The 55,299-nt window shown below is 57.7% G+C and carries 63 protein-coding genes and 1 tRNA gene (2 of these 64 running past the window's edge); 10 read left to right on the forward strand and 54 right to left on the reverse strand.

What is annotated here, in order from left to right; translation table 11 throughout:
* Nucleotides 1-140 carry the 5' portion of a peroxiredoxin gene (locus tag HRU82_02400; GenBank protein ID QOJ33868.1) on the reverse strand. Its footprint begins 496 nt before the window's first position, so 140 of the gene's 636 nt are visible here — the first part of the coding sequence; it begins with the start codon at nucleotides 138-140; its stop codon lies off the left edge, out of view.
* Nucleotides 141-315: 175 nt separating this feature from the next.
* On the opposite strand from HRU82_02400, the gene HRU82_02405 reads away from it, so the two are divergent.
* Complete coding sequence (locus HRU82_02405; protein ID QOJ33869.1) at nucleotides 316-684, forward strand: pentapeptide repeat-containing protein; 369 nt, start codon at nucleotides 316-318, stop codon at nucleotides 682-684.
* Between the two features lie 11 nt (nucleotides 685-695).
* Here the strand turns inward: HRU82_02405 and HRU82_02410 are convergent, their stop codons facing one another.
* Nucleotides 696-3,626 (reverse strand): DUF748 domain-containing protein, encoded by a 2,931-nt coding sequence (locus tag HRU82_02410; protein QOJ33870.1) that lies wholly within the window; start codon nucleotides 3,624-3,626, stop codon nucleotides 696-698.
* A gap of 862 nt (nucleotides 3,627-4,488) precedes the next feature.
* On the opposite strand from HRU82_02410, the gene HRU82_02415 reads away from it, so the two are divergent.
* Together HRU82_02415 and HRU82_02420 are read left to right on the forward strand one after the other, a co-directional pair.
* The gene (locus HRU82_02415; GenBank protein ID QOJ33871.1) at nucleotides 4,489-5,382 is read left to right on the forward strand and encodes a chemotaxis protein CheB; all 894 of its coding nucleotides are present in this window, start codon (nucleotides 4,489-4,491) and stop codon (nucleotides 5,380-5,382) included.
* 593 nt (nucleotides 5,383-5,975) lie between these two features.
* Nucleotides 5,976-6,734 (forward strand): hypothetical protein, encoded by a 759-nt coding sequence (locus HRU82_02420; GenBank protein QOJ33872.1) that lies wholly within the window; start codon nucleotides 5,976-5,978, stop codon nucleotides 6,732-6,734.
* A 433-nt stretch (nucleotides 6,735-7,167) separates the two neighbouring features.
* Here the strand turns inward: HRU82_02420 and HRU82_02425 are convergent, their stop codons facing one another.
* From HRU82_02425 to HRU82_02440, 4 genes are all read right to left on the reverse strand, one after another.
* Complete coding sequence (locus HRU82_02425; GenBank protein QOJ33873.1) at nucleotides 7,168-9,456, reverse strand: AAA family ATPase; 2,289 nt, start codon at nucleotides 9,454-9,456, stop codon at nucleotides 7,168-7,170.
* A gap of 591 nt (nucleotides 9,457-10,047) precedes the next feature.
* A complete protein-coding gene (locus HRU82_02430; GenBank protein QOJ33874.1) occupies nucleotides 10,048-10,290 on the reverse strand; it encodes a hypothetical protein in 243 nt (80 codons plus the stop codon).
* Between the two features lie 2 nt (nucleotides 10,291-10,292).
* A complete protein-coding gene (locus HRU82_02435; protein ID QOJ33875.1) occupies nucleotides 10,293-11,006 on the reverse strand; it encodes a hypothetical protein in 714 nt (237 codons plus the stop codon).
* Nucleotides 11,003-11,212, reverse strand: coding sequence for a helix-turn-helix domain-containing protein (locus tag HRU82_02440; protein ID QOJ33876.1), 210 nt, complete (start codon nucleotides 11,210-11,212; stop codon nucleotides 11,003-11,005). Before HRU82_02440 ends, HRU82_02435 begins: the two co-directional genes overlap by 4 nt.
* Nucleotides 11,213-11,637: 425 nt before the next feature.
* On the opposite strand from HRU82_02440, the gene HRU82_02445 reads away from it, so the two are divergent.
* The gene (locus tag HRU82_02445) at nucleotides 11,638-12,069 is read left to right on the forward strand and encodes a hypothetical protein (GenBank protein QOJ33877.1); all 432 of its coding nucleotides are present in this window, start codon (nucleotides 11,638-11,640) and stop codon (nucleotides 12,067-12,069) included.
* Nucleotides 12,070-12,619: 550 nt separating this feature from the next.
* A complete protein-coding gene (locus tag HRU82_02450; protein ID QOJ37086.1) occupies nucleotides 12,620-13,249 on the forward strand; it encodes a site-specific integrase in 630 nt (209 codons plus the stop codon).
* Here HRU82_02450 and HRU82_02455 read toward each other — a convergent pair.
* Nucleotides 13,200-13,276 (reverse strand) — tRNA-Arg (locus tag HRU82_02455). The genes HRU82_02450 and HRU82_02455 overlap by 50 nt on opposite strands.
* A gap of 241 nt (nucleotides 13,277-13,517) precedes the next feature.
* Here HRU82_02455 and HRU82_02460 point away from each other — a divergent pair.
* On the forward strand, nucleotides 13,518-14,444 hold the full coding sequence (locus tag HRU82_02460; GenBank protein QOJ33878.1) for a tyrosine-type recombinase/integrase: 927 nt from the start codon (nucleotides 13,518-13,520) through the stop codon (nucleotides 14,442-14,444).
* Nucleotides 14,445-14,830: 386 nt separating this feature from the next.
* Here HRU82_02460 and HRU82_02465 read toward each other — a convergent pair whose 3' ends face one another.
* The 3 genes from HRU82_02465 to HRU82_02475 are packed head-to-tail and all read right to left on the reverse strand — an operon-like array spanning nucleotide 14,831 to nucleotide 22,181.
* Nucleotides 14,831-16,903 (reverse strand): hypothetical protein, encoded by a 2,073-nt coding sequence (locus HRU82_02465; GenBank protein ID QOJ33879.1) that lies wholly within the window; start codon nucleotides 16,901-16,903, stop codon nucleotides 14,831-14,833.
* A 54-nt stretch (nucleotides 16,904-16,957) separates the two neighbouring features.
* Nucleotides 16,958-20,299 carry a transglycosylase SLT domain-containing protein gene (locus HRU82_02470; protein ID QOJ37087.1) on the reverse strand — a complete coding sequence of 1,114 codons (3,342 nt, stop codon included), beginning with the start codon at nucleotides 20,297-20,299 and terminating at the stop codon, nucleotides 16,958-16,960.
* A gap of 7 nt (nucleotides 20,300-20,306) precedes the next feature.
* Entirely contained in the window at nucleotides 20,307-22,181 is a 1,875-nt protein-coding gene (locus HRU82_02475) for a hypothetical protein (protein QOJ33880.1), read from the reverse strand.
* Between the two features lie 77 nt (nucleotides 22,182-22,258).
* On the opposite strand from HRU82_02475, the gene HRU82_02480 reads away from it, so the two are divergent.
* Nucleotides 22,259-22,573, forward strand: coding sequence for a hypothetical protein (locus HRU82_02480; protein ID QOJ33881.1), 315 nt, complete (start codon nucleotides 22,259-22,261; stop codon nucleotides 22,571-22,573).
* Here HRU82_02480 and HRU82_02485 read toward each other — a convergent pair.
* From HRU82_02485 to HRU82_02625, 29 genes are all read right to left on the reverse strand, one after another.
* The gene (locus HRU82_02485; GenBank protein ID QOJ33882.1) at nucleotides 22,570-23,580 is read right to left on the reverse strand and encodes a hypothetical protein; all 1,011 of its coding nucleotides are present in this window, start codon (nucleotides 23,578-23,580) and stop codon (nucleotides 22,570-22,572) included. The two genes, HRU82_02480 and HRU82_02485, sit on opposite strands and share 4 nt — an antisense overlap.
* A 9-nt stretch (nucleotides 23,581-23,589) precedes the next feature.
* Nucleotides 23,590-24,186, reverse strand: coding sequence for a hypothetical protein (locus tag HRU82_02490; protein ID QOJ33883.1), 597 nt, complete (start codon nucleotides 24,184-24,186; stop codon nucleotides 23,590-23,592).
* Entirely contained in the window at nucleotides 24,183-25,613 is a 1,431-nt protein-coding gene (locus HRU82_02495; protein QOJ33884.1) for a hypothetical protein, read from the reverse strand. Before HRU82_02495 ends, HRU82_02490 begins: the two co-directional genes overlap by 4 nt.
* The gene (locus HRU82_02500) at nucleotides 25,613-26,482 is read right to left on the reverse strand and encodes a hypothetical protein (GenBank protein ID QOJ33885.1); all 870 of its coding nucleotides are present in this window, start codon (nucleotides 26,480-26,482) and stop codon (nucleotides 25,613-25,615) included. The genes HRU82_02495 and HRU82_02500 overlap by 1 nt, the downstream gene beginning before the upstream one ends.
* Nucleotides 26,483-26,884: a hypothetical protein gene (locus HRU82_02505; GenBank protein QOJ33886.1), complete on the reverse strand. Its 402-nt coding sequence runs from the start codon at nucleotides 26,882-26,884 to the stop codon at nucleotides 26,483-26,485.
* Entirely contained in the window at nucleotides 26,881-27,072 is a 192-nt protein-coding gene (locus tag HRU82_02510; GenBank protein ID QOJ33887.1) for a hypothetical protein, read from the reverse strand. Before HRU82_02510 ends, HRU82_02505 begins: the two co-directional genes overlap by 4 nt.
* Nucleotides 27,072-27,284 carry a hypothetical protein gene (locus HRU82_02515; GenBank protein QOJ33888.1) on the reverse strand — a complete coding sequence of 71 codons (213 nt, stop codon included), beginning with the start codon at nucleotides 27,282-27,284 and terminating at the stop codon, nucleotides 27,072-27,074. Before HRU82_02515 ends, HRU82_02510 begins: the two co-directional genes overlap by 1 nt.
* Nucleotides 27,281-27,676, reverse strand: a complete 396-nt coding sequence (locus HRU82_02520; protein QOJ33889.1) for a M15 family metallopeptidase — start codon at nucleotides 27,674-27,676, stop codon at nucleotides 27,281-27,283. The genes HRU82_02515 and HRU82_02520 overlap by 4 nt, the downstream gene beginning before the upstream one ends.
* On the reverse strand, nucleotides 27,676-28,515 hold the full coding sequence (locus HRU82_02525; protein QOJ33890.1) for a hypothetical protein: 840 nt from the start codon (nucleotides 28,513-28,515) through the stop codon (nucleotides 27,676-27,678). The genes HRU82_02520 and HRU82_02525 overlap by 1 nt, the downstream gene beginning before the upstream one ends.
* 36 nt (nucleotides 28,516-28,551) lie before the next feature.
* Nucleotides 28,552-29,409, reverse strand: a complete 858-nt coding sequence (locus HRU82_02530) for a hypothetical protein (GenBank protein QOJ33891.1) — start codon at nucleotides 29,407-29,409, stop codon at nucleotides 28,552-28,554.
* Entirely contained in the window at nucleotides 29,406-30,587 is a 1,182-nt protein-coding gene (locus HRU82_02535) for a hypothetical protein (protein QOJ33892.1), read from the reverse strand. The genes HRU82_02530 and HRU82_02535 overlap by 4 nt, the downstream gene beginning before the upstream one ends.
* A complete protein-coding gene (locus tag HRU82_02540; GenBank protein ID QOJ33893.1) occupies nucleotides 30,584-31,894 on the reverse strand; it encodes a hypothetical protein in 1,311 nt (436 codons plus the stop codon). Before HRU82_02540 ends, HRU82_02535 begins: the two co-directional genes overlap by 4 nt.
* Nucleotides 31,891-32,823, reverse strand: a complete 933-nt coding sequence (locus HRU82_02545) for a hypothetical protein (protein QOJ33894.1) — start codon at nucleotides 32,821-32,823, stop codon at nucleotides 31,891-31,893. Before HRU82_02545 ends, HRU82_02540 begins: the two co-directional genes overlap by 4 nt.
* Nucleotides 32,824-33,244: 421 nt before the next feature.
* Nucleotides 33,245-34,045, reverse strand: coding sequence for a hypothetical protein (locus tag HRU82_02550; GenBank protein QOJ33895.1), 801 nt, complete (start codon nucleotides 34,043-34,045; stop codon nucleotides 33,245-33,247).
* A gap of 12 nt (nucleotides 34,046-34,057) precedes the next feature.
* A complete protein-coding gene (locus tag HRU82_02555; GenBank protein ID QOJ33896.1) occupies nucleotides 34,058-34,321 on the reverse strand; it encodes a hypothetical protein in 264 nt (87 codons plus the stop codon).
* Nucleotides 34,322-34,332: 11 nt separating this feature from the next.
* Complete coding sequence (locus HRU82_02560; protein ID QOJ33897.1) at nucleotides 34,333-35,412, reverse strand: DUF4043 family protein; 1,080 nt, start codon at nucleotides 35,410-35,412, stop codon at nucleotides 34,333-34,335.
* A gap of 23 nt (nucleotides 35,413-35,435) precedes the next feature.
* On the reverse strand, nucleotides 35,436-36,251 hold the full coding sequence (locus HRU82_02565) for a hypothetical protein (GenBank protein QOJ33898.1): 816 nt from the start codon (nucleotides 36,249-36,251) through the stop codon (nucleotides 35,436-35,438).
* A 14-nt stretch (nucleotides 36,252-36,265) separates the two neighbouring features.
* The gene (locus tag HRU82_02570) at nucleotides 36,266-36,478 is read right to left on the reverse strand and encodes a hypothetical protein (GenBank protein ID QOJ33899.1); all 213 of its coding nucleotides are present in this window, start codon (nucleotides 36,476-36,478) and stop codon (nucleotides 36,266-36,268) included.
* Complete coding sequence (locus HRU82_02575) at nucleotides 36,450-38,543, reverse strand: hypothetical protein (protein ID QOJ33900.1); 2,094 nt, start codon at nucleotides 38,541-38,543, stop codon at nucleotides 36,450-36,452. Before HRU82_02575 ends, HRU82_02570 begins: the two co-directional genes overlap by 29 nt.
* Before the next feature lie 61 nt (nucleotides 38,544-38,604).
* On the reverse strand, nucleotides 38,605-38,778 hold the full coding sequence (locus HRU82_02580; GenBank protein QOJ33901.1) for a hypothetical protein: 174 nt from the start codon (nucleotides 38,776-38,778) through the stop codon (nucleotides 38,605-38,607).
* Entirely contained in the window at nucleotides 38,775-40,430 is a 1,656-nt protein-coding gene (locus HRU82_02585; GenBank protein ID QOJ33902.1) for a hypothetical protein, read from the reverse strand. The genes HRU82_02580 and HRU82_02585 overlap by 4 nt, the downstream gene beginning before the upstream one ends.
* Nucleotides 40,430-40,759, reverse strand: a complete 330-nt coding sequence (locus HRU82_02590; GenBank protein QOJ33903.1) for a hypothetical protein — start codon at nucleotides 40,757-40,759, stop codon at nucleotides 40,430-40,432. The genes HRU82_02585 and HRU82_02590 overlap by 1 nt, the downstream gene beginning before the upstream one ends.
* A 26-nt stretch (nucleotides 40,760-40,785) precedes the next feature.
* Nucleotides 40,786-41,064 carry a hypothetical protein gene (locus tag HRU82_02595; GenBank protein ID QOJ33904.1) on the reverse strand — a complete coding sequence of 93 codons (279 nt, stop codon included), beginning with the start codon at nucleotides 41,062-41,064 and terminating at the stop codon, nucleotides 40,786-40,788.
* A gap of 277 nt (nucleotides 41,065-41,341) precedes the next feature.
* Nucleotides 41,342-41,998, reverse strand: coding sequence for a hypothetical protein (locus HRU82_02600; protein QOJ33905.1), 657 nt, complete (start codon nucleotides 41,996-41,998; stop codon nucleotides 41,342-41,344).
* Nucleotides 41,998-42,240, reverse strand: a complete 243-nt coding sequence (locus HRU82_02605) for a hypothetical protein (GenBank protein QOJ33906.1) — start codon at nucleotides 42,238-42,240, stop codon at nucleotides 41,998-42,000. The genes HRU82_02600 and HRU82_02605 overlap by 1 nt, the downstream gene beginning before the upstream one ends.
* Before the next feature lie 41 nt (nucleotides 42,241-42,281).
* A complete protein-coding gene (locus tag HRU82_02610) occupies nucleotides 42,282-42,491 on the reverse strand; it encodes a hypothetical protein (protein ID QOJ33907.1) in 210 nt (69 codons plus the stop codon).
* A gap of 9 nt (nucleotides 42,492-42,500) precedes the next feature.
* On the reverse strand, nucleotides 42,501-42,749 hold the full coding sequence (locus HRU82_02615) for a hypothetical protein (protein QOJ33908.1): 249 nt from the start codon (nucleotides 42,747-42,749) through the stop codon (nucleotides 42,501-42,503).
* Between the two features lie 32 nt (nucleotides 42,750-42,781).
* Nucleotides 42,782-43,456, reverse strand: coding sequence for a helix-turn-helix domain-containing protein (locus HRU82_02620; protein ID QOJ33909.1), 675 nt, complete (start codon nucleotides 43,454-43,456; stop codon nucleotides 42,782-42,784).
* 186 nt (nucleotides 43,457-43,642) lie between these two features.
* Nucleotides 43,643-44,032: an HNH endonuclease gene (locus HRU82_02625; protein QOJ33910.1), complete on the reverse strand. Its 390-nt coding sequence runs from the start codon at nucleotides 44,030-44,032 to the stop codon at nucleotides 43,643-43,645.
* A 148-nt stretch (nucleotides 44,033-44,180) separates the two neighbouring features.
* On the opposite strand from HRU82_02625, the gene HRU82_02630 reads away from it, so the two are divergent.
* From HRU82_02630 to HRU82_02640, 3 genes are all read left to right on the forward strand, one after another.
* On the forward strand, nucleotides 44,181-44,345 hold the full coding sequence (locus tag HRU82_02630) for a hypothetical protein (protein ID QOJ33911.1): 165 nt from the start codon (nucleotides 44,181-44,183) through the stop codon (nucleotides 44,343-44,345).
* Between the two features lie 141 nt (nucleotides 44,346-44,486).
* Complete coding sequence (locus HRU82_02635) at nucleotides 44,487-44,684, forward strand: hypothetical protein (protein QOJ33912.1); 198 nt, start codon at nucleotides 44,487-44,489, stop codon at nucleotides 44,682-44,684.
* A complete protein-coding gene (locus tag HRU82_02640) occupies nucleotides 44,675-44,935 on the forward strand; it encodes a hypothetical protein (protein ID QOJ33913.1) in 261 nt (86 codons plus the stop codon). The genes HRU82_02635 and HRU82_02640 overlap by 10 nt, the downstream gene beginning before the upstream one ends.
* A 39-nt stretch (nucleotides 44,936-44,974) precedes the next feature.
* Here the strand turns inward: HRU82_02640 and HRU82_02645 are convergent, their stop codons facing one another.
* The 15 genes from HRU82_02645 to HRU82_02715 form a co-directional block, all read right to left on the reverse strand.
* Complete coding sequence (locus tag HRU82_02645) at nucleotides 44,975-45,379, reverse strand: hypothetical protein (protein QOJ33914.1); 405 nt, start codon at nucleotides 45,377-45,379, stop codon at nucleotides 44,975-44,977.
* Nucleotides 45,376-45,708, reverse strand: coding sequence for a hypothetical protein (locus HRU82_02650; GenBank protein ID QOJ33915.1), 333 nt, complete (start codon nucleotides 45,706-45,708; stop codon nucleotides 45,376-45,378). The genes HRU82_02645 and HRU82_02650 overlap by 4 nt, the downstream gene beginning before the upstream one ends.
* 200 nt (nucleotides 45,709-45,908) lie before the next feature.
* Nucleotides 45,909-46,181: a hypothetical protein gene (locus HRU82_02655; protein QOJ33916.1), complete on the reverse strand. Its 273-nt coding sequence runs from the start codon at nucleotides 46,179-46,181 to the stop codon at nucleotides 45,909-45,911.
* Between the two features lies 1 nt (nucleotide 46,182).
* A complete protein-coding gene (locus tag HRU82_02660) occupies nucleotides 46,183-46,413 on the reverse strand; it encodes a hypothetical protein (GenBank protein ID QOJ33917.1) in 231 nt (76 codons plus the stop codon).
* 240 nt (nucleotides 46,414-46,653) lie between these two features.
* Complete coding sequence (locus HRU82_02665) at nucleotides 46,654-46,932, reverse strand: DUF2829 domain-containing protein (GenBank protein ID QOJ33918.1); 279 nt, start codon at nucleotides 46,930-46,932, stop codon at nucleotides 46,654-46,656.
* Complete coding sequence (locus HRU82_02670; protein ID QOJ33919.1) at nucleotides 46,925-47,290, reverse strand: hypothetical protein; 366 nt, start codon at nucleotides 47,288-47,290, stop codon at nucleotides 46,925-46,927. The genes HRU82_02665 and HRU82_02670 overlap by 8 nt, the downstream gene beginning before the upstream one ends.
* A 379-nt stretch (nucleotides 47,291-47,669) precedes the next feature.
* A complete protein-coding gene (locus HRU82_02675; GenBank protein QOJ33920.1) occupies nucleotides 47,670-48,206 on the reverse strand; it encodes a hypothetical protein in 537 nt (178 codons plus the stop codon).
* On the reverse strand, nucleotides 48,199-48,627 hold the full coding sequence (locus HRU82_02680; GenBank protein QOJ33921.1) for a VRR-NUC domain-containing protein: 429 nt from the start codon (nucleotides 48,625-48,627) through the stop codon (nucleotides 48,199-48,201). Before HRU82_02680 ends, HRU82_02675 begins: the two co-directional genes overlap by 8 nt.
* Nucleotides 48,628-48,683: 56 nt before the next feature.
* A complete protein-coding gene (locus HRU82_02685; protein ID QOJ33922.1) occupies nucleotides 48,684-49,142 on the reverse strand; it encodes a hypothetical protein in 459 nt (152 codons plus the stop codon).
* Nucleotides 49,139-51,631: an AAA family ATPase gene (locus HRU82_02690; protein QOJ33923.1), complete on the reverse strand. Its 2,493-nt coding sequence runs from the start codon at nucleotides 51,629-51,631 to the stop codon at nucleotides 49,139-49,141. The genes HRU82_02685 and HRU82_02690 overlap by 4 nt, the downstream gene beginning before the upstream one ends.
* Entirely contained in the window at nucleotides 51,628-51,879 is a 252-nt protein-coding gene (locus HRU82_02695) for an HNH endonuclease (GenBank protein ID QOJ37088.1), read from the reverse strand. The genes HRU82_02690 and HRU82_02695 overlap by 4 nt, the downstream gene beginning before the upstream one ends.
* Nucleotides 51,880-52,405: 526 nt before the next feature.
* Entirely contained in the window at nucleotides 52,406-54,034 is a 1,629-nt protein-coding gene (locus tag HRU82_02700) for a hypothetical protein (GenBank protein QOJ33924.1), read from the reverse strand.
* Entirely contained in the window at nucleotides 54,009-54,767 is a 759-nt protein-coding gene (locus tag HRU82_02705; GenBank protein QOJ33925.1) for a hypothetical protein, read from the reverse strand. The genes HRU82_02700 and HRU82_02705 overlap by 26 nt, the downstream gene beginning before the upstream one ends.
* A 51-nt stretch (nucleotides 54,768-54,818) precedes the next feature.
* Complete coding sequence (locus HRU82_02710; protein ID QOJ33926.1) at nucleotides 54,819-55,262, reverse strand: hypothetical protein; 444 nt, start codon at nucleotides 55,260-55,262, stop codon at nucleotides 54,819-54,821.
* Nucleotides 55,263-55,282: 20 nt separating this feature from the next.
* Nucleotides 55,283-55,299, reverse strand: the 3' portion of a protein-coding gene (locus tag HRU82_02715; GenBank protein QOJ33927.1) for a hypothetical protein. 148 nt of this gene lie beyond the right edge of the window; only the last 17 of its 165 coding nucleotides appear in the window; the start codon falls outside the window, past its right edge; the stop codon is at nucleotides 55,283-55,285.

Consider the following 55,299-nt stretch of genomic DNA (forward strand, 5'->3'; position numbering starts at 1 on the left):
GTCGTGCAGACCGGGGTGTAGTCCTTAGGATGCGAAAAGAGGATCCCCCACGAATTACCCAACCAGTCATGGAAATTGATCGTGCCTTCGGTCGTCTCTGCCGTAAAGTTCGGAGCATCATCGCCAAGTCGTAGTCCCATGATTCCCTCCTCCGCTCAGGATTGTGTAGTGCATAGAATTCTCAATGATAAAAAAGAAGCGCCTCAGACTACCGTGTCTCTGGATGGTGGCGCAAGGGGGCGTCGGACGGGGGACGAGAGAACGGCTCAAGTTTCCGCTTCCATTCCCGATAAGAGAGACAGAAAGGTGAGGCCGATGGACAACAGCAAGCAGCCGCCGCCCGGACTTCGCATTCCCAATGACCCGATGTACCGCCTCCTCCGCGAAGGCTGCATCAAGGAGTTCAACGTCAAACGGGCGGCAGGCGAACCGGTCAACTTGACCGGCTGCGACCTACGCGGACTCGATCTGCGCGGCCTTGACGCCAACGGGCTGGATTTCAGCGACGTCTATTTCCGGCAAGCCGATCTCCGAGGCATCGACTTCCGCAAAGCCCGCCTGGAAGGCGCAAGCATCAACGCGGCCAAGATTTCCGGCGCTTATTTCCCTGCGGAACTGCATCCCGGCGAAATCGAGTTGTCGTTGCTGCACGGCACCCGTCTGCGATACCGCACCAGGCCCTGAGATCCGCCCGGTCAGCTGCCGGTGAGATTCAGATGGCTGCGTGTGGAAGCGCCGCCGTCGCCGCCCACCTCCACATCCACGAGAAAGACCCGGTCCTCCGTCAATTTTCCCTCGGTCAGCACATACTCGCGAATCGCCTTCGCGCGAGCCTGAGCCAACGCACGCAGGTCGCCCTCGTCGACCCCCATGGCGGGCCATAACTCCTGCCGGAGCTCGTCGACGGTGAGGACCCGCTCGAACACCTTACCCTCCGGCGCCTGCTCACGTTTCGTCGGCGGCTTTCCCAGCCGTTCGGCATAGAGATCGCTCAACAGTTCGAACTCTCGCTCGGGCGACGGCGTGGACTGCACGTTCTTGGTGCCGCCCTGGGTGAAGCGCCGCTGCACTTCCGTCTGAATTGTTTTGAGCGCCAAGGCTTCCCGATCCTGAGAGGAGTCGACGGCTCCCACGACCTCCACCCGAAGCGCCGGTCGCTCCGCGAGCGCCTTCGCAACGGCATCGAGTTTCTGCCGCTCCGACGCAGCCAGGTCCTCCGCGCCGGCGGCAAACTGAATGAATTGCAGGTCTTCACCACCACCCCCGACCAATCCTCCCAAGGCGGTAAACGGCGAGGTCGCCACCTTCGTGATCAGATTCGTCAAGGCATTGAGCACCACCCGCCCATAGCGAAAATCCGGCTCGCTCAAATCTCCGCGCACCGGCAGGTCGATGTCGATCCGTCCACGACGATCCTTCAATAGGGCCACCGCCAACCGCACGGGCAAATTCGTCGCGTCCGGGCTCTCCACCGGGTCGCCGAACGTGAATTGATCGATCAGGACCTTGTTCTCCCCGACCAGTTGTTGTTTCGACACATGATACTTCAGGTCCAGCGACAGCTTTCCCTTCGTGATGGGATAGCCGACATACTTGCCGGCATAGGGAGAGACCGTGGTCAAGTCCACCGCCTGAAAGAGAAAGGTGAGGTCCGTGAAGGCATCTCCGCTCAAAGGATTGATACGGCCTTGGACCTTGAGCGGGGCAATGTTGTCCACCTTCCCTGCCAGCGCCACCTCCGCCCTAGCGAGCTGTTTCGACGACAGGCCCTTGATCGTGCCGCTGAAATCTTGAATCCCGGTCATGACAGCGGGCTCGATCGATTCATCCACGAAGGTGGCGGACAACTTGGACAGGGTCACGACATCGACCTCGATCGGCGTGGGCGCGGCGCTTTGCTTCGCGGTCGGCGTAGGCTTCGCCGCCGGCTCGGCCGTTGCCGCGTCGGGTTTATCTGTCTTCATAACGTGCGATAGGTTCGAGCTGCCGTCTTTGGTCATCACGAATTGCAGCGACGGATCACGCCAGGCGATTTCACCGATCTTCACCTTGGTCGGCTCGACCTCCAGCGTCACGTTGTTCACCGCCAGCGCCGTCCATCCGAGCAACTCCGTCTGTGACAGTGGATCGGCCACGTGCAGATTGTTCACCCCTAGTTTGCCGACATAGCGCAGAAGGGGTTCCGCCTCGTGCCTGCTGCGGTACCGCACCTCTCCCTTGGACTCCACCTCCCCATCCCTCACCTCAATGTTCGCGACGCGAACCAGGTAGGGCTGAAACGGCGGAATGCCGAGATGGGCCATGGTCACGGTGAGGTCCGCACGCAGGGGATCCATCCCCACGGTCCCGCTGCTCTCGATGGTCCCCTTATCGTTGAGCCGCAATTTCGCCTCGACCGGCATCGTGCCTCGGAAGGGCACGTGCACATCGCGGATCGACAGCTGCAGGTCGTCGATCTGCAATTCCGCCGTGGTCGGCAGGCTCCGGTCTTCAAATCCGATCGCCATCTTGGCCACCTCGACCTGCCCCACGTCCACGGTCCAGGGCGCAGCCTGTTCCACAGGCTTAGGCTCGCGGGGCGGCTCCTCGGCAATCGGAGTGAACAACGGTTTGAAATTCACCACCCCATCCTGACCCAACCAGGCACGGATGTCGGCGCCCTCCAGGCGGACGGCCTCCAGCGCGACCTGGCGTTTAGGAAGATCCACCTCGATGCCGTCCAGGGTAAACGAGGGCACGGTCACGACCGGAGCCGCCTCACCGACCGGCGCCAACCGAAAATCCGCCAGCGTCACCTTGCCTCCATGCAATTGCAGATTCACCGGGGCGGCGGACAGATCCAGATGGTACCGTGCGTCGACCGAAAGCACTCCGTGCTGAACCGTGAATCGAAAGCGGTCGCGGACACTCGGCCAAAAGGTGGTGAGATCGAGATTGCCGAGCGACAGCTGCCCGGTCGACTCCAACGGATCGAGGTAAACGGTCCCTTCCCAAGCCAACGTTTCGCCCGCGCCGAATTCGGCGGAAAAGGCATAGGCATTTTCATTGCCGCGCTTCGTCGCGAAGTTGCGAACCGTGACTTCGATCGGGACCACGTCGATGGTCGCCGGCTTCGACTTGGAATCATCACGGAATTCCAACACGCCCTGCCTGATGCTCAGGAGTCGGATTTCCACGGGCGGAATCGGCTTCTGCTCCACATCCCGAACCGGCTGCGCCGCCGCGGGAGTCGGCTGCTCCGGCGGTGGAACCAGACCAAGGAGGTTGAGTTGTCCGTCCGTCTGGACATGCGCCAACCCGAACGGAAGGGTGAGCAGGATTTCGTCGAAGAGGTAGGCAGAACGAACGAGCGAGGTCACTTCGAAATTTACGTACAACTCTTGGAACCCCAGCATGGGGGTCCCATCCGGCTCTTGAATCTCAAACTCCGACAGCGTCAGCGAGCAGGCAAAGGGATTGATCCGGATATCGCTGAGCAGGACCGGATGGCGCAGGCGCTCGGAGAGGGCGGGGATCCCGTAGGTTTTGATCGCGTAGGGGGCAAGGAGGAATCCGACCAGCGCGTAGAGGAGAACGGCCGAGCCCAGGACGAACAGGATCGTACGATACCGAGCGAACAAGGCCATAACCAACGTCAGAACGGTGATGGTGCGCCCGGCTGGAATCGAACCAGCGACCCTCAGCTTAGAAGACCCACAGGATAGCACTGCGATTAAAAAGGACTGAGTGGCACTGATAGCCTATAACCCAGCACAGATAAAGGAAAAATAAGTTCTTTCATTGTTACGAAGTGAGATTATGTAACATTGGCAACTGGGACCAAAATTGGGAGTGAACCGGGAGTGAACCGGGAGTGAAACCGGGAGTGGATTGGATCGTTCAATCGAGCGCACAAAATCACTTTTGTGAATCGCCCACCATTGCCATCACAACTGGTTGTAGAGTCCGTCTAGAGATCAACGAGCTCGGTCAACTAGCCAGCCATTGCTGGGCCAATAATTATGAACATTGCCGCCAATACATAAAGAACTGTCTCGCTGGTACCAAAAACGCATCCAACCGACCGATGTGAAGATATGATTGAAATCAAGTGAAAACTATAACCGCTGGCATTCAGTCAAATCGAAACAAGAAAAGCCGGTTTTTAGCTTGTTTGATTCAATCGACTCAGCAATCTACAACTCTGGCTAATAACGAGGTCCGATTCGAGAGACATGCGATACGATTTGCGATCGAGGTGGATGAACCGTCTATATCGTTGATGAAAGTCTGATCGTAAAATTCTGTTAATTTTCCGTGCAGCTTTGATCAGTTTCTCTTCCCGCCGTGCCATCAGCTTCCTCCATCTAAGGCGAGTTCCCGTGGCCTGCGTGGACTGTGGCGTCAAATGCTCTATATCCTCGTTATGCTACGCATGATAGGGTACTCACTCATCAGGTGTGATATCCAAATAAAAGTCAGGCATATATCGATCCCATATAAAAACATATGTCCTCAAGAAAAGAAAGAAGCACAACAGACCGGCTCAGACGCAAGCACCCAACCAGCCGACTGCGGTCTGTAGAGAAGTCGGGTCCGGGTCCGGGTCCGGGTCCGGGTCCGGGTCCGGGTCCGGGTCCGACTCATCTCATCCTCATCGGCGCTTCCGCTGGAGGCCACTCCGCTGTAAAAGACGTCATTCGCGAACTATCGGACGATCTACCGGCCACGATTATCATTATTCGGCACATACCGACGGTGCCACCGTCAACCTACAAGACCGTGCCTATCGAAGACTGGTTGCGCGACGTGACGCACGCGCGAATCCGCCTCATAAGGAAAGGGGAGCATATCGACAGTGGCGTAATTTATCTCACGCCACCGGGAATGTCTGTGACCATTAATCGCCAGAGATTCCAGCTCGCGCCCTATCCGGAAACACCATCTCGATCCGTGGTAATTGACGACCTCTTCACGTCTGCCGCGCGAGAATATGGAAACCGCGTCATCGGCGTGATTTTAACCGGAATGCTCTATGACGGCACTGTGGGGCTGCGAGCCATCCATGAGGCTGGGGGTTTGACGGTCGTCCAGAATCCGTCCGACGCGGCATATCCCAGCATGCCCAGCAGTGCCATGAAGGACCTCCCCGTCACTTTTTGCCTGAATCTTGCCGAAATTGGTCTCGCATTAGACCTCCTAGTGCGCCGAACTGGCGGACTCGAAACAGGGCTTGTCGTCACGGTGCGAATGTTGAAACAACGAGTGGCCTTGCTGGGGCGCCTCATACAGCAGTCCAAACGGAACCAACAGACGCTGCAATACCTCTCCGAGGAAATGCAGTTGCTAGAGCAGGAGCTGGCAGATATTCAGACACTCCTCCATCAACTAACAGATCATTAAACAGGCGGCTGATACCGATGGTCGACCGGTATAACGCGAGCGGAACAGCACAATGCGGAGAAGATTGGGCTGGGGATTCGTTCCCTACAGGTGAGGAACAAACCTATGAAGTGGAGTATCCGTCATCTAGATTGTGCAATGGGTGTGCGAGGCAGCCTAAGATGTCATGAACAGATCGAAAGGTACACGCTCTAGGTAGTCAGCTCCAAAGTCGCACCCAGCACCTTTGATACTGACAGGGACCAATGAAGAAAGATGGATATTTTCTTTTTATAGAACAGCGACTTGTGAATTAACACATAAGGATCAATGATGACTGAGGCATACCCGTATCCGTAGCCAAAACCGTGACCGAACCGTGACCAAAACCGTGACCGGATTTCATCTATGAGAGGCAATCCATCCTCAGTCTGTTTGGTCCTTCGACGCACCAATTTGTCTTACACGGCAATGTGAACCTAGTTGTTGGCGCACGTTTTAAGGGGTGCGAGCTGAAATAATAGAATCACCAAAAAAATGCGGAAGTTGAGAAGTCGATTTTCATGAGGTTTTAACCTATTCTTTCGCACAAACCTATTTGGGTGCCCAAATCTATGCCGAGTGACCTATTCAGAAATGAGGTGTTCTCTAGAATACAGACGGCTATTGTGCGCGCTAAGGACGCTGGTCTTCTTCAACATCCTGGCCTAACGGGTCGTGCCAGGGAGGTATTTGTAAAGGACCTTCTTAAACCTCTGCTACCGCCGTACGTCGAAATCGGCACCGGTAAGATCTCTGACTCGGATGGCAATCTATCCGCCGAAGTAGATGTCATTATCTATAGCGCTGCGACACTACCCGCAATTATTTTTGATGCGGGGTTTGGGATCTTTCCTGCGGACGCGTGCGTCTATGCCGTCGAAGTCAAAAGCGTTCTAACAGCTGACCAGTTGCGAGATGCTATTAAGAAACTGAAGCATCTTCAGCAGCTACGGTACTTACCGTCAGCTTTGGATTGGAGGTACCAGCCAGCCGGGCCACCCTGCCGACCGGTGATTCCAGCATTGTTTGCTTTTGGTAGCGATCTCACGAATGCTGGGAAGGGAGAGATAGACAGATACCGCGAATTGGATCTGGATGCAGACACGAATCCTACCATCCCAGTTTTATGCGTGGCTGGTCGTGGCTACTGGTGGTATAAGCCAAATGAACCTGCTGAAAAATGGATTAACCACTTGCCGACCGAGAACAATGAAGAAATTCTAGATTTTTTAGGTGGAGTCGCGAACACAATTCCTGATGTAGTAGCGCAGAAGGGCAGGCCGAGAATTGGACAATATTTTCTTCGCCCTCGTGATTTCAAAAAACTGTGAGCGCTCCCACCCAATAGGTAAAGTGACCGCCTTACCATTCGGAAGCCATGACGCTAGCCATCGTTCAGAAGGATAAAAAATGAAATACGCTTACCAAGCTGAAAAATTTTCTGCCGCGCGAAAATGCCTTATGCTTCCCCAAAGGGTGAGGCGCAGTCGATAGCAGATTCTTTTAATGAGTGCTCTCTGGCTCTTCACAGTCTCGACAGAAGCGGACTCGACCATGACATAACGCTGATGATAACGGATCTCGAACACCTAATGGACGCAACGCATCTGAACCGCCCCGACATCGGCGGATGGCGTGCGAAAGCTGAGCAATTCTCACTGGACCAAAAATTTCGGGTATCCCATTTGATTGACGAGTTAGCAAACTGGTTCAAAATGGCAAATTCGTCTTCTGGCAAGACCTAGAGCCCTGTCTCGGCACGTCCTAGTAACCACCCACGATGTTAAGAGTGAGCTTCACAAAACTCTGAAGCTCACCGTCGTCGATAATTTCGGTGTCGGCCTTCGCATGATTGGAGTCATGGTGATATTTCTTTGAATAGTCATTGATTGACTGAAGTTTCTCAAGAACGTCGAAGAGCTGGTGATCCGAGCCTTTCGCTTTGATTTTTTCTAGCATGTCTCCTAACCACTCCTTGTCAGTAAACTGCCCAGGAAAACGGTAGCGACAGTATCCTTCCAAAACAGGCCTTATTTTGCGAGCGATGTCACGGAGATCTTTACTGCTATCCTGGAGGTAAGCAGTAAGAGCCGCATGATCTTGAAAATAACCTCCCTTAGTTTCCTTCTCGATGTCCCATTCTTCTATAGCAGTGTTTTGGAGGCCGACGCGCGACAGTTGAAGAATTCGTTCTTCTGCGTAAGGCAGGCTCTGCGAAAGGTATTTAAGAAAGTAGGGATCATGAGAAAACACAAAAATCTGCCGACACTCTTGTCCGCATTTCTTAATCAATTCCTTGGTACGCGTCCTACGTGACCGGTCTTGACTGTTAAAAGGATCATCAAAAACCACAATTTTCTCTGCCTTTTTGTCGGTCTGTTCTAACTGGGCGAGAAAGAAAGCAAAGGCGAGAGTGTTTTTATCACCTGCGCTCAATGTGTTACGGAAAGAAGGTGTGCCGAGGGGGGTCTTACTATCACCAACCTCGACCGGCGTACCATTAATGAGAATCTGATAAGTTGAGCTGGCCGTTCCACCCGGATAGTTGTGCCTGATATTGGCAATGGTAAATCCTGCATTGAAACCATTCAGCAAATCATTAATGCGTTTTTCATAGTGAGTGATAATTGATTCGGTGTGCTTATCTAAATTTTCTTTTGCGGTCGTCTTTTGACCTTCTAGAGTTTTCTTATCCGACAGGGCATTTTGGTATTGGACGCACAAGGCGGCAACTTCAGGGGTGTGTCTATGCCGAACAATCTGGAGTTCTTCGAGAGCCGCTTGGACTGTCAATTCGTTGAGCGTCTGAGTCTTAACCTTTTTATCCTGTATAAACGCGTTCGCCGCCGCGATAGCCGTGTTGTACAGAGCGAGCTTGGACAAAGCATCTTGAACGGCTACTCGCTTCGGCGCAAAAGCAGCGTCTGGCGTAACTTCTTCGAGAGGAGATGAGGCCTTCTTTGCCAAAAGGGCAAGGGCCGCTTCGGCCCAATCGTTCAGTGGCTTCCCGACATCCTTGTCGAAATCCAAGGGGGGCAGATCAATGGTCACGAACTGCTTCCAAAATTCGATGGCGGCGTCATTCTGGATAAGGGATTTTTCAATATCGGAAAGTGGTTTTGTACCGAAGTCTACCTCGATGCTAGTCTTGAGGTCTGCGATTTCATTTCGGAGCTGGTGGTAGGCGGCACTGAAGAATGCACGGTAGGCTGCAACTAGATCATTACTGGAAATCCCTTGCCCGCAGAAGGGGCATCGGTCGCTGTGAATGTAGCCAACGCCTTCCGAAATCCATTCCTCGCCCTTTTCGTGCATATGATGAACTTCTATCTGGGATGCCAAACGTTTCTCGGCATCCTCCCCTATACCTTCAATACCTTTCAAAAGAGCAACTTCCAAATTTCCCGAAAAAGTTGGAATGTGAAGACTTGAGAGAAGCCCCTTAATTTTGATTTCGGTGGCGCGTCTCGCAGCCTGTTGCTCGACTGTTTTGTCGAGGATTTTAGCCTCAACATCAGGGTCGGAAGCGATGTTCACAAACGCATCAATATCTTTGAGAGACCGGGGAGCCTGCTGCTGAAGAGTCGCTTTTCGCACGCCGATCTCGATATTTTTTGCACGGATAGCCTCATCGAGCCGCCCCACCTCCGAGGTGAGGGCAATTCCTTGACTCCCGATGATAACGCGGTAGAGATTTCGTTTCTGCTCAAGGTCAACATACTCGCCGACGAAGACATTGGTAGCGATAAAAGTAGAGTCAAAGATTTCGATGAGTGGATGCGACTTATTCCATTTCTTTCCGTCAAAGATGACAACTTCCTTGGTGTCGAGAAGGATCTTAACCTCGGGTTTGCCGGTTCCGCCAAGGGTTTCACGCTCAGTGATGTATTCTGGCTTTGATGTTTGGAGAGATCGCATGATGGCGCAAAGGGTCGTTTTCCCCCTGCCGTTTTCGGCGAAAAATAGGTTGTAGTGACGCAATTCCATGTCGCCGTGATAGGCATAATTCAGAAACCGACCAACATTCTTAAGAGTAACGATTTTTCTAATCATGGGCCCCAAGCGGAATATCGGATTTGTTCATCGCTGTTTTATGCTATTCGAAAAATTATCGGGACAGCTTTTGTTTCTGGCCCCTTTAGCGAAAGAATCCTAACGCGATAACGCAAACCTTTATCATTTTTAAAAAACACCTGGTATACGTGCGTCGAAAATATAGCGCTCTTAGCTAAGAATTTCGAGGCTATGGACCAGAACTTTTGAAGTTCAATAGATAACAACTTTCCTTAAAACTCAGATCCGAGACAAAAAAGCAAATAAGATTCTTAAGCCTGGCACTTGAAGATAAGTTTCGTCCTACTTTGACCATATAGATCAAGTGAAGCGGGGGCTCCGCCCCCGATCCCCCCGGCCGTCCGGTCCAGTGGTCCGGAACGGCCGGGCGGCCTCGTTGGGCGAATCTTTGCATTCCTAATCTCCCCATGGTTTCAGTATTCCTCTTCCCTACTCTGGCTTTGTAAGCAAGGATCGAACAGAACGGCGGCCAAGCTGACGCATCGCCGCCTTGAATAAGGATGGAGCATCGCTCCCTCTCACCCGTGAGGGATAGTGGACGGGTGACAGGGAGAAATTGATTAGAGCGTGTCACCGTCGCCCCGTGAGTCCCGCACAGTCCACACAGAGCCAGATTTCGCACGTCACATCCTTCTCCGGATAACAGAATCGCACCCAAGCTCGTTCGAAGTGGCAGAACTCACAGAGCCGTTCTTTGGTATGTTCCGGACAGAGCCAGGCTTTCCGTGCCCGATCATACGTGGTCGCTTCCCGTCCGCAACAGGCGAGACCGAACAGGCTTGGCAGCTTCAGATCACATCGATGCCAGATCATTCTCACACCTCCTGATAGACCAGTCCCTTCCCCAACACGAGTTGCAGAATGGTGCCGCTGAACCAAATAGGATGCCCTGAAAGGAGATCCTCCCAAGTCTTGATAAAGACGATACGCGGGATTTCGATCTCCCCTCTGATCCGTCGATAGGCGTTCCTGGTGGACCATTGATGCCGCATTTCTTCCCACAGTCGACTGATCGGAAAGCCAAGAGACCGTTTCCAGGACCAACACATGTTCACGTAGCCACATTGATCCTGGACATACTGGCTGATCACATACCGGCTCAGACGATTTCGAGAGCGGTGACTAGGCTGGTACGCTTTGATCCAGACGACTGGAGCCCCATGGAGGGCTTGCCATTGGGATGAGAGCCATTCCTGCGAGATCCAGAACCGGCGGGCGCGTTCTCCATCCGGCACCCGCCAGGCCCAGAAAATGTGGAGGACGCCATGCCCCTCTTCTGTCCGGACCTGGTAATACTCCAAGCCTTGAAAACCAAGCTGCCGCTCAATCCGTTGACGCAGTTGCTTGTGGTGGTACGTCAGTTTCTCCGCATCCCCGCCTTCTGCCGTCGACAGCGTGACCCACAGGACTTGGAACTGGTGGCACTCCCAGAACCACAGGAGCGACCGCACCCGGTGATAGCCCCGCTTCTGTTTCCTGGTCCATTCGCCGGCGACGGGCTCCCGTCGGAACTCCTTCCAGCGGCTCATCGGGCACCTTCCGGCTGGGGAATTACCGGCCTGAGGCCGGCAGCCAGAATCCGTTCCAATTCCTCAATGGGAATCCGCACCGCTCGCACCGACGGCTTCACATAGGCAATCTGCCGCTTCAGGATGTACTTCCTGATTGTGCTTTCCTTGAGCCCTAACCGGTTCGCGGCTTCTCGAATGGTGATCAATTTTGTACTGGGGACCATCGGGCACCTCCTTAAAGAATGGTTCAAAAATGATCACGGCTGATATTGTTGAGCCGTGATTCTTCTTGACACCCATTACCAATGCAGAGGTACACTTGCCAAACACATTCCGGTGAAATCGGCCCTTTCGCACGACACATTTCCGGTGGTGTTGGGATCAAGAAACTCAGGAGGGTCGGCGTGAAAAGGGCCGAAGGCATGAGCGCACAGGGCACGCGGAACAGGACTTCAAGTTGAGTATGAGAAGGCGATGGAGCGGATCCAGACGATGCCGGATGGCGCCGTGGGTGGGTGCTCGGTTTTACAGACCGATCTGGAGGCTTTGACGCCCACGGAATGGACGCTGGTAGCGTTTGAGGTCGCGGCCTTTGTCGATGAGACGGGGAGCGCTATGGCGGGATGGTGGCCCCGGAGGTGGCTGGAGCGTGGAGGGCGTGCCTCACGCGAAGAACTATCAGACGATACCCAGTCGCAAAGAAGCCCTGGACATTCAGGCTGCCGTCCTGGAGCACTTGGAGCTCTATTGGCACGAAGGCTACACCGAGTTCACGTTTCCGCAGATGACGCTGGTCGTGGTGTCGCCGGGTGAGGGCTCTGACGAGGCGGGTACGGTCATCGTGAGTGCGAAACGCAAGGCGAAGGAGTTTGAATACCGGTTTGTCCACCTCCTGGCCCACACGGGGGACTACATCCGGCGTTGTCCGGAATGCGCCACGATCTTTTTCGCGATCAGACGCGACCAGCTGTACTGTCAGCCCCGCTGTCAAAACCGCGTCGCGGCGAGAAAGTGGCGCGAAGCCCAGAAGACCGGGGAACGAAAGGAGAGCCACCGTGGCACGAAAAGACGGAAAGGATAGAGGCATTGTCGAAAAGCCGGCGGGATCCGGGAAATGGTGGGTACGGCTCACCATTAACGGCCGGGAAAAATGGTTTCGTGCTACCAACAAGAGCCAAGCGAAAGCGCTCTATGGCCGACTCAAGGCCGAAGCACGTGAAGGAACATACTTCCCAGAAAAGTATAAGCAGACTAAACAGGTCACGTTACGAGCATGGATTGCACGCCATCTTGAGGGCTGTTCGAATCGGAGCGTCGCCAATTCACGACGGTATGGCCGGTTTTGGTCACTGCTGTTGGGGAATCGAACCCTCCGGGATATCTCTACGGAAGACTTACGACGGATTCAGGCACAACTGAAAGCCCGCTACGACTTGGACAAGGCCAAAGGAACCAGGCGCAAGGCTCCACCGACGATCAATCGATATTTCTCCTATCTGAGGCATGTTCTCACTCTGGCGGTGAATGACGGCAAGATCGACCGCAACCCTATCAGCGGCGTGAAATTCTTTCCAGAGGCCATCAAAACTCGGTTTCTGACAGACGACGAAATTCATCGCCTCCGTGACCTGATGGCGCCGCGAGTGTGGGAAATGGTCGCCTTTGCGATTGAAACGGGGTTGCGACGATCGGAACAGTTTAATCTACGATGGTCGCAGATCGACATGGAAAATCGGGTGCTCAACTTACCGATGCCCAAAGGTTCGAAAAGCCGTTATGTGCCATTGACCGACGGGGTATGTGCGCTACTCTCCAGATGGGATTCATTCACGAGGTCCCCTTTCGTATTTCCCGGCAAAGATCCTCTCAAACCCCTGGACGCACGCTCATTTGTCCACCGGCACTTTGACCCGGCACTACGGCAAGCCGGAATCGTCGGCGCAAGCTGGCATTCCCTGAGGCATACGGCAGCCACCCGCCGAGTCTTATCCGGCGCGAGTCTTTACGGCGTGCAGCAACTGTTAGGACACCGCGATATCAAAACGACGGCGAGGTACAGCCATCTGACACCCGGCTTCATGCAGGAGACAGTGGCCAAGGGCAGCTTGTTTGCTTCGCATCTGGAAAGTCAGGTTGAAGCGCGAACCGGGAGTAAAACCGGGAGTGGTCTAAGTAACCTTGGAGGGGCTGCTACACAACCTATTGATTTTATGGTGCGCCCGGCTGGAATCGAACCAGCGACCCTCAGCTTAGAAGGCTGATGCTCTATCCGACTGAGCTACGGGCGCGCTGCTGGTGGTCTAGAACGCTTTGTTTGGTCGGGGCGAGAGGATTTGAACCTCCGACATCCTGCTCCCAAAGCAGGAGGCTGACGACCAAACGGATTGCGCGTCCTCGATCTATGTAGTGGCAGCATAGCCGAATGGGCAGAGCCAATGCCAGGGCCATACGGCTTTAGGCAATCCCCGAGTTGTCGACGATTCTACGGCACGCTATAAACCGTGCTCCTTGATTCACAGGAGACCTATCATGCTCGCTTTCGGGATGCTCGCACAGCGGTATCGGGAGACGCTCGCCGGACGTCCGGCCTTTATCAACTATTCACAAATCCACAAGCAGTACTTCCTGCCCTGGGAACCCCTGCCCCTGGATCAGATCACCAAGCCGATGATCCGGGCCTGGCACCTGCAGCATAAGGAGGCTCCCTCTCATGCCAATAAGGGCCTGTCCTACCTCAAGGGCGTGTATAACTTTGCCATTAACGCAGGAGCTTGGGACCAGGCCAACCCTGTTGACGGCATCAAGAAGCATGCCGAGTACAGTCGCGACCGCGTGCTCATTCAGCAGGAGCTGCAATTGCTCCTGTTCGGTATCGAGTGCCTGGAGCCGAAGCGGCGTGCCTATTTGACGCTCCTCCTCACCACAGCCTGTCGGCGCGGAGAGGCCTGCAAAATGGAATGGGCGCATGTGGACTTGAAAATCGGCCGCTGGTGGAAAGGGAAGACGAAGAACGGCCGCGGGCAGTGGATCCCGCTCCCGTCGCAAACGCGCGCCGCTCTGGACGCGTTGCCACGTACCGGCCGGTATGTGTTCGCTGGAGACCCCAATGGAGAGAAACAGTATTGGAGCGAATCTAGCGCCGAGAAATTTTGGGGAGACCTCCGCTCGAAGTGCGCGCTAGTCAACGTCACCATTCATGACATCCGCCGGACTGTCGCCTCACGAATCTACGCGCAGGAACGCGACTGGCACTTGGTCCAAGCCGTCCTGAATCACTATGACGGTTCGCCGACCGCGATTTACGTCCGGCTCAACTATGATCTGATTGCGCAGGTCCTGCAGAAGCACGCCGATAATCTGTGGGCCCTGGCTCTCCCAGGACCCACAGATTACGCGGAACCGCTAACCCCACTTCGGGAGACTGGCGCCCTGCCCTTCGCTGAGGGGCTCGCATGACGGAGCTATTTCTTGTGTGGGGATTTCTGGTGCTGCTATTTGTGGTCGTATGGGGGAAGGTGGCGCGGCGGAATTGAGCTGCCGATCATCGCACTCTTTGCGCCCGTCCATTTCGTACGTCATGAAATTGAGCAGATAAAAGACACATGCAGCGAGAGGGTGACAGCCTGACTCAGGATCGACCCTCTCACCTTTCCACCACCACGCAACCCAATGCCGCAAGAATGCCGCCGCGCATTGGCTAAATAGCAGGCCTTTGCGCCAGTTCCAGGCGTCATACTTCTTCACCCCAAAGGTGTAGACCCTTGCCACTTCTTCGAGCGCGCCCATCGGCAGTAGGTCCCATCGTACCTTGCCGTCATCATACTTCAATCCGCCCGGCTGCATTAGTTCACACTCCTTCCGATTTCTTTCCAGTTGGTCCCATCAAAAATGAGCCGGATATAATCGTCCGCCGTGCAGGACAGGTTGCCGGCCAGCTTCAGGTTGCCGCCGTCGACGATCGTGGTGTTGGACTCGCCGCATTCCACGACGATTTCCTGCCCCCGGTAGCCGTTGTCAAACATGGTGATGTTGGTCGCTCCGGTATTCTGCGTCTTCCACCAGTTCCCGTAACTCACGCTGGGCGTGGTGTCGGACGCGGTAAACAGCAGCGGAAATGAGCTGTTGGTGGTGTTCAGCTCAATCAGTCCCCGCGTAATCACCCGCGTGACATTGTCCAGGGCGCCTTGCTGGATCACCATGCGGCCGTTCGTGGCTCCATCGGCATAAATATCCGAGAGCCACACGGTCCCCACGGTCCCGTTGCTGGAGGTGCCGATCACCGGAAAGGTCCCCGCGCTTGAGGTGCCCCAGTTCTTCACCCACAGGCGGCTAATGGCGATATTGTGCGTGGTGTCCCCGACTCCGGTCTGGAAGTAAAATACGCGCTTCGTGACGTCTTCCACCTTGTTGTCCGTCATCGAAATGTTTTCGATCACGGAGGAATCGAAGTGCGTCGTCTCGATCGCCGCGAAGTCGCCCGCGTAGGTCGTCGTCATGTTGTGGATGCTGTTTCCGCTGAACACGAGATGTTGCAGCGTGCTAGTCCCGCTCGGATAGGCGACGAATGCGCCGTCGCTGTTCGTGATGGTGTTATGCGTGACCTCCCAAATGGGGTAGGTAATCGCTTCGCTGGCATCGTAGCCCACGAGCTTGATCGCTTTCGAGCCGTCCGAGGCGTCCGCATTGATAAACGTATTCCCGCGGATATGGATGCTCTTGACCCCGATCGCGTAGAGGGCATGGTCCCCGACATTGTTGTTATCGAATCGGGACGCGTCGACGGTGAGCAGTTCCGCCCGGACCGGGACGAGGCACTCCGCAATCGTGGCCGCGGCGCCGCTGATCTGGCAATCACTCCCCCGGACCGCGATTTGGTCCAGGTTGTACCCGGACCCGCCATCGGCGAAGATGCCGAAGTTGAACCCGCGGATCTTCACATACTCGAAGATCGCGTTTTGGTGAGCCGTCACGACATTATCCACACTCACCGCCCGCATGTTGTAGTTCGCGCTGGGCGGGGTGGCGACCTGCAGGGCCAGGTGCCGCAGGGTCAGGCTCTTGGTGGTCGCGATACCGTGCCGAGCCGATGCGACGTTGTTCATTTCCAGCTTCGTGACCTCCATCCCATGCCCTTCGATGATGATGGGCTTGGTGAAGCTCAGCGTCGCCGACAACACATATTTCCCGCTGGCCGGGTTGATCCGTCCGCCGCCGCTCGGCAGACTGTCATGAGCGGCTTGCCAGGCCGAATCGGACACCGTCACACTGTCCGCCGCGGCCCCCCAATGCTCCGGGCAGACCCCGTGCCCGGCTGTGGTAAAGCTCACCGTTCCTGAACCGTAGTAGATCCGCCGGGTACAAGGGGCAATCACCGAATCCGGGCTGTAAATCGTGGCCGTCACACTGACAGCCGGCGTCAGGCGGCCGCCCTGCAGGAACCACAGGTGAAGGGTCTGCGGCACCGTGACATTGGAGGCGACGGCCTGGTCGGAGCTGATCGCTAAGGTGGCCTCCGTGCTGCCGATGGAACTGACCGCGGTATTCAGGCTGGCGTAATCCTCCACCTGAAAGACGAGCCCGAAGTCCTTCGACACGCGGACCTTGTCGTACGTGTAGAGCGTCACATCGGCGGAGGTATCAATCCGGAACTTATAGAGCCCACCGGCCTCGCAATACATCGACACGATGCCGTTTGCGTCAGCCACAATCGGCTGCGCAACCGTGGTCGACTTCTCATAGTCGGACCAACAGTGTTTCAGCGTCGTGGTCCCAGACGCGTAGTGGTAGACCTTGATACCGGTCTGCAGCTCCCCGCTATCGAAGAACGGCCCGAAGGTGATGAATTGCCCGTTGTCGGCCAGGGCCGGCACCACGGAGAAGAGAACCAGGAACAGGGACAAGAGCAAACGATGCATGGAGACTCCTTGGGTAAACCCCGCGGAGTCTCATGAGAGAGGAGGCGGGAACGGTTAGTCTTGGCTGGGGTCGAGTTGATTCATGTTCAAGAGGTGCGTATGCAACCGGGTTTGAATCAATCGCTCCCCGGCGCCGCGGCCGGCGAGCATGAGGGTTTGCGCGACCTTCGGATCAAAGAAGGCCTGATCCAGGATCCCCTTCACCTGTGCTTCGGACATCTTCGAGAAGTGCCCTTGGAGTGTTCGCGCCACTCGCTCCGTCAAGAGCCACTTCATGGACACGATGCCACGCTGGTGGCTGTAGAAGCGCGAGAGTAGCGGCCCCAGGTCCGACATCGTGGTCATGAGATTGGCCGCGGTATCTGATCCGCCCGGCGCCATCACGCGCCCAGTGCGCTCGAGCATTTCCATGGCTTCGCTGGCCTTGTCCAGCCGCGCCATGCGTTCGGCGCCGAAGACCTTTTCCATCCAGTCCCGATTCTCTTGCAGGAACTCTCTCATGTTCCGCGCCTGCAGAATCGGCTTGCCCATGGAATCGATCGCCTTCGACTCGAACTTGTCCAACGACGCATCCCACATTGCTTTCTGAAATCCGGCCAGGGCTTCCGGATCTTTTCCCACGATCTTGAGTACCGATGAGACTTTGGTCGCCGGCGTCTGACTGTTGACGATCTTCGCCGCGGCCCGGTCTGCATCCTCCCCAAGGAAGAGGGTCGCCGTGGACTTCTCAAAATCCTTTTTCGTGCGGTTAATTGTCGCCGCCACTCGAGCTGCATGTTTCTCGGCCGCGTCCACCTGGTCGGCCAAATCCGGCCGCGTGAGTTTCATGAACTTTTCCGGGTTGCTCAGAATTTCCTTCCCGGTCTTCGTCATGTCGTCGGCCAGCTGCTGCGCTTTCGTCGCATCGGCAAACTGAGCCCGCAGTTCAGGGAACTCTTTCAGCATCGGCTCATGGGTCTGCATCCACTTGAGCGCCGCGGCTGGCTTGACCTTCCCGCTCACCACATCGACTGCACTCTGGTAGAAGTCCAGCTTGGCCGACTCCTGCAGGGCATTGCGCGCCGCCGGCCTGGAGCCGATCGCCGCGACAAAGTCATTGATCGAGGCCTCTCCCTTCATGAACAGGTCGGCCGCATCCTCGTCGACGGTCCGGTAACGCCCAGTGACATCCTTGGAACGGAGTCGGTCCGCCATCCCTGCCTTGAGCCGCTGCGCGCCCTTGGCGTAGTCTTCGGCCGTCTGCCGGATCTGTGCATGCGCGTCCGGGTACAGTGCCGCCAGGTCTTCGCGTGTCGCCAGGCTGTCGATGGTCCCGTCGGTCGATTCGAGGAGTTGATTCAGTCGTCGCTCCAGGGGGTCATTGCGCGTGGCCTTCGCCTCTCGAATCTGCGTTAGGATCTCCGAACGGAGCCGCTTGACCGTGTCATAGGGTTCAGTCAGTTCACCAGGGAGGGCCGCATCATCCACACCCAGCCGCTCGATTCGCCCTAACAGCTCATCCGGCACCCGTGAGCCGCTTTCCACGCGAGGGTTGAACCCCGCCCGAATCCGCTTGACCGCGTCCAGGATCGGCTGCATCGGCATACGGATTGTTGGATCCAGGCTGTCATAGGCCGCTTCGGAGGCCGCGCGGAATTTCCCCAGTTCATCCTGATACTCGTCCCGGATAATCTTCCCGGCCTGCTGTGGGGTCAGGTTCGACTTGAGCGCGAGCAGCCGCTCCGAGGCCCGCTGATCCGCCGCCGCCATGCGTTGCTCAGTCGCCTGAACGACGCGTGCCGTCGCTTGCGAGAGCCGCCCCTCCGCCGCATCGATCTTGGCCTTGGCCCGCGCCGTGCCGACTTCAAAGAGCCCTTCCCGCCGTGCGGCTTCCTTGTCCACCTTGGCCGTGAGGGCTTCCACCGTGCCCTTCGGCGCCGCTTCGTCCACATACTCCCGCACTGCTGCTTGGTTGTCGCCGCGCCGGTTCGCAAACTTCGCCCCCGGTTCCGCGCCCGATCGCTCGAAGCCTCGCTCCGCTTGCATGAGCCCCGGCTCGCCGGTCGCCTGCCCCGTCGTCGGTTTGAATCCTGGAATCTCGGCGCTTAGCTTCTCGGCCTTGTCCACTCCAGCATTGACCTTTTCAGCATCGGCAATGCTGTTAAACGTCTCCCCGATCCGTCCCTTAGCCGCGTCCTCCGTTTCCAGCCCCAACAACTTCCGCCCTGCGGCCGTCGCCATCTCCTTACTTTTCCGAATCAGCCCCAATGTGGCCGATGGGCCGACTCCACCGATCAGTTCCCCGATAAAGTCGGCAATGGGCCCGCCCTTCGGAAAGATTTCGTTCATCACCCCGGCGCCCAGGCCGGCGGAGGCCGCGAGTCCGGTCTCTACCAGGGCTAGCGTCGCCGGCGGGACCTTGCTCAGTTCTTCCACAATCAAGGCAGGGAGGTTCTTCACGACTTCCATCTTGGTCGGGTCCGCAAGCTGCGTAGCGCCCTCCTTTGCCACGCGCGCCCCCGCGGTTGCCGTGGCCTTGGCAATCCCCGCTTGCGGGATCACGTTAGCACCGATCTCTTTGCCCATCCGCGCGAGAATGCGTTCGCCTGGAGTTTGCGGTTCGACCGGTTCCGGCATGATGTATTTCTTGATAAAAGCTGACCCCATCACCGGCTTGTCCGGCATGGGAATCCCGAGCATCTTCAGGCCCTCATTGAACAGGTCCACCGGCAGCCCGGCAAAGTCCGCCACGCCTTCATTGAAGCCCGAGGCCGTGACTTCCGCTTTCTCCAACCAGCTTCGCGCCGGCTTCGGGGTCTCCGTCGGCTCAGTCGGCGCAGCCGACTTCGTGCCCCGCTCCTTGAGCATGGTCAGAGCCCTGGTCTGTTCGGCCTCCGGCAGTCCCGCAAACCGTGCATCGAGCCGCTGCAGGACCTTCATCTGCTCGCCTTCCGGAAGACCGAGAAAGCGTGCATCCCCAAGCACGCTTTGAATCGTCGGTGCTTGCTTGGGTGCTTGCGGTTCCTCTTCGATCGACGGATCAGGAGACCGCAGCGAGTGCATAATCTTCGTCACATAGTCCCGCGTCTCCTGTGGCCACTTCTTGCCGGCATCCACATTGGCCGGCCCGAAGTTATAGGCCGCCAGCGCCATCGTCTGATCCCCGTTGTAGCGGTTCAAGAGTTGCGACAGGTACTTCGTCCCGCCCTCAATGTTTTGCTTCGGGTCGAACGGATCCCGTACACCCATGTCCGCCGCCGTGGAATCGAGGAGCTGCATGAGCCCTTTTGCCGTGCCATATTTCGTTTCTCTACCGATCGCCGCCGGATTGCCAGCGACTCTTGGTGAATGACCGCCGACACCAACGCTGGATCCACCCCGTAGCGTCCGGCTGAATCTGTAATGAGTGACGCGAATGAACCGTTCATTGCACCCCCAAGAGGTTCAAGAAATCTTCCGCCGTCTGTGGCGCCTCCACACTCCCGCCGCCCTTCCCCTCGAGCCGCTTTGCGCCGCCCTGCAGGAGACTGCTCGCCCGCCACTTGTTCAAATTGACAAATTCGTCAATCACATCGAGTTTGTTCAAGAGCTGCTCGGAGCCGCCCAGTGCTTTCAATGTGCCGACCACCCGCCGCGCCGCGTTCACATCGGGCTCGGTCAGGACCCCGCGCCCGTTCATGGAGCGCGCCACCTGGAACACGAGGATTTCCTGCAGGGCCTCGAACTTGTCCGCCGGCTTCGTGTTCAGGAACCGCGCCGCGTCCTTGTCGCGTCCCACTAAGTCCTCGAGCTGCTGAGCCGCGCCGGCCGCCATCCGCTGAATGGCGCCCTGCAAGCCGACGACGTTCGGATTTTCCTTTACAATGTTCCGGAGTTTGCCCGTCAGCTCGAGCGCCGAGTCGGAGGCATTGATCACTTCGTACGCATCCGCGCGCGTGGTGTTCGGTAGCTCAATGGTCAGCTTGCCCTTCTTCGAGGGATCCGCCAGGGCCTTGATCGTGTCTTCAACTTTGACCCCGTACTGCCGGGAGATCCTGGCAATGTCCGCCTCCTTCGCATCGCGGCCCAGCTCGAGCACATCGGCCTGTGCTTTGACGACATTGCTATCATAGTCGGCCTGCCGCTGGTCCTTGTTCTTCGACAGCTGCAGCCGATCGCTCGCAATCTGGCCCATTTGCTTCGACAGCTCCAGCCGTTGCGCCTGCAGCCCCATATCCTTCTCTTTGAGGGTATTCATCACATGGGCATTGACCCGCTGCAGTTCACTTTCCAGCGCCCTCCGCGTCTCCGTGGTCGGGTTCTCGTAGTACCGTTGCCGCGCTTCGGTCAGCGGGATCGCCTTATCGAAGGCACTCACCAGGGCCTCGGTCTTCGTCCGCGTTTCATCGTCCGGCGGCGCGTCGTACCAGTTCTGTGTCGACTGCCGCGCCTCCATGCCGCCGAGCCTGGTCTTGAGCACGCCCTGTTGGGCCTGGAAATAGAGATCCGGCAACGAGGCCATATACTCCTTGAACTGCGGGTTATTCGCTTCCAGTGTGGCCTGAATCGCCGCCCTGGCCTCCGGGCTTTCGGCCTTCCCCAAGGCGTCCAGTTCCTTCGTGAAGGCCTGCGACATCGACAAGTCTTTCATGACATCGGTCCGGTAGCCCTCAAGCTGCTTCGCTTCCATCCGAATCGCCGCTGCTTGCGCCATAATGGCCTTATTCTTCGTTTCAATCTGGTCAGCCTTGGCCCGCTCGAACCTCGTTTCGATCAGGGTATCTCCGACCTTGCTTTGCATCGGTCCGCTCGTCGCCAGCGCGTTGGCCACATCCGGTCCCGCGGGAAGGCCCGCCTCCTTGCCGAGGGTCTCGAATCCCTTCGCCGCGGAGTTCTTGCGCAGCTCCTCGTCCAGGTGCTTCGCGAGAACGGGGTTGCTGGCGCGCAGCTCCTTGAACGCTTGCGCGCCTTCCGGTGTGCCGGCTTTCGTCAGTGCCGTTTCCCACCGCGCCCCGTCGACGGTCAGGTCGTCCATGCTCAGCTGATAGGGGTTCTCGTTCGGGCCGGCGCCGAGCGACAACATCTTGTTCATGGCCTTGAGCTTGGCCTCACCCACCGGCAGCTGCGGAATCACCTCTTTGAGATTGGCCCGCTGCTCATCGAGGGCAATCTTGCCCATCTGCATCAGCATCTGTTGGTTCTGGATCGCCTGGTGCGTGTCCGTCAGATCAAGCCGCTGCTGCTCCAGGTCCAGCCTTTGCTGCTGCTGAATCAGCGGAATCATCTGCAACGGATTAAACGCCTGTGCGAGGTTCTGCATTTCAGCCATTGAGTCCCTCTTGTCTCGGTGCTATCTCGGTGCTATACTTAGTCGTAAACGCCAGCATGGAGGCCGAAATGAACGCGCGATTGCTACTTGTATTCCTCGTCGTCGCCGGGTGCGCCGATCCCTATACCCCGTACATGCGTATGCAGGACGAGCAGGCCGCGCGCCATGCCGCACCGACCCGCTCCGTCGCCCCATCCTCTTCTCATGACCTCGCGGAAGGCATCGCCCTCTATGGCGCCATGCAGAGCAACACCGCATGGGCCCAACAGATGCACCAAGCGCCGTCAATGTCGACCCTGCAGAGTCCGGCGCCGGTTGCGCCCATCGTGGTCCCGCGAGGGGTAACGTGCTCCACCGCCGGCGCCTATACCTCGTGTTATTAGAATGGTGCATTGACAAGGAAGTCATTTCCTCCCGCGTTGTATGACACCACTCCGCCCTTCGGCGTTGCAAAGGACTCCTGTGCCGGTGCCGTCCCCGCGTTCCGCTGCTTAAAGAAATTCTGAAACAGATTGTAGTTCATGAGCCCGCCGGCCGTGCCCGTCACGGCGTTGTTCACACCCTGGAGAATCCCCTGTGTGGCCTGTGCCGACCCGAGCGCCGCTTGCGCTTGGGCCTGACCAATCTGGTTGAAAGTGCCGGCAATCGGTACGGCAAACCCTGACAGGAGATTCGCCGCCGCGTTCCCGGCATTGGCCCCGGTGTTGTACAGGCTAAACAGCCGGTCCGTCTGCCGTTGCGTCTCTTCCGCGCCGAGGCCGCGGATAAATTGCTCCAAGGTCCGGAGGCCGGTCCCGCTGTTGAACTGGCCACGCGCCGCCAACTGCTTATTGATCTGCTCGGTCCCAATGTCCGCCTGGAACTTGTACAAGGAACTGGCCTGCAGGTTGGCGCCGCCGGTCTCTTGGGCCTTCCGGGAGGCCTCCTGCATGAGCTTCGTTTGTGCATCGAAGGCCTCGAGGTCTGCCGCCAGGCCGTTGACCTTGTTCTGCCGTTCCAGTTCGGCCTGCTGGTAGAGCGTCTGTCGCCGCTCGCTGGCCTTCGGTCCGGTCAAGATCGGGAAGCTCGCTAAATCTGTCGGCGTCCCGTACTTCTTCATTTCCGCGACCAACTGGGCCCGCTGTGCGTCACGCTGAAACTGCAGCATGTCGGGCGAGTTGATCATGAGGGCCAGGGCATTGCCCGCATTGACTCCGTGCTGCATGAAGGGACTGAGGAGTGCGAGCGCCTGGTCACGAGACCCGGTAAGCGAGCGTTGCGCCACCATTGCCGCGTCCTGCATATACCCCGCCGCTTCCTGCTGGGACTGTCCGCCGATCAATGAGGACCAGATCGACGTGCCCATATTCAGCAGCCCGCCGCCGGCCATTAAGAGACTAAACGGATCCATGCGCCCTCCTCATGCCCCGATAAACCCAAATGTGCGCAATACAGTTAAACACGTATTCACCTTTGCCGTGAGGTCTGCAATATCATTTCGTAGGGCCGGAATCAAATTCGCCACCAGATCATCCCGCAGCGCGTCCGCCGTGGCCGGTGCATCGGCCGGATTCGGGAGGGCTTGAATGGTGTCATCCGCCGTGCCCCCGCTGTTATCGGTCAAGTTTGCCGAAGCGGCCTGCTGCGAAGCCAGCGCCGCCCCCAGGACGGCAAATTGTGAGCCGGTATGGCGAACGGTCCCGGTCAGCGTCAGCGCACTGTCCCAGTCCTTCCCGTCCAGCTTTGCGACGTCCAGATTGTCGACCTTCGTTGACCCTGGAGCCACTGCAAACGGCGGATTCGCTCCCCGGGAAAACGTCACGAGCGCGGCAATCGTTCGAGCGACCGTGATATGCACGTACTGGCTATGGTCATCATCTGCCAGCCCCGACAACTCACCATGGTCAATCACTCCGCCGGCAAAGATTTTCTGAATCCGGATCAGATACTGTTCCAGCTCTCGCCAGTCCCGGGAGTCCCCGTACAGTCGCGGAGGTGGCTGTAATGGCACGGTCATGAGGGCAGCACCTCCACCTTTTCCTTTGCCCCGACGAAGATAAAGTCAACCCCATCGCTGCAACTGACCTTGATCTGGAGACTTCGATATTCCCCTGATCCCCGATCCCGCACAAAAAACTCATGGTTGCCGACAGCCCCCAAGGCGTACTGCATTTCGTTGCCCCACTGCCCATTGTTCCGCCGCTTCTGAATCATCACCTTCGGATTCGGCACGTCGGCTGTGGCCACACCCCGCTTGAAGTAGTACAGCGTCTCGCTCGAGCTTTTGCGGTTATAGGTGCCATGGGTAATATGCCCAGAGGTGCGACTGGTCCGGATCGGACTCCCGTTATCCGTCATCGCCCGCCGTGTCGCCTCATAAATCAGCCCCGTCACACGGTCCCCCACCAAATGCCGGCCCCAGGTTGCGGCATAGCAGGCACAGCGACCCCGGTAATCCTGATATTTCCCCTGTTCCTGGTTCCAGTAGCCCCACTCGTACCAGTCTTGCTTTTTGTAGTTGTAGACCAGCGTGCGCTGTTCGCTAGGAAACGACATCACGTACAACGGCTGGCCCTCGACTTCCAGGAGGAAGGTCTGGCAATCATCGACCCGGGAGAATTTCCCGAGAATCCGATCGAAGGGAATCGACACCTCCACCGGTGTCCGGTTCTGCATGTGGACCAGTCGCCGGTTCTGATCTAGCCACAGCCAGGTTGAGGCCGATTTTGTGACTTTCGCGGCGATGCTATAAACCGCGCCGAGCCCCCGCTCAAGGAATCCGCCCGGAAGCCGCGTAAAGGGCGACCCGTCGTTGTACCAAATCTCCGTCGACTCCTCGCCCCACAGCATGATTTCTCGAAAGCCGGTGTACATGGCCAGGAGGTTGTCGCCGGCGCCGTCAATGGCAAAGAAACTCAGCGCGTCCCAGGACAGCGGATTGCCCACATCGCAGTACCAGAGCTTGCCGTCTTGGATGGCGAGAATGTAGTTGTCGAGGTACGCGACATGCGTCACCAGTGTCGGTGCGTCCGGATCCACCATGATATGCGTCGACCCCATGGCGCCCGAGGCGGTGATCATCTGCCCCCCGTAGGCCAGGACTGCCGTGTCTCCGTTGTTGTCGAAAATCACTGGACGCCCAGGCGTCGTATATTGGAAGCCGCCCGACAATTCCACCCACTGCCCGCTGTCGCTGATAATGAAGATTTTCCCGGCGGACACGGCCAGCACCTTGCGCTTCTTGGCCCACCAGTACATCCCGTCGATCGGCGCACCGGTTCCCAGGTCCGTAAACACCTCAAGTCCCGGCCGGCGGACGGTATGATCCAGTTCGTTGACATAGGCGTCATTGACCGCCGCCGAGATCGCGTCCAATTCGATTTCGTCGACGTTGGCATGCGCAGGACCAGACAGCGGGAGATCGACCTCTTTAACTTCGCCCATTAGTAGTACCTGCTTGCGCGGTTCACTGGACGCGACGACTTCTTGACCATGGTTCGCCGGAACACTTTCGTAAAGGCCTTATCCGCCAGCCCTTCCCACATGGGGATCTGGTCATATTTCCCATGCGACGGCGCCAGGCGCGCACAGAGCAGGTAACTCAGAAAAAGGGCCTGGCTCTGCGGAATATCCGGATTGTGGGCCGCCCCGTCGAAATCGTAGAGAGGCCGCGCATAGGTCAGGCGCAGCTGTTCAGGAGCCGTATAGGTCGTATCTGCGGCCCAGACCGAGGGCCCGCTCCCGCCGGCCTCCCAGTACAGCCGCCAATTCGCTCCGGTAATCGGACGGTTCACCGATTCCGCCAGATGCGTGCGCAGGCACTTGTAGGGGCTTGCATCGGTCCCTGTCACGACACTTTGTGTATTGACCGTGTTCGGCGCCGGCCATGCGTACAGAGTCCGACTCCCGATGCTCAACTCGTCCGTCAGGAACACAGCTTGCGGATCGCCGTTGTAAATCTTGTTCGGAATAGCCTCGTAGCGTTCGCGCGTCAGAATGTCGACAGGATGATCAATGCCGGACTGATCCCGAAACGAGACCGCCAGCAGCTCCACCATCGACTGCGGGAGCCCGTTCGCCGACGTGTAGGCGAAGACGTTCGCCGCCAAGGTCAGGGATTGCGTGATCTTGCAATGGATATACAGCTCATCGTCCGACAATTCGCGGACGATCATCCCGAGCAGCTGCTCGCCGTCCTGCTGCTGAACGCCCGTCAAGGACTGATCATCGGACAGCGCCCCAATATCCTTGTAGGCCCGCTTAATGAGCGCATCCCGCGTGATCGTTTGATCGAACGTAGTCCCAACAGCCATTTATTGACTGAGCCTCCGGATATCGTTCATAAAGTGTTCGTTATTTCGCATCACACACCATCCTGAAATCACCGCGTCATAGGGCTCGGTCTCCAGGCGGGCCACCATGTGGCCGTATTCGTACACATAGGCCTCCTGGTCCTTGGTGAAGACCCACTGATAGCAGGGCCGCCCCTTACTCGCCTCTGGCCGCTCGGGCAGCGTCGTGCACGCGCTGCAAATCAGCGTCGGCAGCATTAAGCTCATGAGCAGTCCGCGCGACTTGCGCCCGCGCAAGGGCTTCTTCGCCGGCGTCTTCGAGGCGACGGTCGGCGCGGGTTTGTTCGCCGGCAAAGTAGTGCCAGAGCTTCGCCGCCAAAGCCGCCACTGCAGTAACCGCCCCAGCCACACCGCCCATGTCATGCCTCACCGTCCGGCGCTTTCACTTCCCTCGGCGACCGCAGCAGGTTCGCTACAATCGCGAGAATCGCGCTCATGTTCGTAGCCGCCTGCGGATGGGCCGCCACCCACGCCATAATAGGATCGGCGAACGTGTTCGCCAGGATCCCTAAAACCGCAATCACGGACGGCCAGAGTTTTTTACTATCCATCAATCCCTCCGATCGTGAACCGACGACATGAGGTTGTGATACCGCTCATCGTCCTGCTTTTCATGATTCTTAGCCCACTCCTTCAGCGTCCCAACCGACCCATTCAACTGCGACAGATGACTGTTGATCGACACCACGCCTTTGATGATCCATCCCAGCATGGCGACGGCCAGTGAGCCGAGAAAATGATTCACGTCGATCCCTGAAATCATGCCCGCGCCTCCATATGTCCAGGATCCCATCCCACCTTGACGGCATAGTCCGCCGGATCAACGCCAAACCGCCCACCCCAGCGCCCGCCCAACTGTTCCCAATGCTCGCCCATCGCCCGATAGTGTTCGCCCCGGTTAGATGGTTGCCCGTCAACCCACAGGATCACATCGATGGCACACCGCTCATTGTGCCGGCTGAACAGGACCTTGCTCCGTCCATTCGCCTTCAGGAGTTCCTGATAGGAGACCCCGGTTGCGCAATGGGGACACAGCAACTCATCCGTCGATCGCCAGGCATCCCCCAGCGTCCACAGGAGCCCCTGTGCTTTCATCCAGGCGAATTGGTCGGCCAGCATATGGCTGAATCGTTGCTGTCGTTCAGAGAGGCTCATTAGGGCCCCGCATGGACAAAACCCGTTGGTGTGGCCGGCGCTCCCGCCGGGGTATCAATCGGTTGAGACGCTGGCCCCGTACTCACATGCAGATGGTCGATGAAGTGAGCCCACTCGACGGTCGGCACAGGATTGACCGTCCCATCCCACGTCTCGGACCAGACCCATTCGTTCAATCCCTGACAGCCATAATTGAGATTGGTATAGGCTCCCGCCGGCACACCGTTAATCCACCATCGGACAATGCCGTCCCTCGAGGTGCATGTCGTACTTTTCTTGATATACGCCTCGAGCTTGGTCCAGGTCCCGCGAGTCAGAGACCCGGAACCCACGTTCGGATAACACACAAGCCCAAGATCAAGCGCACAAGCATGGCTATTGTCGAGAGTTCCCGAATTGTGCGCGAAGATCATCGGGGCAGATCCCGCCACCAAGGCACTACCCCCAAACAAGAACACACCGTTGGATCCAGGGCCGCGGATGAAGAACATTTTATTTCCTACTGTTCGCCCCTCAAATTCTGGATTTGTTCTCCACATAAGCCCAACAAACAGTTCGGTGTAGAGCGTCTGTCCATTCGTCAGCCAATTGAGTTGCATTCCGCCGCTGCTATTCCCGGCATAGATGGCAGATTTCACGACGCCCGACGCGGAAATAGGAGCCGTCCCATCGGTGGCCTGAATCGAACTTGAGTAGACATCCAGAATGCCGCACGCGCCAGGCGTACTCGAAAAGTTGCAATCCAATAATTGAGTCGCCCCATTCGGCTCATTGGGCCAATTCGCCGAGGCATGGCTGAGAGCCGGGAATAGAAGCACCAAAAGCAATGCCAACATCATGGTTTCACCTTTTTCAATTCTTCGAGAATGCCAACATCATGGTTTCACCTTTTTCAATTCTTCGAGAAGGAAATTCGCGAAGGTCTTCCCGCTGCAACTCTTCGCCTGCTTGCAGCGCATAGCTGCCGTGTCCAATGCATCCGCCACCGTCACCGCATCGTCCGGTTCATCCGGCGGCGGCGGAGACGTCGGAGACGGCACAAACGGCGCCGTCGTGAACGTCACGACGTCCGACAGGTCCCCATAAATCGCACCCTGGTTCATGACCCCAAAATAATAGACTCCCTGCAGGGCATAGACCCGATTCGGGAGCAGATTCTCGAGCAGGCACGTCAGAACCCCGCCGGCAGATGCACAGGACAGGCTTGTTGCGCCGCCCCAAGCAATCGGATCCAGCGAGAGGCGAATATCCGCACCCGTTCCAGCCGGCAAGGGCACCGTGACCTTGGCCGACGTCGACCCGATATTGGACACCTGGAAACCGGCCAACTTCCCCGGACGGACTACCGGAGGCGGATTGACGACCGGCACAAACGGCGACGGCGGGAGCGGTTGCTCAACCTGCCCGCCCGTATTCCCAATGATCGGCGGCTTGACCGTCAGCGACACCACATTGCTTGGCTGCGACCAGTTCCCCGCCTTATCACCGGCAAACAAACGAAAGAGCTTCGTACCAGGCGCCAGGTAAGCACCATACTGCAAGGTGATCGGAGAGACGCACGGCTGCGGGTGGGGAATCATGCTCGCCACTCCCCAACTTGCGCCTGCATCGCCTGATCGCTCGAGCCGATACTCCTTCATATCGGACTCTGTGTTGCAGTCCCAGGAGATCGTGGCGGACCATGCCGGAGCGGCACAGAGCACAGTAGTGAGCACGGCGAGACGAAGAATCATCGCCCCACCCCACATAACATCATGCGGCAGCCGCCGCTGGCGCTGGCCGCAGGCGTGTAATCTACATAGGCCTGCACATCCATCAGCCGAGACAGGACGGCGGTCGTCTCAATCCCGCCCACCTCTAAGGCATCCACTCCCGAAAGTGTCCAGGCGGTGCTGGTATCGGGGTCCGTCGCGTACACCTTACTGAGATAGGCTCCACCCGTTGTGAGCGCCAGTCCAGTCAAGGTCTCCGTGGTCGCGCCTGATTTGACACGCAGCGCGAATGAGTTTGTACCGGTCGAGTCAAGGCGTGGGTAGACCAGTACACGCACGCCGTTCACGGTCCCTGTGATGCCAGCGGTTCCGGTGTCGGTCAGCGCAAACAAGGCCACATCGTTGGTAGAGACATTCTTGACGTAGCTGGCTTCTGCGAACGGCACGTCATCGACCTCCAGGTAATTGCTGCTGCCCGTCCCGGCCGTCCACTGCATGGTGGACCCATTGGCGGTCGGGACCAAGCGCAGAATCGCGCCCGCTCCAGGGTACGCGGCGTCATCGATGGCAATATCGTCATAGTAGAAATCCACACTCTGCCCGCTCACGTCTGCCACTTTTCCGAACGCGGATCGCCCATTGTTGCCGGTGCCGACATTCGCGGTGCCGGAGATCTCGACCGTTCCGTCAATGAGCACTTCCCATGCTGCACTCGCGCCGGTCGCCACCTTACACTCAAGGCGATACCAGGTTGAGGCGCTGAGCACAGTGGTGCCCGTAGCGAGCAGCGTCCCCGCAGAATCATACGCGGCGAGCGTGCCAGTACTCGTGATGCGGAGAGTAAATTTTGTTGGTCCCCCACCTTGTTGAGCCTGGAAAATTGGTTCGCTCCCGCTAGCCGGGAGTGTCGCCACATAGAAATACCAGCGGAAATAAGCCGTGGCGGCGCTGTAATCGCCTTTGACGCCCGACGCATCATGGCCGCCCATACGTCCCCAACCGACGGCGGTGGTGGTGGGGTTGGTGCGGAATGCGTACCCACCACTGCGCTTGGTAGTTGACGAAGCCGACACGGTTCCGCTTTTAGTCACGAACTCCGGGTTCTCTGAACCGGACTCGATGCCGTTGATGGCGATGCGAGCGGCCTCCGAGAGAGAGGGGGTGACAAGAGCATAGATAAGTATGAGTACTGCAATCATGTCGTTGGTGCCTCCTGGATGCACACGATAAACCCATCATGTCGTCCGCTGGCGCTCCCCCAGTTGCTAGAGAAATTGACAAATTTGCCATCTCGCGAAATAGAGGCGAACGGTGAATCGTAGTATTCATTGAACACGCTCCGATGGTGCGCAATCCGCCGTACCCGCCCGCTGCCATCTGTCGCCACTTGCATGATCTCGTTGTCGAATGCTTTCGTCACACTAGACCCGTCGCTCTTGTAGCGCGAAGCCAGCGCCCACAGATCGTTTGCCCCTTGCATCGAGAAATGGTCCTGCGTGCTGCTGTAGCTCCAGCCGTTGGTCATGCTCGGCAGCAGATCGGTGATGGTGGTAGGAGTTGCGAGCGAGCGGTAGCCCAAACTCGTATTGGCGGGGCGGTGAGTAAACACCCCACCACTGCCTGTGTCTCGATGGTTGAACGCATTGTTGCCGGTCAAGTCGCTGCCCACCTGCGTAGGCCCTGCGGTGAGGTCCCACACTTCCGCGCCATTGCCGGACGTGTAGACAATGATCCCGTACTGCCCAGATTTGTCGACCTCGACCTCGTCGAGGTTGGCGACGGACGCCGCACTCATCAAAACGGTGTTGGTCGATCGTTTCCAGAACACGTACCCGTTGCCGGTTCCACCCTCGAACCGCATGGCGAACACGTCGGCATCGTCCGACATGTTCATCTGGGTCACGTAGCCGCCCGTGTGGCCGAGTCCCGTAAATGTTTTGAGCGTCGTACTGCTTCCAGAGGGGACGGTGATTTCGTAGAGGTTGTAGTTCCCTACCCCGTAGATTTTGTTAGGATCTGTGGCGCTCCAGGTCATGCCGTATTCCTGCAGTCCAGCAGGGGCACTGCTGAGCAGGTAGCCGGTCGTGTTGACGGTGCAGGCCGAGGGGTTGAAATCGAAGAATCGCGCCCGCGTGTACCCATCCCGCACGAGGAAAAGGACGCGTGAGCTGTCGCTGTTGAACGCCTGCTGCGTGCTGTAACTATTGAGCACGCCTTTGTGCCCGCCGGTATCCGGCTCGGTCGTGGCGTCGGTGACACGCAGGATCGTGGTGCCGAAGGTGGGGTCGGTGATTTTCGTGCCTGCCGCGCCGAGTGTCGGCAAGGTCGGCTCTGTGTGTGTGTCAGTGTCAGTGAGCAGTGTTTCCTCGTATCCGCCTCCACCGCCTCCACCACCGGCGGGAAAAGTCAACCCGCCGCCCAAGCCGACGCCTAGATGTCCACTAAGCCCATAAGCGGACAATGGTGCAGCGAACAACAGCAATACGGATAATAATTGTCGCATCATAATGTTGTTTTGAATCCTACCGCCGTGATCGTCACCGTGGAGGCTGAGGCAGACGGGTCAGCGGCAAAAATGGTATTGGCTGATGTGCAAAGAGGTACGGCTAACGGGATCACACCACCCCCCATGTTCGCTGCTGCCGGGATCGTCATCAGCACAGAGCCCGCCGTCCCGTCTCGAATATCCACGGTCACGTTGGTCGCGCTGGAATTGCTAACCACTATGGTGGTGGCACAGAACCTCACGCCCGAGCCTTGCGCCGCGACCACTGAGGTGGACGATCCATCAGTAATGCCCACCACGTTAGAGACTCGGTCCGCCAGCAACGCATGAGGGCGCACGATCTGCACGCCGGTAGATTCGGCGGCAGCTTTTCCCATAAAATCCCAATTGGTCCCGTCATGCACCATCGGGAAGGTTTGAATTTTGGAGACCGAGGGCGTAGCCGTGTCTTCGGCCATTGAGGCCGCAGATGGCAGCTTCCCACTCAATGTCGAGATCGCCGTGTTCAAGGTGTCTAGTTGAGTGGTCAGGAGCTTGAGTTTGGCATTCAGACTCCCATCACTCCCAGGTGTCGCAGGGGCATCTGTGGTTGATCCTACGCGCACGGAAATATCTGCCGTGGTCGCGTCGCGCGTGTACAGCCGACCTGTACTGTCGATCAGACACGGGGCATAGTCACCATCTGTGTCCGCCATCGAGGCTGCCGTATCTTTGCGGACGCACAGGATCTCCATCCCTGTATGGCCTGAGCTATGGGGAGAATCCTCTGCTCTGATCGCTGCCGCAATCGTGCCGGTGTCCGCGTCGATGGTGGTCAGCAGTCCAGTCTGCGCCTGCTGTTCAGCGAGCGAGGCGTCGCCACCACCGCCTCCGCTGGCTTGCGCCAGCCCTGGTGAGGCCGTTGTCAGCCTCCCGAAGACGTTGACCACACAGCTTGAGCATCCAGAAATCCGCGCGCGCACTTCCCCGAGGCCGGCCACTGGGCACTCATAATTCCCCGTTGACGTGGCCGTCGTACTCGCTGATCCGGTCGCCCGGTTCGTGCACCGCATCGACGAGAACGAAGACGCCCCCGCTGAACGCCCCTCAAATGTCACCGTGGCCGTGTTCGTCACTTCTACATCGAGCCCGATGGTCGCATAACGCGTCACAGAGACCGCTGTCCCGTTCCCGTCAGACGCTGCCGACGATTGCAGCGACGCCGTTTCCTGCTCTTCGAGCGCCCACGCAGGGGCAACGCTAACCAGCAACAGGACCAGGGCTAATGTAATATGAAACCGTTTCATGCTCGCTTCTGGCATAGCATCCTCTCGGCAGGGGGAGCGCAACGGCTCCCCCTGCATTCGATCCTTACAGCGGCAATTTCTGATACCGCAGGTAGAAGTACCCCGCCGCGGTATCGGATCCGGCCGACCCGGTATAAGAAAGCGACTTCGCCACTCCATCAGTCCGGTACTGCTTCGACGTGGTGCCTCCGACCGTCGCCACCGCATCCGCGCCGGCAATCGTCGTGGTGAGCAAAGCGCCCACGTAGTTAGTGCCCAGGTAATCGATGTTCGTACCGCCGGTGATCTGCGGCAGCAACACCACCAGGCCAGCCGTTGCCACCGACGCCGCGGCAATGAAACCGTTCGCATCGCCACCTGACTCCGACGCCAGGATGCCGAAATCGATCGTTTCGGTCGCATCCTCTGTCGTCACACGCAAGAGCGGACTGTGCATGTCCAAGAAACAGCCGGCCGGCAGATCCAGGCCGGTATCCGTCTCCGTGTTGTTACTCGCCCCGAAGGGGATCGCCAACAGCTGAAAACAGTTCAGGCTGTTGATGGGGATGATCTTATTCGCGTTTGCAGCCAGCGATTGCAGACCAAACGCGCGACCTCCCGCCGTGACTCCGGTAATGTCGACCGATGTCACCGTATTGGCCGTATAGAACTTGGCCCGGCCATCGGTGAAGGTCAGGACGGCCATGCCACCCGTCGCCGACACCACCGTTCCGTTCCCATCGCTATACACGGTCGGGCTCGTCGGAGAACCCGCCGTCAAGACAATCAGTTTCCCGGAATCGTCATCGATATTCGGGACAGACTTGCCGAGGTTCGGCAGCATGTCTTTTAACTCTAGGACCCATTCAGTGAGTAACAGGCTCATTGGTTCTCTCCTTTACGCCTCTGGATGCCCGTACGCGACCCAATCCACTCGGTCGGTCCCGGTTCCAGTGATCGTGAACGTATTCCCTGACACCGCGGACACCCGCGCGGCATTCGCCGTCTGAGACGACGCAATGGCCATGTGCACTTTCCGCATGAACGGAATAGTGACAACCGCCGTTCCGCCAGTCAGGGCCACGCTTCCTTTCGCCATCGGCAGCACGTGGCCGATCTTTTCGACCTTCTCAATCGCATCTGCCGCATAATGAAATGCCATGGTGCCCTCCCTTACGCGTCAGGTTCCGCAGCCGCGAAATAGTGAATGACGGCATTGTCCTCGTTCGTGCTGCCATCTTCCGCGTTGCGGTCGTAGACCACCTTACTGATGCCGTTGATTTCATGATGCTCGAGACCGAGGTCCTTCCCGTAGTTGGACACTTCCTCGGTGATCTTGCCGTGCTGCGCCCAGGCCACGACCGCGGCTTGCGCGCCCATGAACAAGTTGTGCGCCACATCGATGCTGCTATCCCCGGCATCTGGCAGGACCTGGACGCCTTCCCATCGATAGATGAGCACGCCCTCATACCCGCCAAGGAACGAGGAACCGGTATAGAGCGGAGAGTTTTGCGGCGCCATCGCCGGCAACAACAACATCGGATTCTTCCAGGCTGGATCGTCCTTCGTGAGATCGCGCGCGCAATAGGTATGCAACACGAGCACATACCACCGCTGGATCCCGTCGCCGACCATCACCTTGTACGGGCGAATCTTGGCCGTCGCATTGCCGCCCAGGATTTCCGCCTTGCGGGTGAGTTTGCCGATCGTGTCGATCGTCACCTTGTCGTCGGTATTGTCGACGTTCCCCAGCGCGGTCGCATGGGTCGCATGCCAGTTGGAATCGAGCTTTCCATACTGGTAGCGACCTCGCACACGGCCAGTTGACACGTCAGACAGCGCCGCCGTGATCCGGTCATCGTGGCGCAGCTGCCGCTTGTCCTTCAGCCCGGAGCGCATGGATTCGATGATGCCAAACGCCACGCGCTGCTGTGACAAGGGAATGTTCTCGTACTTCACGGCGACCTTGTCGTCATCGACGCTCATCCGGAAGTTATAGAACTGCATCGACCCTTCATTGCCGGTCGTCTTCACGTTCCCGGTAATGACGCCACCAGAAATTTGCGAGCGAATGCTGGTATTGATCGCATCGCCAGGACCCTTGCCCAGGTCCTCATTAAGCTGGATCAGAGCATTGTCGGACGTGCCCATCCACCGCGACCAAAACTGATCGCGCAAGTATTCCTCATTCACGCTCGCTTCCCACTGTTCAGGGACTACGCCCTGAGAGGTGAGGATTTCCCGTAATGCCATGGTGTCGTTCTCCTCCTACGCCGTCACACGCTGTTGTGCTTAAACATGCCGGCCACACTGAACGACTGCGGGGTTGAATCCGTCTTCTCGTCCCCGGCCGGCTTCACATGGCTGAGTGTCGGCGCAGCGGCTTTCTTTTTCTCTTTGCCGCTGACTTCGGTTTGAAATTCTTTGAAGAGAATCGGACGCAAGATTTCTTTCGCCTTCTCGAGCACGGCCTCTTTGGTCCGGCCAAATTCCGTCAGGACTTCCTCCTCCGCGACGATCGCCAGGACTTCATGCACTGGCTTTTCGGCGCTCAGGACTCGATTCGCCAACCAGGGTTTCCGGCTGGCAATCTGCTTATAGGGCCCGGTCTCTTCGTACGCCGTCTTCCGCACAAACTCATCACCGTACTCTTCAATCGCTTCGGCTTCTGAGTCGGCAGACCGCTGCTTGAAAGCTTCCCAGGCCTCTTTCGCCTTGTCCTCATCGGTTTTTTTGTCGGGATCCTTGCCGTCGAGCTTGTCACTGATGTCCTGCATCTGCTTGCGCAGTTGATCATTCTGACGTTTCAGCTCTGCGACATTCCGGCCGAGTTTGAGATTCGCTTTGGTCTGGTCCGACAGCTCTTTCTTAAGCTGTTCGGGAGACTTTTCTTTCTCGCCCTTGGTCTCTTCGGTTTTCTTCTCTGCTTCGCCTTGGGCAGCCTTGCCGGCCGGTTCCGCAGCGGTTTCTTTGCTCTGATGTTCCGATCCTGGTACTTTGCCCTGTTCCTCGGCGCGTTTCGCCCGCTTATCGGCGAAGGCCTGGAGTTCAGGGTTGACACCGGGAACAGGATCAGTGGCGACGACAGACATACGCTCTCCCTTCGTTACCCGCACTTCCCGAAGCCGACAAATGTCCGCTTGGGTTGCATGGTGATAATGCGCTCGCCTCGCTTCTCGTCGTCTTCCATCCGGTCGACTTCGTAGCGATGCAACGCGTTCTTGTCGCCCATGGCTTGTGCCAGGGCCTCCCGCACAACGCCCGTTACCTGTCTCGAGTCCCGGATACGATCAAAGCTGATCCGGATTTCCTTGCCCATTGTCCGCTCCCATCTGTGCCTGTTGATCTGCTGTCTGTGCCCGCGACTCCAACATGCCTTCCATGGCCGTCTGCATGGCTGAGAGGTTCATCTTTCCCTGCTCGAGGGAAGCCCGCGTACCCTCTTTGATCTTCGTTTTTGCCAGGTCCGCCTTGATCTTGGCCATAAATGCCGCGTCTCCCGATCGCGCAGCAAGGAACTGAGCCAATTCCGGCGACTGCAGCTGCGTCATGGCCATGAACGCTTTTTCTTCGTCGCTGAGTTGCTCCCAGGTGAAGGACAGCGACATTTTGGGTTGGTTCGGCGGCGGCTGCGTCATGCTCTGCACCATCTTGATCAGCCCCTCCTTTTCGCGGAGGTCCGTCAGCTGCAGCATGAACGCCACCCAGGCCGGCCCAAATTGGAGCATCTGCGGCAGCTGCTCCCGCAACTCGCCGAGCTGCTGCTCGCGCAGCGTTTCGTAGTCCGGCGTATCCGATACGATAATGTCGTAGATCCGCTCTTTGATCGTCTCGATGTGGTTGCGAGTGAGCTGAATCACGCGCGCCGCGTTCGGGTCATCCGTCACAGCAAACGTCATCTCTTCGTCGTAGACTTCCCGAATCAAGTCCAGCTGCAGATAGGCTCGCGTCCGCCGATACAGGCGCAAGCGCATCACGCCAGGAGCCATAATCAGCCCCGTCATCTGCTGCTTGCGTGCAATGCCCGCCCCTGAACGTACTTCGGTCCGCATCCCCATGGATTCATCGGAAATGCCGGACACGCGCGGCATCGCGGCCTTGGCCTCCTGGAGCAGGGCCATCTGCGCTTGCCCAATGTCGACGTTGTCAGGAAACTGCACCTTGCCGTTGGCCAGCGCGCCGACCGCGACCTCCACATACCCATCCGCCTTGGCGTTCTCTTCTTGCGCAAGGTCAGGATCTTTGATCGCGTTCTCTTCGGCGATGATGCGCCGATTCGAGAGCATGTTGAGCGACTTGGACTCCCGCTTGTTGATCGCGTCCTGCAGAGGAATCAGCGTTCCGGCCGGCCCAAAGGGTTCGCCGTTCTTTCTTCTGTCCCAAATGAACGGCGCAAAGGGAATCCGGTTAATGATAAACGCGTCATTGTCCAGCAGGAGGCTCGCCGTCCACATCGCCTTCCAGACCTGATCGACGATCAACGGCGCCGTCACAAACGAGTCTTTCGGGAGTGATTTCTTAATTTCTGAGAGGCTGGAGCGCGTCAGCGGCTCCGTCATCACCCGGGAACCGTCTTGCGAGAAAATTTTGTACTTCCGGACCTTCCGCCGATACCATGTCTCGACGATTTTCAGCCGGCGCCGCTTCGGGTCCGTAAATGTCAGTAGGGGATCATTCAGTACCCGCGCATCGACCCCGGTCAGGTCCGTCACATGGTAGCCGTGCCCGTTCGCGCACTGCCGAATCTCGTTTTCCTTGTCAGGAACCAGGGCAATCACGTCCTCCATGTCGAGCCACTTCACCCGATGCAGGTAACGCGCGTCCGTATAGTCCAGCTTCGTGAAAAACGGGTCCGGGAACATGAAAAACGGGTTTTCGGCCCGCTGGAAAATGCTGTTTTGTCCGAGGTCGTTCTCAATGACGCCCGATTCGTACCACCCGATGCCGCCCGTCAGCGCATCCAGCGATAATTCCGCCTCAATGAACTCATATCCGTTCTGCTGGTCGGCGTGGCGGTTCAAATCAGCGAGGACGTTCGCAACGGGATCATCTTGCGGAGAATTGCGCCCGATATAGGTCGTATTCAGGCGGGTCTGGATCAGCTGCCCCTGAATCCGGTCAATAATCGGCTTGATTTCGTTCCGAATCGTCGGCGGTTGCCCACGACGCTCGAGATCGGCCAACTCTGCCGGGGTCCATTGCTCGCCTTCCCGGTAGAGGTAGGCTTTCGACGCATTCTTGCGCCACGATTGCCACACCGGATGCCGTGCCGACTCCTCGTACATGCCGTAGAGGCGCGTGCACACCTCAACATCGGACTCCTTCGGCGTGTCCGTGCTTAGGATGTCGATTTGATCGTCAGTTGGTTTGCTGGAATACGCCATGCCGTCAGGGTAGACATGGCGCTCCGTGAATGAGGGGGGTGTCTGGTGACTGAAAATCCGTCTAGTTGTTCAGATTTCCTTGTGGCCTGTAATTGTCCTTAGCAAGATCCTCGTACGTTGTCAAGAGCTTGTCGACGGGAATCAGATTTTCCCGAAACATGATCCGCGCCAAGGCCAAATAGTGGCCCTTGGCCTGCCGAAAGAGCTGCTGCAACTCGTCTTGCCGTGGCGTCATACGGTTTTCCAATTCTTGGCCGTCGGCCGGCCCCCGCTGAACCGCGTCCGGCGCCGCGCCGCCACCGGCATCCGCGACACGCACCGCCGCAGGAGGTACTCCCGCATCGCCAGCATGTCAGCAATGTTCGGCGAATTGAGCCCGCGGCCCTTCATTTTGTCCTTCGTCTCAATCTTAATCTTGCCCTGCACCTCCGCCCACTTGATCGACGTCATTTCCGCCACCGCCTCATCTACGAGCCGCTGCTCAATGCCCCCGGGATCCTCTTCGGTCCGCTTGCAAATCTGAATATCCCGCGTTTCGGTCACGCGCTCCCGCAGCTGCCAGTACAATTCGTCCCGCAGCCGATGGTATCGCTCACCCTCAAGCGGTTTTTCGGATACGTCGATCGGATAGACGTTCGTCAACAGCTCAACATTGACCAACTGGTCATAGACTCCGCGCCCGAGCCCGATGACATCGACCCCGATTGCGAACTGCCGGTCATTGGTAACATTCAACAGGGCCCGCGCCAGGATCCCCTTGACTAACCAGCTAATCTCCGTCGTATTTTTCTTCTCGAACTCATGAATTTCGACCAGTCGCGGCCCTTCACTCACCCCGACAATAGTCTTGTCTATGCCTTCACCGGCCACATCGACCGAGATCACAACGGGATCATTCGGCAGTGGGGCAATCTGGCGTTCCGTCGCCGCCATGGCATCATCCCAGCCGATCAACGTGTCCTCCGCCTGCAACGGCGGAAGCCCCTTGACGCGAATCCGGTAGACGTTCGAATCCTTCCCGTACTTCTCGGCCAGGGCCACCTGTGCTTTGTCGTTGAACCAGAAGTATTTTTGCGGGTCGGCCTGCTTGTACTTGGCCATTTCCTCGCCGTCCCAGTGCAGGCAGATCCAATTTTTCCGGAATTTCCGCTGGCTCTCGAGTGCGAAGCCCGTCGTCCGGGTCGGATTGAAGATCTGAATCACCAAAGCCACCGGATCGGTGAGTCCGCCCTCAATCGGCTTGAACACGGCTTCCGGCACGCCCGAGGCTTCGGTGATCAGATACAGCACACTGATGGAGTGAATGCCCGCCAGCACCTCGCCTTGCGCATCCGGCGAGCTGTTCGGCTGAATCGTGCGCGGCCGGATACAGTACAGGTCGCGGTTCTCCTCCTTGTCCTCGATCTTATGCACCCGATTACTCTGCTTCTGGACCAGTTCCGGCAGATACGGGGATCGACTGATCCATTTCCCGAACTCTGGCCACAACGTCGAGAATAAGGTAGGCCCGGCCGGCGCGGTACAGATCACTTTCGGCTGTCGCATGCAATTGAGAAAGTGTAATCCGAGCGGGGCGACCGTGCCCTCTTTGCCGAGCCCATGGCCCGCCATGACCGAAATCCCATGCTTGTCGACCACCTCGGCCTCGGCCGGCAGCAACGGCACGCCGTCCAGCCGTTTCAGCTTCGCCGTGGTCAGCAACCGATACGCTTCCCACAGCTCGAGCTGTTGCGGGGAGGGGCACCAGGCCGGAATCTTGACCCCTCCGACCTCATGCTCCGGAAACATATCGTAGGCCCAGGACAGCGGATCCAAGATCCATTGCCGCGCCCTGGCGACCTCCTGGCTCTCCGCCGACCGTGCCGGCATGCGCGATGCCTTGGCCATTACTGCACTTTCTTCTTCCGCGGTTTCGCCTTGACCTCAATCACCGTTTTCGACGGAGGCACTTCTCCGACTACCGCATCCGCTGCAATCCATGCCGCATTCCAGCACGTCGTCTTCCAGAACTGCGGATTTAGGTCCTTCTGCTTCGGATGATGGAACAGGCCCTGATTCTCCAGCATGAAAATATAGGTGCGGTTGAACACGTCCCTCTGACAGATATTCCACCGCTCCCACTGTTTTTTCGGCACGCGATACGAGTTCTTCGGCCCCCTCAGCCTCTCACGCAAGGACTGCACATTGAACACGTCATCGACAACGGACTTTATCATCTGAACCTCCTGACCTTGCTTTCGGCTCATTGCGGCACCACCAGTCCCGGCGGGAGGTGAATGGGACTCGGCGCCAGCTGCGTATGGTGCTTCACCACGCCGTCCCACGCCTTCATGATGATCTGCTTGAACAGCGCCGGGTTCCCGATCGGTCCGACCACATCGACCTCGCCGTTCTCCAGCAGGGCAATCGCGACGATCGTCACCACCGCCTGCTTCGGCGCCGGCATCTCAATCACGAGCTTCTTGGTCTTCGGCTGCTCCAGCGCCTCGCCGTTCCGGAAATTCACGAGTTTGTTTGACATGCCGCCTCCCGCTCCTTCTTCTTCGCCGCAGATCGACGGCGCATATACTCCCGCATGTAGACCCGATTGCGTTCCCGCCGCTCCTCTGGCGTCCATTTCGATGTCCGGCCACCCCGACGCAAGACGGCCATGTCAGGGAGTCGCACCACAACCTCCCCCGTCAGCAGCTGATTGAGCCAGGCCAGCAGCTGCTCATACGTAAGGTGACAGCCGCAGTTGATACACCGCGCCTCATCCTTCGTCACCGCCAGACAGCCATGACAGCGGGAACAGCGCATTACCGCGCCACTCCCGGCGGCACCGGCCCATCCAGCACGAGCGTACTGGTCCTGACCGAGCTACCGGCCACAGACTGCGTGATGCGCGCAGCTTGCGCCGCAGCAATCCCGCCGCCAATCGCACCCAGTCCCGCCGCCTCGCCAATGGCCGGCACGTACGTGGAGGCGAGCGACTTCGCCCGGTAAATCTGCACACTCGGCACCATCGACGTCTGGTACATCTGCTGATGGACCGGCGCGGGGCAGCTCCAGGCTTCCGGCGAGTCGCCCGCCTTCACCACGAGCCGCTTGACGGAAATGAGTTGATCGCATCGACACGTCAAGGCGTCCGGCTCCTTAGTCTCCGCGTTGAACTTCCGCTGATCATGGGCCACCGTCGTGCAAATCGGCCCGTTCTGAATCGTGTGGAAATCGGAGACAATATCGTCATACTTCGTCACACAGCCCGAGACCATCACCATCAGCAGGAAGGACGAGATGATGCCGACGAGGTAACGCGCGCGAAATCGTTTCGCCATCTTCCCCTTCGGTCCCCCTTCCTTCACGAGCATGTCCGCCTTTTGGCGAAGCCAGGTGGCAATCTTGCTGCGTTGGTCCTTCGGCATCGTGTCCGCGTCATGCATGGTCAGCACGGCGATCGCTTTCTCTTGCATCATCACCAATCTCCTTCGTCGGGTTGTTGGACGGCTTCACGCCTTCGCTCAATGTGTGCGCAGGCGGCTTGCGTGAGACCTTGGCAGGTCCTGTGTTCGCCCTTGAACTCGATCAGCTCGAAGATGTCGCACTTACCTGGATCGTCAGGCAGCGGCCGCACCTTGCCACCCACGAAGACGGCGTGCTGGAAGCGCGAGAGCAGTTCATTCACCAGCACCGAGGTTTCAATCAGTTCAATATTCATGATCACTGACCTGTCAGTTACTCAATCGGCCGCTCCTTTCGCTATTTCTTCAACCCCGCGATCGGGACGCACGCAAACGCGTGACCCTTCGGATTGTCGGCATCCAGCAACCCCTTCGCTTGGACGCATTGCGCCTCGCTCTCGAACACCTTCACCACACGCGAGGCCTCCGCATGGGGAATGGCGACCTGCCCCCAGTTCAGCCCGTTACTGCCCCACAGCACCACGACTTGGACTAAGACAAACAGCATCGGCCCCTCCTACTTCGTGAGATGTTTCACCGCCCACATCACCGCGTCCTCAATTTTGGTCTTCGCCAACGACAGTTCCCGCGATCCATGCGGCTTGTCCGGCTGCCCCGTCATACTGGCCACACGGTCGCAGTATTCGAGGAAGGCGAGTCCCTTATCCTTGATCGTGCGCATCATGATTTTTTCCTCATCACTCAGCACGCGGTACTCATGACGCATGACGTTGTTCTCAACTCGCTGATCACTTGACGATTCCATGCGACCCCCCTTTTTTTGAATGGTAGAAAAAATTACGTAGCCTTGCGCTTTTTGTTTGCCGTCTTCGCTGCGCGGGACCTGTTGCCGACAGGCCGCGCCGAGGGCCCCCCTAGGGGTCCCTTCTCAGCAGATGGGACCCGGTCCGGCGCGCCTTCGGCTTGTTCAGCCTCGCTCGTTCCACCTCCTGGCGTAGGAGGTGGAAGGGCCTCGACAGGCTGAACGCTGGATTCCTGCGGGGTTACGCGATCGGACCATAGCGAACCATGCGCTTGACCCATGATCCGCCCCATAACGGCCAGGTTTGTGGTGCTTTGCCCGCGCTCGAGGCGTTCCTTGTCGTAGAGCGTGCCGGTAACTGTATTGAGAGTATGGAGCAGGCCAGTCTTTTGATGGGGCGCGAGTGAGCTTAGAACGCCGTCCGTAAAGCTCTGAATGATGCGCTGCTGTAAATCCAGAGCTTGCCCTTGGATCTTCGCAAACACATCCGCCCGACAGCTCTTGTATTGCTGAACGGCCCTATTCTCTTCATCGGTAGACTGGAGAAAGCGAAACACCGTGCTCGGCGCAACGCCCAGCCTATCGGCTATCTCAGGGCTTCGCATGCCGCCCTTAGCCATGGCCAACGCGGCATCACGATCAAGCTTCCGTGAATTGCGAAACGTGCGTTCCCGACCTTTCCGAGGGCCTCGATCCACAGCAGCCGCCATAATGCCCTTTATATAGCAGGAGTATTCTACTTGTACAATACACCTTCACAAACGCCGACCTAAAGACAGACTGCGAGACTGTGGACTTTTGCCCCAAAGCACCACGTTCCCCAGTAGCAAAATGCGCCAGTACTATATCTATACAATACGCATAGTTATGAAGTTGTGCACAAGGAGCTATTGAAATCATGCCCCTAAAAGGGACAGTACGAAGGAAAGAGGGTGCCGCGCGCCCTTAGCGATGTTGCACGATTGGCAGGAAAATCGGACGTTTTCAAGGCTATGAGCCCCACCCCTGCTGAGTGGCAAAACATGGTCCAGATGGGTGCGGCATTCGACCAGTTCACAGCAGCACCAATAGCAGCGCCCGCCTTGCCTCATGCGGAGTACTGCGAGCTGTGCAGCCGTGAGATGGTTGCTTGTGACCGTTCGCTGCTTTCGCTTGTATTTACACACCCTTACAGTGTCAGCGGTAACTCGTGCCGAATGCGCGATTCGAAGCGATGAGTGATGCGCCACCAAGTCAATATGGCTCAACGCACTCTCAGGAATTGGCCCAGATAAATACCGCCTCATTGTGCAACCTTCATCTACTCGGTCTCATCCTAGCATGTCTCCACGACCAGCTCAATTACGTCACCCGTACAGTACGGGTACTGCATCTGGCATAGCCCCTGCAATAGGTATCGGCATGAACGCGAACACTAACCCAGGAGCCGAGACCATGAAGCCGAAACCATGGATTGACGAACCCGAAGAGGCCGACGACCAGGACGAGCCCGAGAAAGTCGAGTGCTTCGAGTGTGATCGAACCTTCATCGCCTATCGGTACGAAAGCATCTGTCCCGAGTGTATCGAGATCATGTCACTCAACCGCGCCCACGCATAAGGAGCCGAGACCATGTGCAACACACGCGAAGAGAACGCCGCTGAATTAGCCAGGGGAGCCGAGAAACCTGTGGTCAGGATCACGCGAGCCGATCGGCAAGGTGCGCGATCTCTGCACAAAGGTCGAAGGGAGGAACTAGCCATGACCCCGATCCGCGCGACCTTCATCGGGATGCAATACAGCCGCTTCGGGCAGTTCCCGCTGTATACCCTGCTGGAGCCGCTCGGCGACGAGCACCCGATACACAGCACCGTGAGCCTGAACACGATCCACGTGCACGGCAGGACGCCGGTTGAGGCCGTGCAGGACAGCGAAACAGAAAAGGAGGCATGCAAGTGACACTGACGAATGACCCGCAGGAGCAGCCGGACGAGTGCGATAGTTGCGGATTCACGACACAGGAGCTTGATGCGTACGAAATGTACCGGGGTTTTCCGCAGAAGACGCAGTACAAATGGCTGTGCGAGCTGTGCGCATTCACCCCAGCCGGGAACGCCTACGAGTACCCCGAACATTTTCATGATAGGCCCCTCATGCAAACGGTCTGCTATGTGGGGAATGCTATCATTGCCGCCATCAAGGCCCGCTAGAAATACCGAGGGGGGCTTGAGCCCCCCTCCTTTCCTTCCCTATGGCACAATCGTGGCGCCCGATCCGGCCCCACCGCCGCCCCCGCTGCCGCTGGGCTCCGTGGGAGGCGGGAACGTCGGCTCCGTGAGCGCAAACACAAACGCCCCGTTCGCCGGGTCGGTCTTGCTGCTCTCATTGCCGCTTGTATCGTACGCGCTCATACTGATGAAATGCTGCCCGACCGCCGCCCCCAGCGTGACGCAATTGGTTTGCGTCACGAGGCCGACTGTTCCGAGGAGACTGTCCGCCCCGCCCGACGTGGCCCGTGTATAGAACTTATACCCCGCGAGATCCGCCTCCGTGTTCGCCGTCCAAGTCAGCGTGCAATTGTCCGTGTACGTCGGCCCCGAGGCCCAGGCCGGCAGACTCCACAGCATCACCACCACAAGCACCCATCGTGTCACGTGGCCCCCCTTTCGTTGATGGGCCCGAAGATACCACATCTCACATCCTTTGCCTGCCCCTCCTGCGCGAGCTGGTCAATTAATTCGGCGCAATCTATCGCCGTCTGCCGTGAAATCTCTTTCTTACTTGCTGTCATCCACCACTCAATGTCGTGAGGTTTGCCACGTTCCCTGCAAATAATTGCCGCCTCCAGCAGCGCCGCTCGGCGGGTTTGTTTATCGTGTTCAATAATGTCACCCATAAATTGAGAATCGGCAGGATGCCCGCATAAACCCATTCTCTCAAGTAACGCTGCCGCCCGCTCCTGCGGGGTCATTTCGCGTGCCATGCGTTCCTCACTCGTGCGTGTTCGTAGTGAAGGCAGGCCAATAGTGCAGCCTGACGCATCTCAGACGGCGTATATTCTGCGCGATGAATAGCGGCTTCCATCATATCGACAAGTTGATGAAAGGCTGCATCGTGTAGATACCTATACTCGGGGTCTTGCCAACCCTGCCATTGCTGTTCGTCTACTTCGCGTGCCATGCGTCACACCTCCCTTGCGGTGGTTGGGCTCGCCTCAGTCCCCTCTGCTGTGTTCGCAAGCTGTGTGCGCAAGCTGTCCACCTCCCGGCGGTACGACACCAGCATTCCTCGCAGCAACTCAATTTGTTCAAGGTACTCCCGCACCTGCCCCTGCAACGCTGCAATGGTCGCCTGGGCGTCGGCAAGTTGTTCTGACAGCACCTGCGCAATAGCTTGATAGCCCACTATTGGCATCCCCTCATCAGCCCCTTTTTCAATATGGTGTGTTCGCTCCACGTCACGCCCTCCCCTTCGTCAGCAGATCCAAGACACGCTGCAACTCATTCAGTACTGAATCTTTCGCGCCAACCCTAAAGGTGTACTGGTCCTTTTTGATTCGATCTATTTCCCGCTTCACTACGCGCACCGCCCTCGCGTGCTCCTTGCGGAGCAGCCCGGCAATACACCCATCATCCTCATGGCCGTACTGCTGGGCGACGATCTTGTCCGCCCACTCCCGCCGCGCCATCACGGCGCCTCGCGTTCTGGATGCTTTACTTTTCGCACCGATCCGTCTGTCCACACTTCATACTCTCGACCACGAGAATCTGTAAATCGTGACCCCGCAGCGTGGGCAATGACTCGCTTGTTACTTTTGTCCCTGACTGCTTGACAGATTTCATCTTCTGACACAGGCCCTTTGATAGTTTCAAAACCGCTCCATTTAATTTCCTGCATCCCACACCCCCTTCTCGCCCTGCGCGGCGCGTTATCGAACAATCTCCCAATCGTTGGCCAGCATGTCCGTTTGGCTACAGAGCCACGGCACGATTTTCCCGTCTGCCGTGCGCATGTCGATGTGCGGGCAGTAGTTAACCTCGGTGCCTTCCTCGTAGATGCCAAGCAACGGGGGACGGTTCACTTTGAACGTCGATCCAGGCACCAGAAATAGGAACATGTTCTTTCCATTCCATCCGGCACGCGCTACCTTATGGCCCGCCTTGATCTCTTCGAGCGCACGACTGAAGTTGAAATTCTCGTTATCCATGATTATCCTCCTTGGTTAATTGAACTTCCTGCGCCTGCTGCGCGAGTTGTATCAACCCACCACAATACGGGCAATACTTGTGTTCATTGTCCTTGAGCGTGCCGTCAGCCAAGCAATACGCATTCTTACAAGCCGTCTCGTAATAATCATCGATGTCGTCATACTTCCACGCACAGGACGCCACCCGCCCTAGGTGCCGCTTTAACCATGCCGCTATACGGTCTTGTGGGTCTTCGGTTTCACCTGTCTTGAGATTGGCTATAGTCGAAAACTTGATCTTTCGTCCAGACGTTAGCTCGATAAACGTCAGCAATTCATCCACCAGCTTACGCTCCCGCGTCCACCCCGCCGCAGTCATGTGATCACCCGCCCTGTTAAAGCGTCTCTAATTTCTCCACACCACTCACACTTGATGTACGGGTCGTCTCCCCAAAACAGCCAGCCGTGGCTCTTGCCGTCCACATGCTTTGTGCGAGGACAGCGCTCTGGATCGTTCACAGCCCCCGCCTCAGTCATGCTTGCAATCCTTCAGGTGTCGCACGTAGTTCGGCCCCTGCAACAGTTGGGATCGTGTAGGGGTTGCCGAATAGTGCCGCCTCAAGTTGAGCGTTAATCACATCGACCGTTACAAAGGATGTGCCGCTATGACACCCATCCTGTGATAGGTGAACCTGCTTGATAATTAGCCTAACCATTGGTTTGCCCTCCTCCTGCGCTATACACAAACCCCGCCTCAGTCATGGGGTACCGGCCTTGCGTTCAGATACTTTCTGACGATGCCAAGCAATCTTGCGCTCAATGTCCTTGATAATACCTTCATGGTATCGAACGCTCCAGGTCTTGGACTTCAACTTCTGCTTGTTTGACGTGACTGACCTACGCATATTCTCCTCAACCAATTCCTTGGCACGCTCTACACACTCTTGAAGTGCTACGGCCTCAGATTCCCTCAAACACTTCCAGTTAGCTTGCCGCCCAGTTGTAGAAACCACGTACCACTCATCGCTATGCATTAATGCCACGCCTGCAATTGTGAACGGTGTCACTCGGGGAGTGTACGAATAGTCATGAACAAATCCGCGAGGTCCATCAAACCCAAGCCCGCAGCCATCGCACTCCACTGACACGCGGTCATCATTCCCCAGGATAATTTCAACACGCTTCTTCCCGTAACAAACAGGACAAGGCACCTGGATCTTTTCGGGCTGATGCTCAGGTAGGTAATAGGTTTTCCCAATCTCAAATGGCGTTTTCATCACGCTCGCCTCACTCATCCCGCGCTCCTTTCGTGGGGTCGTGATAGCCGCTCATGAACGTCACCACGTCGTCGACGCTGTACGCGACGAGGGTCCGGGCTTTTGCGGCGCCCCAGCGCGTCAGCTCCCGGTCCTGTAGCCGCGTGGTCTTACCCCCCGGCGCCTTCACCTCAATCAGAAAAGCCTGCCCTGCGTAGCAGCCGACAATGTCCGGCCATCCGCTGGAGAAGAAGCCCCCGGGGACTTTTCGGGCATAGCACCCGACGAGTCCGTTGAGGTACTTGAGGATGTTGCCGGTAATAATCGACTCCTTAACCGTTCCTTTGACTGTAGGAACCCGCTCTTGTTTCCCGCCCGGTACTGGTCGTCGCAATCCGACACGAGCTGACACACGTCCGCCGGCTGCTCCCCCTTCGTCCACTGTGCAATCTCCCTCCATGCTGCCCTCCAATCTAAGGTGAGTTCCGCTTTTTTCTGTGCCCACTTGCTCATGCGTCACCAGCCCGACAATAACGGTTGCATCTTTCCGCTCTCGTAGGCCTTGGCAATCATCGGCACCACATGCTCCGAAACCGTCTTCCCGTCAGGCATGACAATGTTCGCCATAAATTCATTCTCGAAGGTCGCAATCTTTGACTCGACCGCTTCGAGCTTCGCTTTCACGACCAGGGCGAGGGATCGCCACAGCCTCCGCACTTCCTGCTCATAGAGACGCCGCGCATCGTCCTGTGAACGAGCCTTCCCATAGCGCGGATTGACCGTGAATCGCTTTTCCTGGATGTCCGGCAGCTCCAAGACGAACCGGACATAACGGCCATGGACAAAGAATTGAATCCGGGCATCCTTTGACGACCATCCCGAGACGAATTGTTCCGCTCCATACTTCCGGAGCAATGTTTCAATTTCGGCCCGCGACCGCTCCACTGGCACGCTTGTATTCTCTGCAAAGCTCATAAATACCCTCCTATGCTCAGTCCCACCGGTTGCGCCCAATACAGGGCTTCTTTTGCTCTCGTCATCCCGACATAAAACATTCTCCGTACGGCATCCTGTGCCTCCCCCGGCGACGTCCATTCCCGATACCCCGCCGGCGAGAGGTCCGGAAACAGGACCACAATGTCGGCCTCACCCCCTTTGACAGAATTGTGCACGACGGCCCCGCCAGAGATGTAATGGTGGTGCGGAAGCACCTCAAGGCTAAAAACATCCCCGGCGAACGGCTCGCACAAAACAGTGACTTGATGCCACGTCGGCTTATTGCCTCCTTTCTTGCGGCAACAGAACGCATCCTGGACAACGGGGATCTCCATGTATTGGTCGATCACGTTTGCCGCTGCCGTTAAGAACATGCCGCGCTGATTCGTTCTCCCGCGCCCTCGTGTGCACAGCGGTTCGCCTTCTATGAGCCCACGATCTCGCAATAGCTGCATCGCCCGATCCGCAACGCACTCAGATATGAGCGTGTCGTGAATGGTATGGAGTTCCTCCGACTTGAATAATCTGGACTTGCAGGCCTGAAATGTGAGCCCTGGTAATCCATATCGACATTGAATCTGCATCTCGGCAATGTACGCCTCACGCGCCGTTTCATAGACCCCCAGAATCCATCCCGCGTCAGCCTGCTCCGTCGACATACGGCCTTTAAGACCTCCGGACGCATACGGCCGTTTACCCGATGTGCACATGCCGACTCTCCACCAATTCCCGCGCCGCATGAGGTAGACAATCCACTTATTGAAAAAGGATTCCGTGAAGCGCACCTGCATCCGATGTGTCGGCGTTACGCGCGTCCGGCTCCCCCTTGTGGTGATTGTCAGCAGGGGTCCATCGTAAGGATTCCTTGCAACCACAAAGGGGTACCCCATCTCCTTCCTCGGCATGCCTTTCTTGCTGTTTCGTCCTCCCCATACGAGCCGGTTGCAGTTGTCCATATAACTGGCAAGCCTGTGCTTGTTTGGATCGAGTCGCCCGATTGGCACATACCCCTCAGTAGTGAGCACTGGTTCATCTCCGGGGGAGCAATGAATCGTACCCAGGATGATTTGCGGCGCCTTCGTCAGAGCCGCCGCGCCTCGAGATTCGATCACATTGCAGGCGTAGCGCATCGGCCGTTCATAGGTGCTCAAGAGATGTCCCCGCAACCACTCCAAATCGCCCGCCGTCACGCGCTCCGCCGTCTCGTCCCCCACAAACCACTTCTCAAGGTCCTCCGTCTCCACCAGCGCCTTCATGGTCTCATCGGCTTCGGCCTTCCGTCGCATGTCCGTCTTGGCTCCATGCCGGAACACGCCGTCCGATTCGAGGCACCCCGCCCAGGCCCACAGGTCGCGGTACGTCCACCAGGATTCGCCGCGCGCCACCTTCCCGAACGCCAGCACCCGCTCCGAGGCGCCGATCGTGCCCGCCTTGGTATGCAGCGGATTCCAGTCCCCGCGTGTCCGTCTGTACGGGTTATGAAACGGCATGCCCCAGTCCCGCAGCTGCCGCTTGAGGGGATCCAGGAAGAAGGAGCAGGACGCTAGGAAGGCCACGGTCTTGCCTTCGCCCAGCCAGGCTTCGAGCTGATCCTTGATCGGTGCCGGGTATTGGTAATTCAGGTAGATGCTATCGACTTCGCCCTGAAAGGCTCTGGGCTTGTAGTCCACCTGGAACCGGTGAGGCATTTGCTCAATCCACTTGACCGCCGCCCCATGCACCGCCACCGGGACACGGTAGGATTGTCCGAGTACCCGTATCTGGTCCGCCGGCACAGCCGGATACAGGAAGGCGTCAGGCGTGGCTCCTTTGAACGTATAAATGCACTGATCCGGGTCTCCGACCAAATACAGCCGTTCGCAACTTTCGCCCCACCAGCGGGCAAGATGGAGTTCCAGGGGGCTAAAGTCTTGCACCTCATCCAGGAAGAACGCCGCGGCCTCATGCGGGATCGGAAGCCGTTGGGTCACGCACAGGTCGATCAGGTCGGTAAAATCCATCGTGAACGTCTGCGACTTGAAATCCTTCCAGTCCTCCGCGAAGGCCTGGACTCGCATCGGCCAGGCATCTGGCTCTATGCGCAGCCCACGCAGCCGATTGAGTTCCTGGAGGAGGAGATCGCCCTCCTTCGTCTCGCCCCCTTCAATGTGTCCATAGGGGTCGTCTATATCGCTGGCAATGCCACCAAATCCCCAGGAGGGATGCTCTGCGTTCCAATCCTTCAGGAGATTGCCGGCAACCAGCTTCGGCCGATCCAATGCCCGATAACACAGGGCATGCAGCGTGCCGACCTGATCGTCATTCAGTGGGAGCTGCCGGGATACCAGTTCCTTCGCCGCCGCCCTCGTGAAGCTCGAGACCAGCACCGCCTCGCTCCCGTAGTCCCGGCAGGCTGTGGCAATCAGCCCCGATAATGCTGTAGTTTTCCCGGCATTAGGTGCCAGGAGGGCCAAACATTCTGTATTCACGCCTTCCCGACAACAGAACCACCCCCCTTCGATGCAAAGCGCGCGAGGTTGTGAAGTCGCGCGTGTTGAGATTGACTGGATAGCACTTCTAAATTTTCCGGCCTGTTGTCGCGCTTGTCCCCGTTTAAGTGGTGGACTATCTCTCCTGAACGTAGAGGCCTTCCGATCGTTCGTTGCGCGACTAAGCGATGTTGATGTTTTCCGTCCTGCTTGATGTATGACAAACCGAGGCCTCTTCCTCGCTGCATGTCCCCGCGCTTTTTCGCAGATTGCTTGGAAATTTCGGCATTGCGAGAAGTATCGAGACATGCTCGACGTTGACATTCCAGGTCGCAATATTTCTGCATCCGCTTCTTGTAAGGAGGGGTGAAATACCCTCCACACCATGAACAGTTTCTTTCCTTTGCTAAGCGAGGGCTTCTCATTCCGCCCATACATGTCTCCTTTCTTGGTTTCTGTACTCATTCGACACCTAATAAATTCAACAGGTTGCAAGCCCTCTGACTCACTCTGACTCAGCGGACTTTCCTAATTGATTCAATGAGTTGAGATCAAAAAATGCCGACTTGAGTACAGGAGTCAGAGAAATTAAATTCTGCATCGTGCGTCCGGCCAATTTTTTTCTCTGACTCACTGACTCTTTGTACTCAACTCTGGCATGAATCTTGATATTAAGAGAGAATTGCATAAGTCGTTGATTTCATTCATTTCACAGGTACAGTACTTGTACGGCTCTTTGGAGTCAGAGCCGAGTACTCGGTTTTTCCTCTGTACTCACGCATGGACCTTCCAAATGCTCCGCTTGGTGCGTCCGCCGCGGTTGGTTTTGACGTTCTTCCGCTCATACTCGTACCCCAGCTTGGTCAGCTGCATGGTCAACTCTTGCGCCGTGATCCGTTCCTGCATCTGCCCCAGCAGGAACCTCCGGAACCCCTCAGCGACAATGTGGACCTCGCCCTTGAACTTGAACGGTCGATAGTTGAAGGCGGCTTTTTCCCATTGGTCCTCTGGCTCCACACCCTCCGAGAGGTACATTTCGAGCCAGTTCTCCATTCTGCCTTTGTTGGTCCCGATTTCTACGTCGACGTTTTCCACGGCCAGAAAGAGCCGTGTCAGGATTTCGTGCCACTTCTCCGCCTTAAATGTCGGGATCCGCACATCGGTATGATCGAAGATCAGCCGGCGAAAACGGGTCTGTGAATCGAAGTCGTCAATGCTCGCTGCCGCAACCTTCCGTCCGTTGACCTGCAGTTCATAGCTGTTCGTTTCACTGCGGAAGCGAACCAGTTTCGTAATCTCCACGCCCAGGTTGATCGACAGCAGCGCCAGGATCTCCGCCGGGTCCTTGGCGATATGCTCCGGAAGGGCCTTTCCCTTCTCGAGGTCCTCGTTCAACTGCCGTCGTTCTTCGACACCCTTCCCGGCAATGGCCAGGTCGAGCGTCCGCTTGTAGTAGTCCTTCCGGAGCTTCAGATCCTCGCCGTGTTTCCGGCGATGTGCCACGAGGAGATTGACCACCTCTTGTGCCGTCCACCCAGCCGCAAGGGCCCTGGTCGCCAGACTCATGTCGTAGCTGCTGGCTGACTGGTCTTGCAGATCCTTCCGGGCATGTTGCCAGGAGAGCCGAAATGTCGTGTCGACTTCGCAGAGCAGCAGAAACTTTTCCGCCGGCGGTTCCGCTGCCGCATTCAGATCGAACGTCCACTCAAGGGAAACCGCAGCCGGCTTGTCTCCGTCCGGCTCTGTTGTCAGGTAGTCTTTGAAGTCCGACGGGTTGTACCGCGAGTCGGTGAGGCTCAGGAGCTTGGTTCGCTTTGGGACTCCCTTCCGGTTCCAGGTCCCCGGCAGGCGCATGACTCGCGTAATGTCGCCCACCTGATCCGCGTCCCAGCCCTTCGCCTTGGCTTTGGCGCGCAGCGTGGAGCACCAGCCCTTGGTCAGGGCTTCGGCGTCCGCCCGATCCTGCTCGCTGTCAAAGATCCAGGGTTCCCGAAACAGCCACCAGGCCTGCAGGCCCCGACCACTGTGGATCACCGCCGATGGCGGCAAGCCCATGTCGGCAATGAGCTGCATCGCCTCCGCTTCGGTCGGCGGGAGATTTGGTTTCTTGTGTTCGGCGCCGTAATCGATATCCAGCCAGACCCCCGGGATGGCCACCACGTCGGCCTTCTCACCCCGGAGCGTGGGCCCGAGGTTCGCACCTCGGAGCCCACAGCCGATGTAGACATTTTCTTTCGCGGCCCAGGTGTCGATCGCCGCCAGCTCATCGGCGCCGATTTCGGAGACCCAGCTGGACCGCTTGGACGGCGCGCCCCAAAAGAGGCACCACCGTCCATCGAGGTCCGGCCACAGCGCCGACAGAAACCGCGAGAGGTCGCTATTCTCCGTCTGCTGGGTCGGCATCAATCACCGTCGCCTGTGAGAACATTTCACGCATGGCTTTGCCGATGGTTTCGACCTTCGCGAGTTCATCCGCCTCGAGATTCCGTCCCCGCGTCAGCGAGGCCACGGAATACTCATTCTTGGGGCCCTGCTTCTTCTCAAGCCGCAGCTGTGTGGTCACATGCCGGAACGACAGCCCGTTATTGACGAGGCGCAGGAAATACTGCCGGGAATTTTTCAGCGAGGTTGCCGGCAGGGACACCAGTAGGGGCATGATGTTTTCCTGGCGCAGGAACAGCATGATGCGTTTCTGCTTGCAGGCTTGGCCGGCCGCAGGTTTGCCGGCCTCATCGACCGCCGTCCCGAATTGGGCCATGGGACAGGTCGCACAGTTTCCGCCGTGCATGGCCGCAATGGTCCCGATCCCGGTGAGTCCGTCATCTGACCGGCAATCTGGAGGCTTGTTCCCACCGTCCTTGCTGGCCCAGTAGCCGCGAGTATCCTTGAAGTGCAGGACAATCCCCTCTACAGCTTTCATGGGCTCGCTGCCGTCTAGGGTCGGCACTTCCCACACGGTCATGCCGCCCGTTGGGACCTTGATCTTGTCCAGGTCGGAGACCTTGAGCCCTTGCGTTCCGACGCTGTCCTTGAGAATGGCCGCAAGTTTCGCCGCCGGCACGGCCAGTGCCTTATATTCATTCTTCACGAGTTCCGGCACGTTCGCCGTTGCGACACTGGTCTCTTTCTTCGCCATGGCCCATCCTTTCTGAGTGATGTACCGATACAGTACACCGGGGTTAAAAAATTAGCCCTTCTTGCACCGCAAGGAGAACTGCTCCGTGATTTTCAGCGTGCCCCGCAGAGAGGCCGGGAATGTCGCCAGCAGTTCTTCCGGTTTCACCTTGGCGCCGGCAAACTTCTCTTCTTCGATTTCCCGCACCCAGGACGACAACCGTTGATGATTGATCGCCTCTTTCACGAGATCGCCGAGGCCCTCTGACTTCAGGGATTCCATGAGCAACATGCTGGACCCGTCGACCGCGCCCGCGCGCAGGTCCCGGCGAATATAGACCACCTGCCCGCCCTTGGACTTCATCGACTGCATCCCGGCATTCTCGAACCGCTCCATGATTTGCGTCTCCAATTTGGCCATTTGGGACTTGATCGCTTCCAAGTCCTCATCCGCCTTCTTCTTCTTTTCGTCCAGCTCAATAAACTGATTCACAAGGTCTGCTGTTGTCGCTGCCATGACTCCTCCTTTTTTCGCGCCTACACCGATGCCTCTT

Source organism: Nitrospira sp. (assembly GCA_015709715.1).
Taxonomy (GTDB): domain Bacteria; phylum Nitrospirota; class Nitrospiria; order Nitrospirales; family Nitrospiraceae; genus Nitrospira_A.

Bases quoted from the DNA above. Each gene is read 5' to 3' on its own strand.
- HRU82_02405 (QOJ33869.1), top strand. From the start codon at position 316: ATGGACAACAGCAAGCAGCCGCCGCCCGGACTTCGCATTCCCAATGAC.
- HRU82_02410 (QOJ33870.1), bottom strand. From the start codon at position 3,626: ATGGCCTTGTTCGCTCGGTATCGTACGATCCTGTTCGTCCTGGGCTCG.
- HRU82_02415 (QOJ33871.1), top strand. From the start codon at position 4,489: ATGTCCTCAAGAAAAGAAAGAAGCACAACAGACCGGCTCAGACGCAAG.
- HRU82_02420 (QOJ33872.1), top strand. From the start codon at position 5,976: ATGCCGAGTGACCTATTCAGAAATGAGGTGTTCTCTAGAATACAGACG.
- HRU82_02425 (QOJ33873.1), bottom strand. From the start codon at position 9,456: ATGATTAGAAAAATCGTTACTCTTAAGAATGTTGGTCGGTTTCTGAAT.
- HRU82_02430 (QOJ33874.1), bottom strand. From the start codon at position 10,290: ATGATCTGGCATCGATGTGATCTGAAGCTGCCAAGCCTGTTCGGTCTC.
- HRU82_02435 (QOJ33875.1), bottom strand. From the start codon at position 11,006: ATGAGCCGCTGGAAGGAGTTCCGACGGGAGCCCGTCGCCGGCGAATGG.
- HRU82_02440 (QOJ33876.1), bottom strand. From the start codon at position 11,212: ATGGTCCCCAGTACAAAATTGATCACCATTCGAGAAGCCGCGAACCGG.
- HRU82_02450 (QOJ37086.1), top strand. From the start codon at position 12,620: ATGGCGCCGCGAGTGTGGGAAATGGTCGCCTTTGCGATTGAAACGGGG.
- HRU82_02460 (QOJ33878.1), top strand. From the start codon at position 13,518: ATGCTCGCTTTCGGGATGCTCGCACAGCGGTATCGGGAGACGCTCGCC.
- HRU82_02465 (QOJ33879.1), bottom strand. From the start codon at position 16,903: ATGCATCGTTTGCTCTTGTCCCTGTTCCTGGTTCTCTTCTCCGTGGTG.
- HRU82_02475 (QOJ33880.1), bottom strand. From the start codon at position 22,181: ATGCAGAACCTCGCACAGGCGTTTAATCCGTTGCAGATGATTCCGCTG.
- HRU82_02480 (QOJ33881.1), top strand. From the start codon at position 22,259: ATGAACGCGCGATTGCTACTTGTATTCCTCGTCGTCGCCGGGTGCGCC.
- HRU82_02485 (QOJ33882.1), bottom strand. From the start codon at position 23,580: ATGGATCCGTTTAGTCTCTTAATGGCCGGCGGCGGGCTGCTGAATATG.
- HRU82_02490 (QOJ33883.1), bottom strand. From the start codon at position 24,186: ATGACCGTGCCATTACAGCCACCTCCGCGACTGTACGGGGACTCCCGG.
- HRU82_02495 (QOJ33884.1), bottom strand. From the start codon at position 25,613: ATGGGCGAAGTTAAAGAGGTCGATCTCCCGCTGTCTGGTCCTGCGCAT.
- HRU82_02500 (QOJ33885.1), bottom strand. From the start codon at position 26,482: ATGGCTGTTGGGACTACGTTCGATCAAACGATCACGCGGGATGCGCTC.
- HRU82_02505 (QOJ33886.1), bottom strand. From the start codon at position 26,884: ATGACATGGGCGGTGTGGCTGGGGCGGTTACTGCAGTGGCGGCTTTGG.
- HRU82_02510 (QOJ33887.1), bottom strand. From the start codon at position 27,072: ATGGATAGTAAAAAACTCTGGCCGTCCGTGATTGCGGTTTTAGGGATC.
- HRU82_02515 (QOJ33888.1), bottom strand. From the start codon at position 27,284: ATGATTTCAGGGATCGACGTGAATCATTTTCTCGGCTCACTGGCCGTC.
- HRU82_02520 (QOJ33889.1), bottom strand. From the start codon at position 27,676: ATGAGCCTCTCTGAACGACAGCAACGATTCAGCCATATGCTGGCCGAC.
- HRU82_02525 (QOJ33890.1), bottom strand. From the start codon at position 28,515: ATGATGTTGGCATTGCTTTTGGTGCTTCTATTCCCGGCTCTCAGCCAT.
- HRU82_02530 (QOJ33891.1), bottom strand. From the start codon at position 29,409: ATGATTCTTCGTCTCGCCGTGCTCACTACTGTGCTCTGTGCCGCTCCG.
- HRU82_02535 (QOJ33892.1), bottom strand. From the start codon at position 30,587: ATGATTGCAGTACTCATACTTATCTATGCTCTTGTCACCCCCTCTCTC.
- HRU82_02540 (QOJ33893.1), bottom strand. From the start codon at position 31,894: ATGATGCGACAATTATTATCCGTATTGCTGTTGTTCGCTGCACCATTG.
- HRU82_02550 (QOJ33895.1), bottom strand. From the start codon at position 34,045: ATGAGCCTGTTACTCACTGAATGGGTCCTAGAGTTAAAAGACATGCTG.
- HRU82_02555 (QOJ33896.1), bottom strand. From the start codon at position 34,321: ATGGCATTTCATTATGCGGCAGATGCGATTGAGAAGGTCGAAAAGATC.
- HRU82_02560 (QOJ33897.1), bottom strand. From the start codon at position 35,412: ATGGCATTACGGGAAATCCTCACCTCTCAGGGCGTAGTCCCTGAACAG.
- HRU82_02565 (QOJ33898.1), bottom strand. From the start codon at position 36,251: ATGTCTGTCGTCGCCACTGATCCTGTTCCCGGTGTCAACCCTGAACTC.
- HRU82_02570 (QOJ33899.1), bottom strand. From the start codon at position 36,478: ATGGGCAAGGAAATCCGGATCAGCTTTGATCGTATCCGGGACTCGAGA.
- HRU82_02575 (QOJ33900.1), bottom strand. From the start codon at position 38,543: ATGGCGTATTCCAGCAAACCAACTGACGATCAAATCGACATCCTAAGC.
- HRU82_02580 (QOJ33901.1), bottom strand. From the start codon at position 38,778: ATGACGCCACGGCAAGACGAGTTGCAGCAGCTCTTTCGGCAGGCCAAG.
- HRU82_02585 (QOJ33902.1), bottom strand. From the start codon at position 40,430: ATGGCCAAGGCATCGCGCATGCCGGCACGGTCGGCGGAGAGCCAGGAG.
- HRU82_02590 (QOJ33903.1), bottom strand. From the start codon at position 40,759: ATGATAAAGTCCGTTGTCGATGACGTGTTCAATGTGCAGTCCTTGCGT.
- HRU82_02595 (QOJ33904.1), bottom strand. From the start codon at position 41,064: ATGTCAAACAAACTCGTGAATTTCCGGAACGGCGAGGCGCTGGAGCAG.
- HRU82_02600 (QOJ33905.1), bottom strand. From the start codon at position 41,998: ATGATGCAAGAGAAAGCGATCGCCGTGCTGACCATGCATGACGCGGAC.
- HRU82_02605 (QOJ33906.1), bottom strand. From the start codon at position 42,240: ATGAATATTGAACTGATTGAAACCTCGGTGCTGGTGAATGAACTGCTC.
- HRU82_02610 (QOJ33907.1), bottom strand. From the start codon at position 42,491: ATGCTGTTTGTCTTAGTCCAAGTCGTGGTGCTGTGGGGCAGTAACGGG.
- HRU82_02615 (QOJ33908.1), bottom strand. From the start codon at position 42,749: ATGGAATCGTCAAGTGATCAGCGAGTTGAGAACAACGTCATGCGTCAT.
- HRU82_02620 (QOJ33909.1), bottom strand. From the start codon at position 43,456: ATGGCGGCTGCTGTGGATCGAGGCCCTCGGAAAGGTCGGGAACGCACG.
- HRU82_02625 (QOJ33910.1), bottom strand. From the start codon at position 44,032: ATGAGGCGGTATTTATCTGGGCCAATTCCTGAGAGTGCGTTGAGCCAT.
- HRU82_02630 (QOJ33911.1), top strand. From the start codon at position 44,181: ATGAAGCCGAAACCATGGATTGACGAACCCGAAGAGGCCGACGACCAG.
- HRU82_02635 (QOJ33912.1), top strand. From the start codon at position 44,487: ATGACCCCGATCCGCGCGACCTTCATCGGGATGCAATACAGCCGCTTC.
- HRU82_02640 (QOJ33913.1), top strand. From the start codon at position 44,675: ATGCAAGTGACACTGACGAATGACCCGCAGGAGCAGCCGGACGAGTGC.
- HRU82_02650 (QOJ33915.1), bottom strand. From the start codon at position 45,708: ATGGCACGCGAAATGACCCCGCAGGAGCGGGCGGCAGCGTTACTTGAG.
- HRU82_02660 (QOJ33917.1), bottom strand. From the start codon at position 46,413: ATGGCGCGGCGGGAGTGGGCGGACAAGATCGTCGCCCAGCAGTACGGC.
- HRU82_02665 (QOJ33918.1), bottom strand. From the start codon at position 46,932: ATGGATAACGAGAATTTCAACTTCAGTCGTGCGCTCGAAGAGATCAAG.
- HRU82_02670 (QOJ33919.1), bottom strand. From the start codon at position 47,290: ATGACTGCGGCGGGGTGGACGCGGGAGCGTAAGCTGGTGGATGAATTG.
- HRU82_02675 (QOJ33920.1), bottom strand. From the start codon at position 48,206: ATGAGTGAGGCGAGCGTGATGAAAACGCCATTTGAGATTGGGAAAACC.
- HRU82_02680 (QOJ33921.1), bottom strand. From the start codon at position 48,627: ATGGAGGGAGATTGCACAGTGGACGAAGGGGGAGCAGCCGGCGGACGT.
- HRU82_02685 (QOJ33922.1), bottom strand. From the start codon at position 49,142: ATGAGCTTTGCAGAGAATACAAGCGTGCCAGTGGAGCGGTCGCGGGCC.
- HRU82_02695 (QOJ37088.1), bottom strand. From the start codon at position 51,879: ATGCAGCGAGGAAGAGGCCTCGGTTTGTCATACATCAAGCAGGACGGA.
- HRU82_02700 (QOJ33924.1), bottom strand. From the start codon at position 54,034: ATGCCGACCCAGCAGACGGAGAATAGCGACCTCTCGCGGTTTCTGTCG.
- HRU82_02705 (QOJ33925.1), bottom strand. From the start codon at position 54,767: ATGGCGAAGAAAGAGACCAGTGTCGCAACGGCGAACGTGCCGGAACTC.
- HRU82_02710 (QOJ33926.1), bottom strand. From the start codon at position 55,262: ATGGCAGCGACAACAGCAGACCTTGTGAATCAGTTTATTGAGCTGGAC.